General features: G+C 58.9%; 47 protein-coding genes, 2 tRNA genes and 1 riboswitch (1 of these 50 only partly in view). Of the genes, 15 read left to right on the top strand and 34 right to left on the bottom strand.

The genetic code is table 11. The annotated features are described in order from the left end of the window. Nucleotides 1-190: 190 nt before the first annotated feature. A complete protein-coding gene (locus AD930_RS07325; protein WP_061505697.1) occupies nt 191-1,144 on the top strand; it encodes an alpha/beta hydrolase in 954 nt (317 codons plus the stop codon). An 82-nt stretch (nt 1,145-1,226) separates the two neighbouring features. Here the strand turns inward: AD930_RS07325 and gcvP are convergent, their stop codons facing one another. The 6 genes from gcvP to AD930_RS07295 all read right to left on the bottom strand — a co-directional run bounded on the left by gcvP (nt 1,227) and on the right by AD930_RS07295 (nt 10,080). Next, nucleotides 1,227-4,145: an aminomethyl-transferring glycine dehydrogenase gene (gcvP, locus tag AD930_RS07320; protein ID WP_082781748.1), complete on the bottom strand. Its 2,919-nt coding sequence runs from the start codon at nt 4,143-4,145 to the stop codon at nt 1,227-1,229. Between the two features lie 57 nt (nt 4,146-4,202). Beyond that, entirely contained in the window at nt 4,203-4,568 is a 366-nt protein-coding gene (gene gcvH / locus AD930_RS07315; RefSeq protein ID WP_061505677.1) for a glycine cleavage system protein GcvH, read from the bottom strand. A gap of 57 nt (nt 4,569-4,625) precedes the next feature. After that, complete coding sequence (gcvT, locus tag AD930_RS07310) at nt 4,626-5,759, bottom strand: glycine cleavage system aminomethyltransferase GcvT (RefSeq protein ID WP_061505676.1); 1,134 nt, start codon at nt 5,757-5,759, stop codon at nt 4,626-4,628. A gap of 171 nt (nt 5,760-5,930) precedes the next feature. Continuing rightward, a riboswitch (glycine riboswitch) is annotated at nt 5,931-6,018 on the bottom strand. Nucleotides 6,019-6,080: 62 nt separating this feature from the next. Next, nucleotides 6,081-6,953 (bottom strand): polyamine aminopropyltransferase, encoded by an 873-nt coding sequence (gene speE / locus AD930_RS07305; RefSeq protein WP_061505675.1) that lies wholly within the window; start codon nt 6,951-6,953, stop codon nt 6,081-6,083. Nucleotides 6,954-7,049: 96 nt separating this feature from the next. After that, complete coding sequence (gene speD, locus AD930_RS07300; protein ID WP_025825026.1) at nt 7,050-7,514, bottom strand: adenosylmethionine decarboxylase; 465 nt, start codon at nt 7,512-7,514, stop codon at nt 7,050-7,052. Between the two features lie 157 nt (nt 7,515-7,671). Further along, nucleotides 7,672-10,080, bottom strand: coding sequence for a hypothetical protein (locus tag AD930_RS07295; RefSeq protein WP_061505674.1), 2,409 nt, complete (start codon nt 10,078-10,080; stop codon nt 7,672-7,674). A gap of 131 nt (nt 10,081-10,211) precedes the next feature. On the opposite strand from AD930_RS07295, the gene AD930_RS17755 reads away from it, so the two are divergent. Both AD930_RS17755 and AD930_RS07285 read left to right on the top strand, forming a co-directional pair. After that, nucleotides 10,212-10,370: a hypothetical protein gene (locus AD930_RS17755; protein ID WP_156476915.1), complete on the top strand. Its 159-nt coding sequence runs from the start codon at nt 10,212-10,214 to the stop codon at nt 10,368-10,370. 142 nt (nt 10,371-10,512) lie between these two features. Next, complete coding sequence (locus tag AD930_RS07285) at nt 10,513-11,436, top strand: LysR family transcriptional regulator (RefSeq protein ID WP_061505672.1); 924 nt, start codon at nt 10,513-10,515, stop codon at nt 11,434-11,436. Between the two features lie 88 nt (nt 11,437-11,524). On the opposite strand, the gene AD930_RS07280 is transcribed toward AD930_RS07285, so the two are convergent. From AD930_RS07280 to gyrA, 4 genes are all read right to left on the bottom strand, one after another. After that, nucleotides 11,525-11,600: transfer RNA gene (locus AD930_RS07280), tRNA-Lys, on the bottom strand. 338 nt (nt 11,601-11,938) lie between these two features. Beyond that, the gene (locus AD930_RS07275; RefSeq protein WP_043549305.1) at nt 11,939-12,433 is read right to left on the bottom strand and encodes a peptidylprolyl isomerase; all 495 of its coding nucleotides are present in this window, start codon (nt 12,431-12,433) and stop codon (nt 11,939-11,941) included. A 44-nt stretch (nt 12,434-12,477) separates the two neighbouring features. After that, nucleotides 12,478-13,011, bottom strand: a complete 534-nt coding sequence (gene coaD, locus AD930_RS07270) for a pantetheine-phosphate adenylyltransferase (RefSeq protein WP_043549306.1) — start codon at nt 13,009-13,011, stop codon at nt 12,478-12,480. Beyond that, the gene (gyrA, locus tag AD930_RS07265) at nt 13,008-15,851 is read right to left on the bottom strand and encodes a DNA gyrase subunit A (RefSeq protein ID WP_061505671.1); all 2,844 of its coding nucleotides are present in this window, start codon (nt 15,849-15,851) and stop codon (nt 13,008-13,010) included. The genes coaD and gyrA overlap by 4 nt, the downstream gene beginning before the upstream one ends. A gap of 209 nt (nt 15,852-16,060) precedes the next feature. Here gyrA and AD930_RS07260 point away from each other — a divergent pair, with 209 nt between their 5' ends. Then, nucleotides 16,061-16,246: a YqaE/Pmp3 family membrane protein gene (locus tag AD930_RS07260; protein WP_061502683.1), complete on the top strand. Its 186-nt coding sequence runs from the start codon at nt 16,061-16,063 to the stop codon at nt 16,244-16,246. A 99-nt stretch (nt 16,247-16,345) separates the two neighbouring features. Here AD930_RS07260 and AD930_RS07255 read toward each other — a convergent pair whose 3' ends face one another. From AD930_RS07255 to truB, 4 genes are all read right to left on the bottom strand, one after another. Then, complete coding sequence (locus tag AD930_RS07255) at nt 16,346-17,764, bottom strand: NAD(P)H-dependent flavin oxidoreductase (protein ID WP_043549308.1); 1,419 nt, start codon at nt 17,762-17,764, stop codon at nt 16,346-16,348. A 35-nt stretch (nt 17,765-17,799) separates the two neighbouring features. Next, nucleotides 17,800-19,950, bottom strand: a complete 2,151-nt coding sequence (gene pnp / locus AD930_RS07250) for a polyribonucleotide nucleotidyltransferase (protein WP_061502679.1) — start codon at nt 19,948-19,950, stop codon at nt 17,800-17,802. Nucleotides 19,951-20,256: 306 nt separating this feature from the next. Continuing rightward, nucleotides 20,257-20,526, bottom strand: a complete 270-nt coding sequence (rpsO, locus tag AD930_RS07245) for a 30S ribosomal protein S15 (protein ID WP_043549310.1) — start codon at nt 20,524-20,526, stop codon at nt 20,257-20,259. Nucleotides 20,527-20,550: 24 nt separating this feature from the next. Then, complete coding sequence (gene truB, locus AD930_RS07240; RefSeq protein WP_043549312.1) at nt 20,551-21,468, bottom strand: tRNA pseudouridine(55) synthase TruB; 918 nt, start codon at nt 21,466-21,468, stop codon at nt 20,551-20,553. On the opposite strand from truB, the gene AD930_RS07235 reads away from it, so the two are divergent. Genes AD930_RS07235 through AD930_RS07215 form a run of 5 tightly spaced genes read left to right on the top strand, consistent with a single transcriptional unit; the run spans nt 21,467 to nt 25,192 of the window. After that, nucleotides 21,467-21,670: a hypothetical protein gene (locus AD930_RS07235; protein WP_061505670.1), complete on the top strand. Its 204-nt coding sequence runs from the start codon at nt 21,467-21,469 to the stop codon at nt 21,668-21,670. The genes truB and AD930_RS07235 overlap by 2 nt on opposite strands. 14 nt (nt 21,671-21,684) lie before the next feature. Continuing rightward, nucleotides 21,685-22,854: an ABC transporter permease gene (locus tag AD930_RS07230; protein WP_061505695.1), complete on the top strand. Its 1,170-nt coding sequence runs from the start codon at nt 21,685-21,687 to the stop codon at nt 22,852-22,854. 2 nt (nt 22,855-22,856) lie between these two features. Continuing rightward, a complete protein-coding gene (locus AD930_RS07225; protein ID WP_061490434.1) occupies nt 22,857-23,639 on the top strand; it encodes an ABC transporter ATP-binding protein in 783 nt (260 codons plus the stop codon). Nucleotides 23,640-23,645: 6 nt separating this feature from the next. Next, entirely contained in the window at nt 23,646-24,602 is a 957-nt protein-coding gene (locus AD930_RS07220) for an MlaD family protein (RefSeq protein ID WP_043549316.1), read from the top strand. Continuing rightward, nucleotides 24,599-25,192, top strand: a complete 594-nt coding sequence (locus AD930_RS07215) for a PqiC family protein (protein WP_061505669.1) — start codon at nt 24,599-24,601, stop codon at nt 25,190-25,192. Before AD930_RS07220 ends, AD930_RS07215 begins: the two co-directional genes overlap by 4 nt. 24 nt (nt 25,193-25,216) lie before the next feature. Here AD930_RS07215 and AD930_RS07210 read toward each other — a convergent pair whose 3' ends face one another. The 7 genes from AD930_RS07210 to AD930_RS07180 form a co-directional block, all read right to left on the bottom strand. After that, nucleotides 25,217-26,812 carry a glycosyltransferase family 4 protein gene (locus tag AD930_RS07210; RefSeq protein WP_082781747.1) on the bottom strand — a complete coding sequence of 532 codons (1,596 nt, stop codon included), beginning with the start codon at nt 26,810-26,812 and terminating at the stop codon, nt 25,217-25,219. Between the two features lie 74 nt (nt 26,813-26,886). Next, nucleotides 26,887-28,137: a hypothetical protein gene (locus AD930_RS07205; RefSeq protein WP_061505668.1), complete on the bottom strand. Its 1,251-nt coding sequence runs from the start codon at nt 28,135-28,137 to the stop codon at nt 26,887-26,889. Nucleotides 28,138-28,223: 86 nt separating this feature from the next. Continuing rightward, the gene (locus tag AD930_RS07200) at nt 28,224-31,322 is read right to left on the bottom strand and encodes a glycosyltransferase (protein ID WP_244150520.1); all 3,099 of its coding nucleotides are present in this window, start codon (nt 31,320-31,322) and stop codon (nt 28,224-28,226) included. Between the two features lie 49 nt (nt 31,323-31,371). Continuing rightward, nucleotides 31,372-33,159 carry a tetratricopeptide repeat protein gene (locus tag AD930_RS07195; RefSeq protein WP_061505666.1) on the bottom strand — a complete coding sequence of 596 codons (1,788 nt, stop codon included), beginning with the start codon at nt 33,157-33,159 and terminating at the stop codon, nt 31,372-31,374. 43 nt (nt 33,160-33,202) lie between these two features. Then, nucleotides 33,203-34,657: an HlyD family type I secretion periplasmic adaptor subunit gene (locus AD930_RS07190; protein WP_061505665.1), complete on the bottom strand. Its 1,455-nt coding sequence runs from the start codon at nt 34,655-34,657 to the stop codon at nt 33,203-33,205. A 3-nt stretch (nt 34,658-34,660) separates the two neighbouring features. Further along, complete coding sequence (locus AD930_RS07185) at nt 34,661-36,916, bottom strand: peptidase domain-containing ABC transporter (RefSeq protein WP_082781746.1); 2,256 nt, start codon at nt 36,914-36,916, stop codon at nt 34,661-34,663. 141 nt (nt 36,917-37,057) lie between these two features. Beyond that, complete coding sequence (locus tag AD930_RS07180) at nt 37,058-37,480, bottom strand: hypothetical protein (protein WP_156476914.1); 423 nt, start codon at nt 37,478-37,480, stop codon at nt 37,058-37,060. An 88-nt stretch (nt 37,481-37,568) separates the two neighbouring features. On the opposite strand from AD930_RS07180, the gene metH reads away from it, so the two are divergent. The 5 genes from metH (at nt 37,569) to purF (ending at nt 45,413) form a co-directional block, all read left to right on the top strand. Further along, on the top strand, nt 37,569-41,075 hold the full coding sequence (gene metH, locus AD930_RS07175; protein WP_061505693.1) for a methionine synthase: 3,507 nt from the start codon (nt 37,569-37,571) through the stop codon (nt 41,073-41,075). 87 nt (nt 41,076-41,162) lie between these two features. Further along, nucleotides 41,163-42,911 (top strand): Na/Pi cotransporter family protein, encoded by a 1,749-nt coding sequence (locus tag AD930_RS07170; protein ID WP_061505663.1) that lies wholly within the window; start codon nt 41,163-41,165, stop codon nt 42,909-42,911. A 32-nt stretch (nt 42,912-42,943) separates the two neighbouring features. Beyond that, the gene (locus AD930_RS17750) at nt 42,944-43,348 is read left to right on the top strand and encodes a hypothetical protein (protein ID WP_082781744.1); all 405 of its coding nucleotides are present in this window, start codon (nt 42,944-42,946) and stop codon (nt 43,346-43,348) included. 15 nt (nt 43,349-43,363) lie between these two features. Next, nucleotides 43,364-43,888, top strand: a complete 525-nt coding sequence (locus AD930_RS07160; protein WP_061505662.1) for a CvpA family protein — start codon at nt 43,364-43,366, stop codon at nt 43,886-43,888. A gap of 46 nt (nt 43,889-43,934) precedes the next feature. Beyond that, nucleotides 43,935-45,413: an amidophosphoribosyltransferase gene (gene purF, locus AD930_RS07155; RefSeq protein WP_043549328.1), complete on the top strand. Its 1,479-nt coding sequence runs from the start codon at nt 43,935-43,937 to the stop codon at nt 45,411-45,413. 81 nt (nt 45,414-45,494) lie between these two features. Here the strand turns inward: purF and AD930_RS07150 are convergent, their stop codons facing one another. From AD930_RS07150 to AD930_RS07140, 3 genes are read right to left on the bottom strand one after another with little or no spacing between them, the layout of a single operon-like run. Next, nucleotides 45,495-46,202, bottom strand: a complete 708-nt coding sequence (locus AD930_RS07150) for a PqiC family protein (protein WP_061505661.1) — start codon at nt 46,200-46,202, stop codon at nt 45,495-45,497. A 3-nt stretch (nt 46,203-46,205) separates the two neighbouring features. Continuing rightward, nucleotides 46,206-47,909: a PqiB family protein gene (locus tag AD930_RS07145; RefSeq protein WP_208598580.1), complete on the bottom strand. Its 1,704-nt coding sequence runs from the start codon at nt 47,907-47,909 to the stop codon at nt 46,206-46,208. Continuing rightward, entirely contained in the window at nt 47,906-49,387 is a 1,482-nt protein-coding gene (locus AD930_RS07140) for a paraquat-inducible protein A (protein WP_061505660.1), read from the bottom strand. Before AD930_RS07140 ends, AD930_RS07145 begins: the two co-directional genes overlap by 4 nt. A gap of 172 nt (nt 49,388-49,559) precedes the next feature. On the opposite strand from AD930_RS07140, the gene AD930_RS07135 reads away from it, so the two are divergent. Next, nucleotides 49,560-49,635: transfer RNA gene (locus AD930_RS07135), tRNA-Thr, on the top strand. Between the two features lie 138 nt (nt 49,636-49,773). Here AD930_RS07135 and AD930_RS07130 read toward each other — a convergent pair. The 10 genes from AD930_RS07130 to mtaB all read right to left on the bottom strand — a co-directional run. Next, nucleotides 49,774-51,183: a hypothetical protein gene (locus AD930_RS07130; protein ID WP_061505659.1), complete on the bottom strand. Its 1,410-nt coding sequence runs from the start codon at nt 51,181-51,183 to the stop codon at nt 49,774-49,776. 116 nt (nt 51,184-51,299) lie between these two features. Continuing rightward, nucleotides 51,300-52,979, bottom strand: coding sequence for an ArnT family glycosyltransferase (locus tag AD930_RS07125; RefSeq protein ID WP_061505658.1), 1,680 nt, complete (start codon nt 52,977-52,979; stop codon nt 51,300-51,302). Next, a complete protein-coding gene (locus AD930_RS07120; protein ID WP_043549334.1) occupies nt 52,973-53,728 on the bottom strand; it encodes a glycosyltransferase in 756 nt (251 codons plus the stop codon). The genes AD930_RS07125 and AD930_RS07120 overlap by 7 nt, the downstream gene beginning before the upstream one ends. A 25-nt stretch (nt 53,729-53,753) precedes the next feature. Continuing rightward, nucleotides 53,754-54,248 (bottom strand): F0F1 ATP synthase subunit B, encoded by a 495-nt coding sequence (gene atpF, locus AD930_RS07115; RefSeq protein ID WP_043549427.1) that lies wholly within the window; start codon nt 54,246-54,248, stop codon nt 53,754-53,756. A gap of 33 nt (nt 54,249-54,281) precedes the next feature. Further along, complete coding sequence (locus AD930_RS07110; protein WP_081894059.1) at nt 54,282-54,863, bottom strand: F0F1 ATP synthase subunit B family protein; 582 nt, start codon at nt 54,861-54,863, stop codon at nt 54,282-54,284. A 47-nt stretch (nt 54,864-54,910) separates the two neighbouring features. Beyond that, a complete protein-coding gene (locus AD930_RS07105) occupies nt 54,911-55,135 on the bottom strand; it encodes an ATP synthase subunit C family protein (RefSeq protein WP_003624142.1) in 225 nt (74 codons plus the stop codon). 53 nt (nt 55,136-55,188) lie between these two features. Then, on the bottom strand, nt 55,189-55,938 hold the full coding sequence (locus tag AD930_RS07100) for a F0F1 ATP synthase subunit A (RefSeq protein ID WP_061502640.1): 750 nt from the start codon (nt 55,936-55,938) through the stop codon (nt 55,189-55,191). A 58-nt stretch (nt 55,939-55,996) separates the two neighbouring features. Then, nucleotides 55,997-56,296, bottom strand: a complete 300-nt coding sequence (locus AD930_RS07095) for an AtpZ/AtpI family protein (protein ID WP_061505657.1) — start codon at nt 56,294-56,296, stop codon at nt 55,997-55,999. A 134-nt stretch (nt 56,297-56,430) separates the two neighbouring features. After that, nucleotides 56,431-57,375 carry a signal recognition particle-docking protein FtsY gene (gene ftsY / locus AD930_RS07090; RefSeq protein ID WP_061502637.1) on the bottom strand — a complete coding sequence of 315 codons (945 nt, stop codon included), beginning with the start codon at nt 57,373-57,375 and terminating at the stop codon, nt 56,431-56,433. 1 nt (nt 57,376) lies between these two features. After that, a protein-coding gene (gene mtaB / locus AD930_RS07085) for a tRNA (N(6)-L-threonylcarbamoyladenosine(37)-C(2))-methylthiotransferase MtaB (protein WP_061505656.1) crosses the window boundary here: on the bottom strand, nt 57,377-57,671 show its 3' portion. It continues 950 nt past the right edge of the window; 295 of the gene's 1,245 nt are visible here — the last part of the coding sequence; the start codon falls outside the window, past its right edge — the gene reads right to left on this strand; it ends in the stop codon at nt 57,377-57,379.

The raw sequence follows: 57,671 nt of genomic DNA, 5'->3' as shown, positions 1-57,671 counted from the left end.
TACCTTATGAAGCCAATCATTTTTCTGATTTTGTCAGAATAGCAGATCATGCATCCGCCCCGAGACACAGATTTGTGACACTTAGTCCTCCGTTTTAGCGCTTACAATGGGAGGGATTTCTTGGTTTCTTGAATGTATTCCTTCAGAAATTTATAGAAATAATAATTAAATGACACAAAGAGAGGTCCGCATGACAACCCTTCATCTGGTTGACGCCGCGCAACGTGACAGAGTGGGGTCCTTCCCGGCTTTCGATCCGGACCATGATGACCTGATGGACTTTCGCCGCATGCTGGCGGAAGGCACGACCAGCCTCCTGAACTCTGATGCGGTGTCTTATGAGGAACGCCATATAGCAGGGCCGAAAGACGCTCCTGATGTGCGTGTTCTTCTGTTCCGCCCTTCGGAAACTGAGCTGCCAGTTCCAGCCATTCTCTATATTCATGGTGGCGGGATGATTGCGGGCACGCCAGAGATGCAGGCCGGAACACTCAGCCAGCTGGCGCAGGAAACCGGAGCGCTGATTGTTTCTGTAGACTATCGGCTTGCCCCGGAAGTTCCCTTCCCCGGCGGGTTGGAAGACGTCTATGCAGCGCTCGTCTGGCTGCATCATCAGGCCAGCACACTGGGCGTGGACGCCTCCCGCATTATGGTCATGGGTGATAGTGGCGGCGGCTGCCTTGCTGCTGCAACGGCTCTGCTCGCGCGGGATCGGGGGGAAATCCCGCTCTGTGGTCAGTTTTTGATTTACCCCATGCTGGACCTGCGCACTGGCGGACCAGACGCCCCCTCTGATGATCCGACAACCGGAGAGTTTGTCTGGACCCGTGCGCAAAACCGGCACGCATGGGCTGCTGTGCGCGGAAACCTTGCTGATAATGACCCCATGTTTGGCTATTTATCCCCCGCCTTCATGCAGGATCTTTCCGGCCTGCCGCCCACTATCATCACAACAGGGTCGCTTGATCTTTTCCGGGATGAGGATGTCACGTTTGCACATCGCTTGTGGCAAGCAGCGGTGCCAACGGACCTCATCGTCTATGCCCGCGCAGTGCATGGTTTCGACATGCTTGCTTCCCCGCTGACGGACAGAGCGAAGCGGGATGTGACAGACGGTGTGCGACGGCTTCTGGCGAAAACCTGACACTCTGGCCCCAATACCCAAACATAAAAAAGGCGGCACCCCTAGGCGCCGCCTTTTTCAGAACTGTTTTGTGGAGCAGGGTTTATTCCATCCACTCTGCAATATCGGGGCAGGAGCAGATCAGATTTTTGTCCCCGTGGACGTTATCAATACGGCCCACGGGCGGCCAATATTTGGTGGCGGCCTTCACACCCGGCGGGAAGCAGGCGTCCTGACGGGCATAGGCATGCGCCCAGGGTTCTGCCGTTACAACGCTGGCCGTGTGAGGGGCGTGACGCAGAGCAGACTCTTCCGCCGTAATCTTACCGGCTTCAATCGCCCGGACTTCCTCACGGATCGCCAGCATGGCATCACAGAAGCGGTCCAGTTCCGCTTTGCTTTCAGATTCCGTCGGCTCGATCATGAACGTGCCTGCCACCGGGAAGCTGACCGTCGGGGCGTGGAAGCCATAATCCACCAGACGCTTAGCCATGTCATCCACCGTGACGCCAGCTATATCTTTCAGAGGGCGCAGGTCCAGAATGCACTCATGTGCAACCCGGCCCTTGGCCCCGCGATACAGCACCGGATAGGCATCAACCAGACGGCTGACGATGTAGTTGGCGTTCAGGATAGCAAATTGCGTGGCGCGCTGGAGCCCTTCATCTCCCATCAGGCGGATATAGGCCCATGAGATCGGCAGGATAGACGCGGACCCAAACGGCGCCGCACTCACGGCCAGTTCGGTATTCGCGTCCGCCGGGTTGCCGGGCAGGAACGGTGTCAGGTGCGCGCGCACACCAATCGGCCCCATACCGGGGCCACCGCCGCCATGCGGAATGCAGAAGGTTTTGTGCAGGTTAAAGTGGCTGACATCGCCGCCGTAATCCGCCGGGCGCGCCAGACCGACCTGCGCGTTCATGTTTGCGCCATCCACGTAAACCTGACCACCGGCTTCATGCACCAGATCACAGATTTCGCGCATGCTTTCTTCAAACACGCCGTGTGTGGAAGGATAGGTGATCATCACCGCAGCCAGATCTGCTGCGTGCGCTTTCACCTTGGCCTGCATATCTTCAAGGTCGATATTGCCGCCAGCATCACACTTCACCACAACCACCTTCATGCCCGCCATCTGGGCGGACGCCGGGTTGGTGCCGTGAGCAGATGCCGGAATCAGGCAGACCGTGCGATGCGCATCCCCCTGAGCGCGGTGATAAGCGCTGATGGCCAGCAGACCGGCATATTCACCCTGCGCGCCGGAATTCGGCTGGAAAGACACAGCATCATACCCGCTAATGGCGCACAGCCATTTTTCCAGATCATCAAACAGGGTTTGATACCCCTCCGTCTGGTCTTTGGGTGCAAACGGATGAATGTCACAGAAGCCCGGCCATGTGATGGGGAGCATCTCCACCGTGGCGTTCAGCTTCATGGTGCAGGAGCCGAGTGGGATCATGGTGCGGTCCAGCGCCAGATCCTTATCAGACAGGCGGCGCAGATAGCGCAGCATATCCGTCTCGGAACTGCATGCACTGAAAATCGGCTGCGTTAGGAACGCGCTTTTGCGAACCAGCGCTTCCGGGATCACGCTGCCAGCCGGAGCCAGTGCCGCCATCATCTGGTCAACCCGGCCCTGTTCCGCACAGAAGGCGGACCAGACAGAGGCGACTGTCTGCGCAGAGCTGGTTTCATCCAGACTGATGCCAATCCGGCCATGGCCTGCATCCCGCAGGTTGATGCCAGCAGAGCGGGCACGGGCCAGAATGTCCTGCACGCCTGCACCGGCCTGCACCGTGATGGTATCAAAGAAGGCGTCGGTTTCCACAGTCACACCCAGCGCCCGCAGGCCAGCAGCCAGCGTGGCGGTCAGGCCGTTAATGCGGCGGGCAATGGCGCGCAGACCTTCCGGCCCGTGATAGACCGCATACATCCCGGCAATAACGGCCAGCAGAACCTGTGCGGTGCAGATATTGGAGGTCGCTTTTTCACGCCGGATATGCTGCTCACGCGTCTGGAGCGCCAGACGATAGGCCGGACGGCCCGCGCTATCGACGGACACACCCACCAGACGACCCGGCATGCTGCGCTTCCACGCATCGCGCACCGCCATGTAAGCCGCGTGCGGGCCACCAAAGCCCATGGGAATGCCGAAACGCTGGGTTGAACCAATGGCGATATCCGCCCCTAGTTCCCCCGGAGAGGTCAGCAGGGTCAGCGCCAGCGGGTCAGCCGCCATCACGGCAATGCCGGAGGCCGCATGCAGCGCTTCAATCACACTGCGCGGGTCCGCCACCGTGCCGGACGTGCCGGGATACTGGAACAGCGCACCGAACACCTCCGCGGGCACCAGATCCGTGAGCGGGTTGCCGTAAACCAGCGTAATGCCCATGGGCAGGGCACGGGTTTTCAGAACAGCAATGGTCTGCGGGTGGCAATCTGCATCTACAAAAAAGGCTGTGGCTTTGGATTTTGCAACACGCCGCGCCAGCGCCATGGCTTCCGCCGCTGCCGTGGCTTCATCCAGCAGTGAGGCGTTGGCAATATCCAGACCCGTCAGTTCCGTAATCATAGTCTGGAAGTTCAGCAGTGCTTCCAGACGGCCCTGACTGATTTCCGGCTGATACGGCGTATATGCCGTATACCATGCCGGGTTTTCCAGAATATTCCGCTGGATAACGGCGGGCAGGATGGTGCCGTAATAGCCCTGCCCGATGAGAGACGTCATGACCTGATTCTGCCCGGCCAGTTCCCGCAGGCGGGCCAGAACAGCGCTTTCGCTCCAGCCCGCGCCAATGCCCATGGGCTTTGTGGCGCGGATGGCGGAGGGAATGGTTTCCTCCGTCAGAGCCTCCAGAGAGGCTGCCCCCACGGTTTTGAGCATGACAGCCAGATCAGCCTCTGTGGGGCCAATATGGCGGCCAACGAAGGACCCTGCCTCCGGCTGAAGGCCCGCGAAGGCCGGCAGAGTGTCAACAGAAGGACCAGTCGCGCGGCCCGGACCGGAAGCAATGGAAAACATGCGGGGGTATCCTGAAAAAGCTAAGCAGTAGTAATGACGTTTCCCGAGGCCGCCTTATCAGGCGATAAAGGCGGCGTAGGCGTCTGCATCCATCAGGGACTCCAGCTGGTCCGGGTTGGACAGACGGAATTTGACAATCCAGCCTTCCCCTTCCGGGTCGGAGCTGACGCGTGCCGGGTCATCAGAAAGCTGCGGGTTGTTATCCAGCACTTCCCCGTCCACCGGCGCGTAAATGTCAGACGCGGCCTTAACGGATTCCACCACAGCGATGGACTCACCAGCCTGCACCACGGTGCCGGCGTCACGAGCTTCAACAAACACCAGTTCACCCAGCTCTTCGGCGGCATGTTTGGTGATGCCAACAATGGCGGTCTCACCCTCTACGCGGAGCCATTCATGTTCTTTGGTGAAATACAGGGTCATTGGGTCAGCACTCCATAAAAACGGATAAATTAAAAAACTTAGGGAAAAACGTTGGCCTTACCGTTTGAAACGGGCGGGAACAAACGGCAGGACGTGAACGGTAGCCGGCACGGCACGGCCACGCAGTTCCGCGACAATCGGCGTCTGCGGGGCTGCGTACTCCGTGGCAACATAGGCCATGGCAACAGGGGCTTCCACCGTGGGGCCAAAGGCGCCGGACGTGACTTTGCCAAGCGGCGTTGCAAATTCAACGTCGGCATACAGCGGCGCACCGCCACGCACGGGGGCGCGGCCTTCCGGCAACACGCCAACACGGCGGCGGGAGACGCCCTCTTCCAGCTGCGCCAGAATTACATCAGCACCGGGGAAGCCCCCTTCCCGCGCGCCACCACGGCGGCGGCTTTTCTGAATGGACCATTCAAGGGCCGCTTCAACCGGGGTCGTCGTTTCATCAATATCGGAGCCATACAGGCACATCCCGGCTTCCAGACGCAGGCTGTCACGCGCGCCAAGGCCGATCAGTTTCACAGCAGGCTGTTCCAGCAGTTTGCGGGCCACGCGGGAGGCATCCATAGCGGGGAGCGAGATTTCAAACCCGTCTTCACCCGTATACCCGGAGCGGGAGATGGTGCAGAGCGCGCCGTCCACATCCACGTCGCGCACATCCATAAACTTCATGTCCCGCACGGCGGGGGCCAGTGCGGCCAGTGCGTCTTCGGCTTCCGGCCCCTGCAGGGCGAGGAGCGCGCGGTCTTCCAGCACTTCCACCAGACAATCAGCCAGCTCATCCTGCAGATGCGCGATATCAGCATCCTTACAGGCGGCGTTGATGACCAGCAGCAGGGAATCCCCCATGCGGGCGACCATCAGGTCATCCAGAATGCCGCCTTTTTCATTGGTGAACTGTGTATAACGCTGCCGCCCGGTTTTAAGAGCGACAATATCGGCGGGCACGAGGCGCTCCAGCGCGTGGGCTGCGGCCTCTCCATCACCAGAGCGGCCGCGCAAACGGACCTGCCCCATGTGGGAGACATCAAACAGGCCGGCATGCTCACGCACATGCCGGTGCTCCGCCATAATGCCATCGGCATAATTCAGCGGCATGGCATAGCCAGCAAACGGCACCATCTTGCCGCCAGCTTCTTCATGCAGAGTAAAGAGGGGAGTGTGAAGGAGAGTCTCAGCGCTCATGGCCGCAGCCTTCTGTAAGAGGACCGGGCCGGTTTTCATACGCTGCAAAAAGACCAACGACGCAAGACAACATAAGGGCCCCGGACCAGGATAATCCGTCTGCCCCTTCTGTTTTTTTGCCTGAGATCGCTATCCCGTCGGCGGACGCACAGGCGCCTCTCTCCAGAAGTTAACCGCGCAGGGTCCTTTTGCCTGAGAGTTTCCGGGGCGGTTGCTCCTTCGGCGCCGGTACAGGACCGGTCTCTCCCTCTGCGCGGTTAGAACCGTGACATCATTGCGTTAGCAAGTCAATCAAGGTTCCCGTGAGTCTCTGGTAATGTTTTACGCCTTATCCGCAGGCAGGTGCTTTGCGATATAGGGCGGCAGATTGAACGCACCGACGTGGATTTCCGGCGTCCAGTACTGGGTTTTTCCCAAAATACCGGCAGCTTCAGCACGGACGCGCACAGCGGCCACATCCTGCCCTGCGGGGCTTTTGCCCTTGGAGGCGATGCCCAGCGTCATGAATCCGCCAACGTAAGTCGGCACAGCCGCCACATAAGCCGACACATGCGGGAAGAATTTCGCGCGACGCAGGCTGGTTTCATGCAGTTCATCCGCCTGCATGAAGGGCACGCCACACTGGTTGACGATCAGCCCTTCGGCCGTCAGCACACGGGCGCAGTGTTCATAGAACGAGTCTGTAAACAGGACTTCGCCCACGCCAATCGGGTCGGTGCTATCGACGATAATGGCATCGAAGGATGCATCCGCCGCACGGGTCACGTAGTCGATTCCATCGCCCACAATCACCTCAGCACGCGGGTCATTCCACGCATCACCGGCAATGTTGGGCAGGTATTTTTTGGAAAGTTCGATGACGGCGCCATCAATTTCCACCATCACGGCTTTTTCCACACCCGGATGCTCCAGCACCCGGCGCAGCACGCCACCATCGCCCGCGCCAATAATCAGCACGTTGCGCGGCGCTGCATGCGTGAACAGCGGCACGTGGGTGAGCATTTCCTGATAAACGAATTCATCGCCTTCAGTAATCTGCACGACCCCATCCAGCAGCAGCACGCGCCCGTGCGACTCGCTTTCAAACACCACAATGTCCTGAAACGGGCTGGTGGTGCGGGCAAGTTCCTGTTTGACACGGAAGCGCTGGCCCCAGTTGTCATACAGGGTTTCTTCAATCCATTGATCGGCCATAATTTTTTTAAAGTCCTGATTCAGCGGTCAGGGGCCAGAACGTCTGCTCTGGCCCCTGCCGGAAAAACACATCACACAGACAGGGCTGTGCCGTGTTTACAGGGCGACGCGTCCGCGACGCTGTTCATCCACTTCCAGACGCTTGGCCTGAAACAGCCGCTGCATCACGGGAATCGCCAGATTGGGGTCACAGGCCCCGCACATGAAGATATCCACGGCCGCGAAATCACGCTCCGGCCATGTGTGGATGGAAATATGGCTTTCGGCCAGCACAACCACGCCAGACACGCCACCATTAGGCGTGAAGTGGTGAAAATGGCTGTGCAGAATGGTCGCACCTGCAGCAAGAGCTGCTTCACACAGGGTGCGGTCGATCTTTTCAGGATCGTCCAGATTTGTGGCATCCCACAAATCAACCAGCAGGTGTGTACCTGCAAACTTCTCGCCATCTTTTACGACGAAGTAATCCTTGCGATCATCGTCAGACGAGACCGGAACAGAAATTGCCTGGTTATTGCTCGGGTGTTCCGAGACCATCCCCAGTTGAGCAAGTGCGTTCATCGACGTACCCCCAAACCAGTAGATAGCCTGTTGGGCGGGATCGCCCCCTTGGGCCAAGAGCGCGAGTAACTAAGGACTCGTGCCCCCCATGACAAGCTTTATCTCGTTCACATCCTATTTTTTTCTAAAAACCGTCACAAAACGGCCCGAGCCCTTCTCAATGCGCAGGGCTATGGGGCTTGATGCTCCGTATCTGCATAGCAAGCAAAGCATCCCGCTCCCGGCCCAGGGTCCGGCCTGCCAGCCAGCCCTTCAGGCGCAGCAGCGTTTCCGAATCCCCCGCCGCAGCGGCATCGCTCGCCAGACGCAGGGCCAGAGCGCGTTGCGGTTCCGTCAGAACGCCCTCTTCCGGCAAGCCGCGCGTGGCCAGACGGCCAATGACCAGCACCGCCTCCGGCCAGCGCTTTTCGGACTCATACAGTTTTCCGCGCAGATCCAGCCCGGCATCCGTTTCATCCTGCGCCAGCAGTGTCAGGGCTTTGGCGGTGTCTCCGCTCTCAGCCGCCAGACGGGCAGCATCATAGGCGCGCTGTGTGGCCAGATCATCCGGCATGCCGGGGGCTGTGGCACGCTCAAGCGCCCTTTGCACAAGTGCTGGGCGGTGGGCCTGCAAGCCGGCTTGCGCCAGCAGATCTTCCGCCTCGGCCCGCGCAACCGGGTCCGCCAGCATGGCAGCGGCCTGAGCAAACGCCGTGGCCGCGGCATCAGGCTGCCCGGCCTCCAGCAACTGGCGGCCATATCCAAGCAGCAGCTTTGCCTTTCCGGCCCCCTCCTCCACAAACCGCAAATGAGACGCCACCAGCGCAAAACGGGCAGTGGCACTCAAAGGTGCGGAGTTTGCGACTTGGGGAGTGACCGCCTTTGAGGCCGCCTCAGGGAAAATCAGAGCCTTGAGGGTCGCCTGATACGCTGCAGCCAGCACATCCTGCGGGGCATCCGGCCCGGCCCGCACGCTATCCAGCACCGCCAATGCAGCCTGTGGCTGGCCAGCCAGTGTCAAAGCATGGGCCTGCCCCAACCTGATGGTGGCTTTGGGTCCGGCAGGAAGTGCTGCGGGCTGGCCGTCATTATCCAGCAATTTGCCGTAAGCTTCTGCTGCCATACTCGGGCCAATCATGTCCTTATCCAGCATCACCGCCACAAGTGCTGCACGGGCATAAGCGGTGATCTGACTGGACGATGACGCCGTCAGATTTTCCAGCGCCACACGGGCGGTTTCGGTCTGGCCTGCCCGTGCCTCTAGCAACGCCCTTGCGAGATCATAGGCCGTATCATCCGGCAGCGTTCCCAGTAGGTTGACGGCGGCCACATCCCCAAACCGCACGACATAGGTGGCGACCTGCGGCAGAATCAGCGCACGCACCGGGGCCGGGTAAGCCTGTAACTGTGCAAATCCGGCTGAAAGCAGAATCGAGGTGTTCCGGCTGTTCTGGCCTGTTTGCATCAGATACAGACCACGCCAGATGCGCGTGGCCGGAGCATCGCCAAACTGAGCGCCATTCAGAACCTGCGCCTGCCAGATGCGGCCCGTCAGCAGAGAGGCTGCCGCCTGTAGAAATGTTTGGGCTGTTTGTATCTTCTCATCCGCCGCAGCCTCACCTTGCGGGGACGCTTCTTCCAGACTTTTCAAAGCCTGCCAGGGCTGGCCTGCGGCAAACGCGGCCTGCGCCGCCGCCAGACGTGTAGAGGGCTTAGAGCTGTTTCCGGCATGAGAGAGGCCAAGCCAGTCCCAATCCTGCCCGTGAGTATCTGTTTGTGCAGTATCAGGCGCTTGCCCCACGGGCAGCGGATGCAGCGCAACAGCATCAAGCACCGCTCCCTCCGCCGTGCTGCGCAATGTGATCTGTCTGGAATCGGCTGCAATCACCACGCCTTCCAGCGAAGGCCGCACGCCATAGCCCACGCCCTGCCGCCCTTGCGCTATGCCACCACTCGCAACACGAGAGGGCGCAATCAGCAGGCGGCCACCGGATGCCGGATCAGGCAATGCAATAATCCGCCCCGGCTGCTTCTGCGGAAAAAGCACCGCGCCCGGCCTGAACACCTGCGCCACGTGGGAGGTCATGCCGGACGAGGAGCCGGACCGGGCCGACGTGTCACCCTGCAACACCCATCCATCAGACTGGTGGGACAGAGAAAGCTGCGGATGGGACGGCAAATGCAGACGGATGAGGGTGGCGGTATCCAGCACCGTGACATCCAGACTGGAAAAGAGGCCACTGCCGCCGGAAGCATGCGCCAAAGCCGGCACGGGACGGTCTGCCACCACCACAAAATCCGGACCGGACCAGAACGCGGCAACACCAGTTTGCGCATCAAACGGTAAAAACAGACTGGCATGAGAGGCATCGCCCTCTTGCGGGTTCAGCCCGTCATGCAAAACCGGCTGAACGGGAGCAGCATGCAGACCATCCACCCCGCCGGGCGCAGCAAACACGGCACGGGGCGCAAGAAGCCCTGCCTGCGGAGCAAGACCCTGCGTCAGTACAAGGCAGGCGGCAATCCTGCGCATCCTTCTGTTTCCCGGCACGCGCTTTCCAACACTCCCTGCATAATCCGCCAGCATGGCGTGACATGGCTCTTTTTTTGCATCATTCCCTCAGCCTGACAAAGAGCAAAGAGGATCGTCCTGAAAAACAGGGACAATGCCGTACAGTTGCCTTTATTGGCTTTGACTATTTTTTGCAGGAGGCTTTCATGAAACGTATTTTTTCCGCACTTTGCCTTATTGCCCCGCTGATGCTCACAAGCTGCGCGGGCGGGCATTACCATCATCACCACGACCACGGCCCGCGCCCGGACTGGGACCACCATGACCATGACCATCGGCCGCCGCCGCGCCCCATGCTGCGCTAACAGCGTTTAAAGGCGCAACAGCATCCGGGCGATGGTCTGTTCCCTCGCCCGGGGCTTGCGCCGAAGCATCAGCCGGGGAAAACTACCCCGACCACACCCCGCACCGGGTGGGAATGTGCTGACCTTTAGCCTGTGAGTTTTTATGCTGGACCGCATTACAAGCATGCAGGTTTTTGTAAAAGTTGTTGCAACCGGCAGCTTTACCGGAGCAGGCCGCGCCCTCTCCCTCTCCCAGACCATGGTGACCAAGCACATCAATGCGCTGGAAACGCGACTGGGCAGCACGCTTTTTCACAGAAGCACACGTAAGCTCTCCCTGACGGAAGCCGGACGCCTGTTTCTGGATGGCTGCCAGAAAATTCTGCCTGAACTGGAAGAAATCGAGCAAACCGTCACCGAGCAGCGGCGCGAACCGCGTGGCCGCCTGCGGCTGAATGCACCGGTTTCCTTCGCCATCCGCTATGTGGCCCCGCTCCTGCCGGAATTCAGCCGCCTGTATCCGCTGGTGACGGTTGAGCTTGGCGTGAATGATCGCACGGTGGATCTGATTGAAGAAGGGTGGGACCTGACCCTGCGGATCCGCTCGCTCACCCCCAGCAGCCTGCGCGTGCGCAAGCTGGCCGATATCCGCATGGTTGTCTGTGCCGCCCCGGCTTATCTGGAGCGGGCCGGAACGCCTGCCACACTTGCTGAACTGAACCAGCATGCGTGTCTGGGCTATACGCTGGGCGAGACCACCGCCAGCGCCTCACGCTGGAATTTTGGAGAGCAGGGCGAACATGCCGTGACCATTTCCGGCCCGCTCTGCGCCAATAATGGGGATGTGCTGCGTGAGGCCGCCATTGCGGGCCAGGGGATCGTCTATCAGCCCACCTTTATTGTGGCCGACGCCCTGAAGACTGGAAGCCTGAAAACCCTGACCTTGGACGTGCCCCCAACGCCCGGGCCGCCACTGCACGCGGTTTACGCGCCTGGCCTGACGACGCCTCTAAAAGTGCGGGCCATGATTGATTTTCTCGCTGCCCACTATGGCCCGGTGCCACCGTGGGATAAGGAAATCCCCTGAGCCGATAAACACACTACTGCTAAAGCGTGTTTTGCAACGCTGCTTTGTAGCATTTGGAAAATCAGAATTTTCTGGAAAGAAAAAGCAATGGTGAGCCGGGAGGGACTCGAACCCTCGACCATTCGATTAAAAGTCGAATGCTCTACCAACTGAGCTACCGGCTCACACCATTGGTTCACAAACTATCGCGCCAGCCTGAGCTGCGGGACGTGTTTGCTGGAGGCTGTCTAAACGGATCATTCCTATTGTGTCAAGCGATGAGACCCTATTCTGGCAAGAAAATAGGATTTTTCCTCTCATTTCCACCCCGGAAGCCATGCTTTTGCCCTGCTGACCACCCTATAGGGCCATGCCTGCGCGGGCCATTTTGGTGGCTGCCCAACCTGAAACAGCCGCAAAAAGAGCCCTCTGAGTGCGGGCATCCGGCTACGCAAGAACACATAAAAAAACGCGACCTCCAAAGAGGCCGCGCTTTTCAGACATCAGAAACAGAGTTCTGAAATCAGGCGTTTTCAGCAGAAGCCGGACGCATGCTTTTGATCCGATCGGGATCTTTCACCATGCCGGAGCCACCGGAACCGCGCTTGATTTTGTCGATATGTTCCATGCCTTCAATCACATCGCCCACAATGGTGTACTGGCCATCCAGATGCGGGGAGGGTTCGAACATGATGAAGAACTGGCTGTTGGCGCTGTTCGGGTCAGACGTACGGGCCATACCCAGCGTGCCGCGCTGGAATTTAGCCTCCCGCGTGAACTCAGCCTTCAGGTCCGGCAGTTCGCTGCCGCCCATGCCCGTGCCCGTCGGGTCACCAGCCTGTGCCATGAAACCGGAAATAACGCGGTGAAACGGCACGTTATCGTAAAAGCCCTGAGCAGACAGCGTACGGATACGCTCAGCCGCCAGAGGAGCAATGTCCGGACGCAGGCGGATGACCACGCGGCCTTCGGGGACATCCATATAAATCAGATCGTTTTTATCTGTGTCGGCAGTCATAAAACTTCTCCTTGAACACTTTGGTAACAGCGCCTGAGGCCCTGTTACCCCGCTGCCCGCGCCTTAAGCCGGGCGAGCAGGCGTTTTTGGGTGCCGGGGGTCACAAATTCGGAAATATCCCCGTGATACCCGGCAATTTCTTTCACAAGACGTGATGAAATGAACTGTGTTCGTTCAGACGCCATGAGAAAAACGGTTTCAATGCCCGGAGCCAGACGGCGGTTTACGCCGGACATCTGAATTTCATAGTCAAAATCCGTCAGCACCCGCAGGCCCCGGAAAATGAGGGACGCGCCATGCGCCTTAACTGCTTCCACCAGCAGGGAATCGAAGGAGACCACTTTCAGGTCTCCCCCCACCCGCTCGGCAATGGCTGGCAGGGCTTCTTCCACACAGGCCACCCGCTCTTCCAGCGGCATGAGCGGATTCTTGCCCGGATTTTTCGCAACGCCAATCACCAGACGATCCACCAGCCGGGCTGCACGCTCAATCACGTCCAGATGCCCGGTGGTCACGGGGTCAAACGTCCCCGCGTAAAACCCTATGCGCCGGGGTGCGGCACATACGGTCTCAGTCATGCGTCGTCACCGGCGGGTGCGCTGCCTTCCTCTGCGGGACCAGCCTGCGGAGCTTCACCCGCAACCGGAGCCGGAGCGGCACCCACGGCGGGATCAGTGTCACCCTCTTCTTCATCATCCATCACCGGGAAGACACTGGTGACGCGCTCGTTCTCATTCAGGCGGAACAGTGTGACACCGCTGGCCTGACGGGACATGACGCGCACCTGATCAACCGGCACACGGATCAGGCGGCCTGCGTCTGTGACCAGCATGACGTCCGTGCCATCCAGCACCTGCAGGGTTGCCGCTACTTCCGTCCCGCGCTTGTTGGCAGAGAAAGTCATGTTGGTAATGCCCTGCCCGCCACGTCCGCTCACGCGATAATCATACGCGGAAGACCGGCGACCAAACCCGCCATCACTCACCACCAGCAGAATTTCTTCCGCAGTTTCGAGCTGGGTGAAGCGTTCGGGCGTCAGCAGTTCTGTGCCGGAGGCTGCTTCATCCTCATCCGTCGCAACGACGGCGTTTTCAGACTCATCCTCACCCTCGGCAGCACTTTCAGCACGACGCTTGGCGTTGGCCATCCGCAGGTAAGCCGAGCGCTCTTCAACCGTAGCTTCAACATGGTTGAGGACTGCGAGGCTGATAACTTCATCCCCTTCCGCCAGACGGATACCGCGCACACCGGAAGACCCACGACCCGCGAACACACGCAGCGTCTCGTCCGTAATCTGGAAGCGGATGCAGCGCGCTTTACGGGTAGCCAGGAACACATCCTGCCCTTCCCGACAGGTAGCAACACCAATCAGGCTATCGCCTTCATCCAGCTTCATGGCGATGAGGCCGGAAGAGCGGATGTTGCGGAAATCGCTCAGGCGGTTACGGCGCACGCCACCGCTTGCCGTCGCAAAGACGAGGTGCAGGGATTCCCACAGCTCCTCATCATGCGGCAGCGGCAGCACAGCCGTAATGCTGTCCGAACCGAGGTCCGGTAGCAGATTGACCAGCGCACGGCCCTTAGCGGTCGGGCTGGCTTCCGGCAGACGCCAGACCTTTTCCCGATACGCCTTACCGCCAGAGGAGAAGAACATCACCCACTGGTGCGTATGCGCATTGAAGGAGCGGACCAGAATATCATCACCACGCGTCCCGGCCCCGGTGCGGCCACGGCCACCCCGGTTCTGGGCGCGATACACATCCAGCGGGGTGCGCTTGATGAAGCCTTCCCGCGTGATGGTGACAACCATCTGGCCGGGTTCGATCAGGCTTTCATCATCCTGATCCCCGGCATAATCGGAAATCTCGGTCGCGCGCGGCGTGGCCAGCTCGGCACGAGCCGCCATCATTTCCTCACGCAGCACTTCCATACGGCGGATGTGGCTGCCGATGATTTCCAGCAGTTCATTGATACGAACAGCAACGTCAGACAGTTCGCCCTGAATTTTGTCACGCTCAAGCCCAGTCAGGCGCTGCAGGCGCAGCTCCAGAATACCGCGGGCCTGCGCTTCCGTCAGACGGACCTTGCCATCAATAATCTGGTTGCCGTCATCATGGATCAGCGCGAGCAGCGGCGCGACATCGCCCGCATCCCAGCTTGCTGCCATCAGCGATTCACGCGCTGTGGCGGCATCCGGGGCGGCACGGATCAGTGCAATCACCGCATCAATATTGGCGACCGCAATGACCAGACCGACGAGGATATGCCCGCGATCCCGCGCCTTGTTCAGTTCAAAGCGGGAGCGGCGCAGAATGACTTCTTCACGGAAGGCGATAAACGCCTCAAGAACATCCTTCAGGCCCATCAGGCGGGGCTTGCCGCCATCCAGCGCCAGCATGTTCACACCAAAGGAGGTCTGAAGCTGGGTGAAGCGATAAAGCTGGTTCAGCACCACTTCCGGCGTGGCATCACGCTTGATTTCAATGACCACACGCATCCCGGAGCGGTCAGATTCATCGCGGATGTCGGAAATGCCTTCAATCTGCTTGTTGCGCACCAGATCGGCAATGCGCTCCTGCAGGGTGGCCTTGTTCACCTGATACGGGATTTCCGTCACCACAATGGCTTTGCGGTCCTTACGGATTTCCTCAACCTCAGCACGGGCACGAATAATCACCGCACCACGGCCCGTGGCGAACGCACTGCGAATCCCGGCGCGCCCCAGAATGATGCCGCCGGTCGGGAAGTCTGGTCCCGGCACGTGCTCCATCAGCTCTTCAAGCTCCATCTCGGGCTTTTCGATCAGCGCGAGTGTCGCATCAATCACTTCCGACGGGTTATGCGGCGGAATGTTGGTGGCCATACCCACGGCAATACCGGTGGCACCGTTGATGAGCAGGTTAGGGAAAGCGGCGGGCAGAACCGTCGGTTCATGCTCACTTTCATCATAGTTCGGCTGGAAATCGACCGTATCGCGGTCAATGTCATTCAGCAGGAAGGTCGCGGCCTTGGCCAGACGCGCTTCCGTATAACGCATGGCCGCCGGGCTATCCCCGTCGACGGAGCCAAAGTTCCCCTGCCCGTCAATCAGCTTGACGCGCATGGACCAGGACTGCGCCATACGCACCATGGCGTCATAAATAGAGGCGTCACCATGCGGATGGTATTTACCCATCACTTCACCGACCGCACGGGCCGATTTGCGATAGGCTTTATCGTGCGTAAAGCCGCTTTCGTGCATGGCATACAAAATGCGCCGATGCACGGGTTTCAGACCATCGCGCACATCCGGCAAGGCGCGGCTGACAATCACCGACATCGCATAAGCGAGGTAGGAGGAACGCATTTCCTCCTCAATGGTGACGGGGAGAAGGTCAGAAGGTACCGGCGATCCCGGCTGGTCAGAAATCTCGGTCAAGGTCCATCCGTCTTGTCATGGCCGCGCACCCTGCCCAAACGCGGGGCACGCCTTAGAATTACTTGAGGGCAAACAGGCTGTTTCCCCTGTGTTTTTCTTCTAGCACACAAAGGCCGAGGCACCTAGGGCCGCGCTCCGGGCTTGTTTTCCGCCTGCGGCCCCGTCATCCTGCCTTTGACTGGCTTTTATACTGCCTACAGGAGATTTTCATGCGCCTTCTTCTTGCCCTGCTGCTGCCCTGGCTTCAGTTCTTCACCATTGGGCGGCCTTTTGCCGGCATTATCTGCCTGTTCCTGCAGATTACGGTTATCGGCTGGATTCCGGCGGCCATCTGGTCCGTCTACGCGCTCAGCCAGTATAAGACCGACCAGAAGATTGCCCGGTCCCGCCGGTAACGCACGCTGCCTTCGGGCAAATCCAAAGACAAAAAAGGCCCGTCAGAGTGTGTCTCTGACGGGCCTTTTTGTAAGCACTCGGGACCGGGAAAACGGGATTTAACGCCCGCTCATAATCCGTTCGATCAGCTGTGCCACCGTCGGCACAAAGCCGTTGGCGTAGAACGGGTCTGTTGCAAAGCGCCACGCATTGGTGCCGCCAAACATCAGATTATGGTCCAGAACATCTGCCGCATCCGGCCCGCTGGCATGTGCCGCAGCCTGAAGCGTTTTCTGAATACAGAAGGACCGCGGGTCCGCCTTGTGCCCGTTGCTGTAATCCGGCGCGCGCTGGCTCCAGTTGGAGAACTTGCACTCGGACAGACAGCCCATGCACGCAACCTGATCCGCAATGATTTCCCGCGCCCGGTCCGGCGTTACAAAAATCAGCGTGGAATCCGGGGTACGCATGGCTTCCGTAAAGCCCTGAGCCTCCCAGCCGTGAATGCGCTGGAGATCTTCCTCCGTCACAAACACTTCGCGCTTACGCGCGCCCACGCCATAAGACGCGGTATGGGCACCCAGTGCTTCCGGTGAGAACGCCACCTGCCGCTCTGAACGCCCGCGCAGTTCCTGCAGGAAGCTGTTGTTCACGGCAGAGGAGTAAAAGCCGGTCGGGGAGAAACGGTTGAGGTAGACGTCACCCTTTTTCAGGGTGAGCAGCCGGTCTTTCCACGCCTGCGGGATCGGGCTTTCCTGCGTCAGCAGCGGACGCGTGCCGAACTGGAACACAATCGGCCCCAGTTCCGGGTTCCCAATCCAGTCTTCCCATTCTTCCAGACACCAGACGCCACCCGCCATGATAATGGGGGTTTCATCCAGCCCGAAGCTGCGCATGAGTTTGCGCAGAGCCGCCACGCGGGGGTACGGGTCTTCCGGCTGTAGTGGGTTTTCCGTGTTGGACAGGCCGTTATGACCGCCAGCCCGCCACGGATCTTCATACACCACACCGCCCAGCAGGTCGGACGTCTTGCTGTAGGCGCGCTTCCACAGAGCATTGAACGCCCGTGCGGAAGAGACGATGGGGTAATAGTAAACCCCATATTCTACAGCAATGTCAGAAAGCCGGTACGGCATACCCGCGCCACAGGTCACACCCTGAATAAGGCCTTTGGCCCCATCCAGAACGCCTCTGATCACGCGTTCCGCAGACCCCATTTCCCACAGAATATTGGCGTGGATACGCCCACGGCCACCCGCGATGTCATGCGCAATCTGAGCCTGCGCAATGCCGCCACGAATGGCGTAGTCCACCAGCTCTTCATGCCGGTCCCGACGGGTCCGGCCGTGATAGATCTGCGGGACCGGGTTTCCGGCTGCATCGTAACTGTCCGCATTAACAATGGAGACCGTACCGGCCCCGCCCGCTGCAGCCCAAGCCCCGGCTGAAACGCCTGTTGAAACGGAAACCCCCTTGCCGCCTTCTACCAGCGGCAGGACGTCCACGCCCCCCATGCGAACTGCGTTGATCGCCTTCATATCTGTCCTATCGTGTTGTCTGGCAAGCGCCGATCTTATTCAGCATCCCGACGCGGAGCCCGCGCAGGCTTGGCGCCCACGGTTTCCGTGATGTCAGCACCGGTTTCCTGGTCAACAACGCGCATGGACAGCTTAACTTTGCCGCGGTCGTCAAACCCGATCACTTTCACCTTCACTTCGTCACCCTGCTTGACAACGTCAGTCGTCTTGCCAACGCGACCCTGCGTGAGTTCGGAAATGTGAACCAGACCGTCACGTGCGCCCATGAAGTTCACGAACGCGCCGAAGTCAGCCGTTTTAACAACCTTACCGTTGTAAACGCGGCCCAGTTCCGGCTCAGCCACAATGCCGTTGATGCGATCAATGGCTTTCTGGGCCTGATCGTCAGACATTGCAGCGATGGTGATGGTGCCATCATCTCCGATATCGACCTTCGCACCGGAGTATTCAACAATCTCACGAATAACTTTACCGCCAGAGCCGATCACATCGCGGATTTTTTCGCGCGGCACGGTCAGGGTGGTGATTTTCGGAGCTGTGGAGGACACGTCTGTGCGGCCTTCCGTCAGCGCCTTGCTCATTTCACCCAGAATGTGCAGGCGGCCATTGCGGGCCTGACCCAGAGCGATCTTCATGATTTCCGGCGTGATGGACGTAATCTTGATGTCCATCTGCAGAGCGGTCACGCCCTGTTCGGTGCCAGCGACCTTGAAGTCCATGTCGCCGAGGTGATCTTCATCACCCAGAATGTCGGACAGAACGGCGAAGTCTTCGCCTTCCTTGATCAGACCCATGGCAATACCGGCCACCGGGCGCTTCAGCGGCACACCAGCGTCCATCAGAGCCAGAGAGGACCCGCAGACGGTCGCCATGGAGGAAGAGCCGTTGCTTTCCGTGATTTCAGACACCACGCGCAGCGTATACGGGAATTCCTGACGGCTGGGCAGCAGCGGGTGGATAGCGCGCCATGCCAGCTTGCCATGCCCGATTTCACGACGGCCCGGGGAGCCAATACGACCGCACTCACCCACAGAGAAGGGAGGGAAGTTGTAGTGCAGCATGAAGTTGGTGCGATATTCGCCCTGCAGCGCATCAATCACCTGCTCATCCTGCCCGGTGCCCAGCGTGGTCACAACCAGCGCCTGCGTTTCACCACGCGTGAACAGGGAAGAGCCATGTGCACGCGGCAGAATGCCGACTTCAGACACAATCGGACGCACCGTGACCAGATCACGCCCGTCGATACGCATGCCGGTCTTCAGCACAGACGTACGAACCACGTCGGCTTCCAGATCCTTCAGCATCGGCTTGGCGGCGTCCACGTCCAGCTCTTCTTCAGCCAGCTTGGCCAGAATCGCTTCCTTGGCGGCACCGATCTTTTCGTAACGTGCCTGCTTCTTCTTTTCCTTGTACGCGTCAGCAATCAGCTTGCGACCCACTTTGTCGATGCGGGTGCGGAGCTTCTGCGCTTCCTTGGAGACTTCCGGCAGATCCCACGGTGCTTTTGCAGCGTGTTCAGCCAGAGAGATGATGGCTTCGATCACCGGCTGGAAGGCAGCATGACCAAAGGTCACGGCATCCAGCATCACGTCTTCAGACAGTTCAGACGCTTCGGATTCGACCATCAGCACGCCTTCTTCCGTGCCGGCGACGACCAGATCCAGATCAGCTTCAGCCATCTGCTCAAGGGTCGGGTTCAGGATGAACGCACCGTCCTTAAAGCCAACGCGCGCAGCGCCAACCGGGCCGAAGAAGGGAATGCCGGACAGCGTCAGGGCTGCGGAACAGCCGATCAGAGCCGGGATGGACGGATCATTTTCCATATCGTGCGTCAGCACGGTAGCAATGACCTGCACCTCGTTGCGGAACCCTTCCGGGAACAGCGGACGCAGCGGGCGGTCGATCAGACGAGATACGAGGGTTTCGTTCTCGGACGGACGGCCTTCGCGCTTGAAGAAGCCACCGGGGATTTTACCCGCAGCGTAGGCTTTTTCCTGATAGTTGACGGTCAGCGGAAAGAAATCCTGACCCGGCTTGACTGATTTTGCACCGACAGCGGTACACAGCACAACGGTCTCACCATAGGTGACAACCACGGCACCATCGGCCTGGCGAGCAATCTTGCCCGTTTCCAGCACCAGCGGACGACCGCCCCATTCGATTTCTTTACGGTAGTAATTGAACATACAGTTCTGCCTTACATTTTACTCAAGGCCACACGAACAGGCGGGGGGAGAACCGAAGGAGCGGACAGCGCCTCGGACGGCATGGTGACTGGTGGCAAAACCACCCAGGCGCCATGTGGTCGGAAACGCCGTGGCCCGCCGGGATCATGATCCCGCACTCAGACCTGTGGCCATTATTATTCAGACGCGAGGACCAGCATGGCCTCCGCGCGCAGGACTATCATCACACAATAGCCCGAAAAAGGGAAAGGGTGCGGCTTGCGGCATCACCCGGCAACCGCACCCTTCACGCCTTCAACTCTGGTCTTAGCGACGCAGGCCGAGACGACCGATCAGCGTTTCGTAGCGGCTCTGGCTCTTACGACGCAGGTAGTCGAGCAGGCTGCGACGACGACCAACGAGGATCAGCAGACCACGGCGCGAATGGAAATCCTTCGCGTGGGTCTTCAGGTGCTCGGTCAGGTTAACAATGCGCTCGGTCAGAATTGCGACCTGAACTTCCGGTGACCCCGTGTCTGTGGGGGTCGTCTGGTATTCACTGATAACTGCCGTGCGGCGTTCTGCGGTAATCGACATCACTGTCTCCGTACAAAGAAGGTTCTAGAGAATCCGCACAGGACGCAGGAAGCCGTCTTCACGACGGCAAAGGCCCAGTACGCGCCCCCCTTCCATGGCCCGGATGGGTGCGTCCTCATTATCAATCTGAGGGAGACGATCCATCAGATCGACAAGGCTGAGCGCCTGTCCGTGCAACAAGGACACTGCTTCGTCTTTGGTCAGGGCCACCGCCGGGATGTCGGCCAGCGCGGTCGAGACCGGACGCAGCAGCTCCGGTGAGGCATGGGGGTTGTCGTCGTTTAGGACAATTTTGTCCAGAACAATCGCATCAGCCTCTGTAAAAGGCCCCACGCGCAGGCGGCGCAGCGCGGTTATATGGCCCACAGTGCCGCAGGCCAGCGCCACATCACGCGCCAGCGCGCGCATGTACACGCCCTTGCCGGATTCGACCTCAAAGATCGCGGTATCCGCATCGGGGCGTTCAATAAGCTCAAACCGGTCCACCCGCGCAGGGCGGGGCGGCAGTTCCGGCGCACGGCCTTCACGCGCCATGTCATAGGACCGCTCCCCGGCCACCTTCAGTGCGGAGAACACGGGCGGCACCTGCATGATATCCCCCGTCAGAGCGGGGAGAGCGGCGCGCAGCTCATCATCGGTCGGGCGCACGTCAGACACTTCCGTCACGTTGCCATCGGCATCGTCACTATCCCGCGCTTCCCCCAGTTTGAGCGTAAAGCGGTAGATTTTGGTGCCGTCCATAATGTACGGCACAGTTTTGGTGGCCGCGCCAAAGGCCAGCGGCAAAAGGCCGGTCGCCAGCGGGTCCAGCGTGCCGCCGTGCCCGACTTTCTGCGCATCAAAAATCCGTTTGGCCCGACCCACCATCTGGGTGGATGTCACACCGGAAGGCTTGTCGATCACCAGCCAGCCATCCAGCGGGCGGCCGCGTCTGCGTCGCATGAAGAACTCCCGTCGTAAAATTCAGAAAACCGGCCAGAACACCGGTAAAGCATGGCTGCATCTAGCGGACCCGCTGCCCCGCCGCAATGGCTGGCCCGCTGCGCCCCGGGCCGCCTTATACCACACCCGTGTAAGCTCTTCCCTGAGAACATGGCCGCCACACCCCCGGGCAGGGCTGGTCAGCCCGGAGACCGTACCCTAATGTCGCCACACATCATGACTGATCCTCACCCCCACGCAGCCCCTCCGCATCCAGCGCAAACGCCTGAAAAACCTGTCTGGACGCTGGAAGGGGACTCCTCTGCCCCCCGCCTTGTGCTGCGGGGCTCGTGGAGCGTGCAGGATGGCGGCATGGCCCCCTTCCCGCCTGACGGGCTGACACAGGCGCAGAGCCACGGTACCCTGACATTCGACAGTCAGGGCGTGAGCGGGTGGGATTCCGCCTTCATTGCGTTCCTGTGGGATGTGAAGCAGGCCGCAAGCCATGCCGGGTTGCAGTTTGACCCCTACGGCCTGCCCGCTTCCGCCCAGCGCCTGCTGGCCCTGCTGCCGGACGCCCCTGCCCCCAATAAGGCAGCAGACCGCAAGAAACCTCCCCTGCTGGAGCGCGTGGGCGATAAAAGCCTCAATGTGCTGAATGAAACCGGCACAGTGACGGAACTGGCGCTGGAGACCGCACAGGGTGCGTGCAAAACCCTGACGGGCAAAAGCGGGATGCGCCTGAAGGATCTGGCCACCGATATCTGGAACGCCGGCCCCTCCGCCCTGCTGATTGTGGGCGTGGTGAATTTTCTGGTGGGCGCCATTCTGGCGTTTGTCGGGCTGGTGGAACTGCGGCGTTTTGCAGCGGAAATCTATGTCGCCAATCTGGTGGGCATTGCCTGCGCGCGAGAAATTTCCGCCATCATGACCGCCATTGTCATGGCCGGGCGCACCGGCGGCGCTTATGCCGCGCGTATTTCCACCATGCTGGGGAATGAGGAAATTGACGCCCTGCAGGTGTTTGGCATTCCGGTATCCAGCTACATCCTGCTGCCTTCCATTCTCTCCCTCGGGTTGATGATGCCGCTGCTGTATATCTACGGCACGCTCATTGCGATTTTCGGCGGGTTTGTCGTGTCCGTCAGCATGATGGACATCTCTCCCCTCGGCTATCTGAACACCACCTTTGAGGGTGTTTCCCTGACGGAATTTGTGTTCGGCTTCGTCAAATCCTTCTTCTTCGCCAGCTTTATTGCGCTGGCCGCCTGCCGGGTAGGCCTGCGCGCCGGGCGGAGTGCGGCGGATGTGGGGATTGCCGCAACACGGGCCGTGGTGATTGGCATTGTGGGCGTCATCGCCATGGATGCCATCTTCGCCGTCATGGCCACCGTGCTGGGGATCTGAACATGAACGCAGCAGACACCATTATCTCCGTGCGGGATCTGGGCCTGTCCTTTGGCCCCAAGGTCATCCAGCAGAATGTCTCGTTCGACCTTAAACGCGGTTCGATCTTTGCCGTCATGGGCGGCTCCGGCTGCGGGAAAAGCACTCTGCTGAAAAGCATGATCGGCCTTTTGCGCCCCACTGCCGGGCAGATTCTGGTCGGGCAGGAAGATTACTGGGCGCAGAACGACAAGCGCCGCACGGAAATCAACCATCGCTTTGGCGTGCTGTTCCAGAGTGCAGCCCTGTGGAGCTCCATGACGGTGGGCGAAAATGTCGCCCTGCCCATGGAAATGTTCACGCCCCTGCCGCCGGATGTCATTCGCCGTCTGGTGGAACTCAAGCTGGGCTTTGTGGGCATGGAACAGGCGATTGACCTGATGCCCTCTGAAATTTCCGGCGGCATGCGCAAACGGGCAGGCCTTGCCCGCGCTATTGCTCTGGACCCGGATATTCTGTTTTTTGACGAGCCCTCCGCCGGGCTCGACCCCATTACCTCCGCCCGGCTGGATGATCTGATCCTGACCCTGCGGGACGGGCTGGGGGCGACTATTGTGATTGTCAGCCACGAACTGCCAAGCCTGTTCGCCATTGCAGATGACGGCATTTTTCTGGATGCCAAAACCCACACACCCATTGCACGCGGGGCCCCCCGAGATTTGCGGGACCACTGCACCATTCCGGAAGTAATGGCTTTTATGAACCGTCAGGCGGAGATTTCCCCGACGGATGAGACGAAGGGCTGAACGTTCATGGCTGAAAGCACAAACCGTAAAACCCTGATCGGAGCATTTGTTCTGGGTGGTGGCGCGCTGGCGCTGGCCGTGATCATGCTGTTTGGGCACATGCGCTTCTTCGCGCCCTCGCGCGAGGCTGTGGTGGTGTTCCAGAACTCCATTACCGGTCTGGCTGTGGGAGCGCCTGTCAATTTCCGGGGTGTTAAGGTGGGATCTGTCAAAAGCATCACCCTGCGTTTTGACCCACTGGACCGCAAAGCCTACATCCCGGTTGAGCTCACGCTGGAGCCCGACCAGATCCATATCGTGCGCGACGTGCCGGGCGGCACCAAGGTCAGCATGCAGGAGATGATTGCCAACGGCCTGCGGGCGGAACTCAATCTGCAGAGCTTTGTAACCGGTCAGTCCAATATCGAGCTGGATTTTGACAAATCCACGCCCGCCATTCTGCATCCGCGCATTACGGGTGATCTGGAAATTCCCGCCCGCCTGTCCACCATGGAAAAGCTGAAAGACACGCTGAGCGACCTGCCGGTAAAGGACATTGCCAGCCACGCCGATGCGACGCTCCTGTCCATCAGGACGCTGAGCGACAAGATGAACACGGACCTGCCGCCGCTGATTGCCAGTGTGAAAGTCACCACGGACCGCTCGCATGACACCGTTCAGGCCGCGACCGACGCTATTCGGGACCTTCAGGCCAAGCTGGATGTCACGCTGCTGAAAATGGACAAGCTGCTGCAAACCAGCACGGAGCAGCTGACCAACCGGGGTGCGGATGTGCATACCACTCTGGTCTCCGCCACCAAAACGCTGGATACGCTCCAGACCATTCTTTCCCCGCGTTCCATTGACCGCGCCAATCTGGACGCCGCCCTGCGCGATATTGCCGCGGCTGCGGCCTCTCTGCGCGGGTTCTCCAGCGATGTTGAACGCAACCCGCAACTCCTGCTGATGGGACGCCGTCCATGATGCTCACCCTGCGTCGCCTTTCCTGCATGGCCCTGCTTTCCGGCTGCGCGCTGCTGACCTCCTGCGCCTCCCCGCCGCTGCGGCTTTACACGCTGGGGATGCCATCTGATCAGGACGCACGGCAGCCGCATCTGTCCGCCCGCGCCACCACGGTTGAAATCAGCCGCACGGTCATTCCGGATTATCTGGATTCGCAGGATATCGTGCTGCGGAACGGCGAAGAAATTGTGCGCAGCCCCAAATCCCGCTGGGCCACGCGGCTGTCTCTGGGCATTACGGATCTGATTACCAACCAGATTGCCGTCTCCCACCCCAATGAGCTGATTACCGACCAACCGCTGGCCGATGCCGCAACGCTGCGTGTGCAGGTGAATATTTCGCGTCTGGATGTGGATGCCAATGGCTCAGCCGTAATGGACGCCAACTGGGCTGTGCTACCACAGGACCCGAACAAACCGCTGATCCGTGACCGGGTGCATCTGTCTGAAACCGGGGATGTCAGCACTGACGCCGCCATCGCCGCGCTGATGCGCAAGATGATTATCGAGCTGGCCAACCATGTGAACCAGTCGGTCCCGCCTCACGCCTGAACAGGCTGAGGGAGACCCGGTGGATCAGGAGGAAACCAGATCCGCCTTTTTCTTGCGGCCACCGGTGCGCACTGCACGGGCAGGAGCTACTTTAGCGGGCTTTGATGCACGCTGTTCTGTTGGACTGATACGCTCAGCGGCTCGTTTACTGACACGGGTCGCTTTGGTCTGTGCAGGAACTGACTTTTTCGCATCAGCGCCTTTTATGGAAGCCACTTTGCGGGCCTCAGGCTGCCGTGCTTTTGCCGCAGGCCGACCAGCCTTTTTAACCGGTGCAGACTCCACCACCTTAGCGGCAGCGACTTTGGCCTTACTGCTTGCCTTACGGGAGGCGGCTTTGGCTTTACGGGGCGGTTTGCTCTGAACAGCCGCAGCCTGCTGCACAGAGGCAGGCTTATGCGCCGCAATCAGTCTGGCAATCAGCTCTTCATACTCTGCCAGATAGGCCTTCATGCACAGCGTCTGCTCGGCCTCAGCCCGCGCTGCCTGCCGCATTTTTTTCGCGGTGCGCGTGTCGTTCAGCAGTTCCAAAACACCCTCGGCAATCCGGTCCGGCTCCGTAAACGGCACCAGACGCCCGGTCACGCCATCTTCAAGAAATTCTTCAACCGGTGCCGTCGCGCTGCCCACAATGGCGCACCCGGCCGCCATGGCTTCACGCAGAGACCAGGAGGCGACAAACGGATAGGTCAGATAGACATGTGTATCGGACCGCTGGAGCAGACGCAGAAAGTCCTCATAGGCAACCTTGCCCACAAAATGGACACGCGAAAGATCAAGCTGCCCGGCCAGTTCTGCCAGCATCTTCTCCCGCCATGTGCCAGACGGCAGGCGTGCGCCGTAGCTGACGCCATCCCCCCCGACCATGATCACGCGGGCATCAGGCTGTTCCTTAAGGATGCGCGGCAAGGCCCGCATGAAAACATGGAAGCCGCGATACGGCTCCAGATCCCGCGAGACATACGTAATCAGCTTCTCTTTAGGAGAAACATGCACGTCCTTGATGCTAAATTTCCGGCGATGCGCCGTGGGGTCCGGGCAGCACAGGTCCAGATCCACCCCTTCCCGCAGCACAGTAATTTTGTCCTGCGCCCAGTCTGGATACGCACCCTTCTGGAATTCCGTGGGGGTTTGCCCGTAACCGGGTGACGTCAGCGCCTGCAGGTTGATGGCATTCTTGGCCCGCACCAGCGGCATCATGGCGGGATTTACGGGGAATTCCGGGTCAAACCCGATATCGAAGCCCGGCCCCGTATGATAGTAGAATTCAAAATAGCCCAGCACCGGCGCGTCGGGGAACACGTCCTGAATATTCAGCAGTTCACCCCAGCCATGATGGCCGATGATGATATCGGGCTCAAACCCAAGCGTTTTAAGCGTGGTAGCCGCTTTTGCCACAGCATCCGCCCGCACCAGCCCGAGGTCGAATTCCCGTGCACCCGGATGGGTCTGCTCGGTGGCATGCCGGGGCATACGGTAAATAACGCGGCGGACCCCGGGAATGAGATTAGCGTTATCTTCGCTGATAAAAACAATATCGTGGCCACCGACCTGAACCAGATGACGCACGATATGGAGGTACTGTCCGGGGAAGTTCTGGTGAATAAAAAGATACTTCAAGGGATTACCTGTATTGTTATGCCACCACTTTCCCGGACAGGCCCGGTTTTTTCAAACCAGGCCCAGGGAGACTTTTAACGCCGGGACGTCGGTTTACGTCCACGACCACGGCCGGACGGGGCCGTCTTGGCCGGTGCTGCTTTGAGCGCAGCGGCGGCTTTCCGGGGCCGCCCAACTGGCTTTGCCGGTGCACGCTCAGAAGCCGCAGCTTTAGCGGACCGCCCCTTGCCTGCCGGACGACCACCACGCGGCGCACGCGCAGGCTTAGCCGGGGGCAGCTCTTCTTCTATAAACAGTTCAAATTCTTCAGAGTCGTCTGCCTCGGCTTCCAGTTCTTCAAGCTCTTCGAGAACTTCAGCTTCTTCAATTTCCTCTTCCAGAAGGGCTGCCAGATCTGCGGCGGCTTCTGCTTCAGCAGCGGCATTCCGGCCCTTGCCACCACGACGCCCTTTGCCCCGGCCGCCTTCTTCACGCGGGAGAATTTCCAGCAGGAAGGCTTCCAGCGGGGCAAGGCTTGCGGTCTCAATCGGCTCACCCGTATCGACCGGGCCTACGCGGGTGCCATCGGTAAAGGTTGCCGTCACACGGCAGATGTATTTCTTGGCGGCTTTGCCTTTGAGGCGAATGCACAGGCCAAGAATAGGCAGCGCCATGCCGCGGCTACCGCAATATTTGCCGCCTTCAACCCACGGAGACAGCCAGCCTTTTCCAAGAACAGCCTGATATTCAATGTCATCAGCGCCAATCATCTCAGACGACGCAACACCAAAGCCTTCAATCCACGCATGGCTGCCGGGTTTACCCATCCATTCGCCAACGCGGGACATCACATCCCCACGTCGCTGAATATGAGCACCGATTTCTGCTGCAGACGAATTAGAAGCAGCGGAAGCCGGAGAGGGCTGAACCGGGGCGGCCGCCGGAGCCTGAGCAGGCGGGGCCACAGGGGCATGCTGCGCAACCGGGCCGGCATTGGCGTTGTGGCTCAGCTGCACAACCTGCAGACGCGGGGCATCATGCGGGGAGCCAAGTTCCTGATAGACGGTGACCAGCACCTGAGCCGGCCCCTGCTGCACACGGATCAGCGCTGCGCCATTCTGGCCACCCAGCCAGCCATCCTCATCAAACGTCACGATGCTGATGTTGCCCTCATCCCGCACCGGCGGCTGGGAAAGACGCACACCGGGCAGACCGGCTGCCGTTGGCGGCTGCTGCCCCGGTGCCAGAAACACGCAGAACAGGCCCGTCTGGAGCGTCATCAGATGGCCCGATACCTTGAGATCAGAAATCCGCTGGGGAGCAGGCGCCTGGGTAGTCTGTGACATTCAATTTCTTCCATCGTGACGATACAGATAAACTGTAAATCAAAAAATCATGGGCCGGTAAAGAAAAGGTTATTAGACAGACACTTTCAGGCCCTCAACGCACCGCTGCGTCCGAGCTGGAGCAATACGTCATTCAGACCTTCTTCTAAAAGATCTGTCTCCAGGAGAATACCCTGTTTTGTTGCCCGAATACGCTCTGCTGGAGCGCCAAGATCAAAAGCGACCACCTTCAGACCCGCTTTCCAGGCCAGCCCCAGCGTAAAACACCAGGTCTCCGGCCAGACAGACGGCAAAAACGCATAGTCCGCCTGCAAGGAGGCAATCAGCGGAACAGCTTCATCCTCCTGATATTCCCCAGTGATAAAAACGTGACCGGTTCGCACCAGAGTCTCATCATCCGGTGTGTGACCAACAATCACAAATTCGAGCGGCAGGGCGCGCAGAGCGGCATCCCGCGCTGCAGCCAGCAATACATCATACCCCTTCTCTTTCCCGATCCCGCCAATGACACATACCCGGATGCGCTCACCCCGGCCTGCCCCCATGACGGCCACACCGGGAACGCGCTCTTCCGGCACAGGCAACGCAGCCAGCTGAAGAGATTCACCCTCTGCACACAGAACGGCATCATCTTCCAGCCGGTGCACATGGCAGGTCAGGCCGGGATACTGCTTCTGCATGCGCTTGGCGGTATCGTGTGAGGGCGCGTAAACATTCTGCGCTGTTTTTAAAAATTTAGCAGCTCGTGTGCGATAAAACTCAACAGGGACGTCTTCTTCAACCTTCCGGCCCAGCAGGGCAATACAGGTTTCACACCCGGCAACGTCTGGCTCGCCACAATACCGATCGTTCAGCCCCATCAGAGAAATTCTCTGACAAAACCACATATAATCGTGAATATGGACAGTATAGGGGCAGTCCAGAGCGTCAGGCAGGTCATAAAGCATCGGAGCATGGCCGGCCATATGATGCACCTCCACGCCCTCTGCGCCTTCGGCCTTTAAAAGACGGGTGAGTAATGTCCATTCTTCAGGCAACTGGAAGCGCAGTGAGGCGTACGTGTGGGCATCAGCCCTCCCGTCTTCCAGCAGGCAACCGCCACCGGTGGGGCGCAGGACAAGGGGGCGTAGTCCTTCACAAGACAGGGCTTTCACCCGCTCACCCACTACACGCTCAACCCCGCCACCATAATCATGCGTGACCAGAACGGTAGCCCGTCGCTTCCGGTTTTTCGGCGCTGACGTAGCGCTCTGGGGCGCATTGGCCCGGAAGCGCACAAGGTCAAACCGACGGCGGGCCTTAAACAACGGATCTTTCTCAATCCATGCGGCAATCATCTCATGATAACCGGGATGCAGGCGGTTCAGGATCGCCTCGTTGCGCCGCATTAACCCGGTGCGTGTTCCCCCGAACGAGGCTGAGCCAACATGGGCCACATACGCGCCCAGAGCGGCCTGATGCCGCCACCCCAAGGCGCGGGCGCGCATGCAAAAATCGTTTTCTTCACCGTAACCTTGCGCAAAAACATCGTCTCGCAGCACTCCGGTCTGCACCAGACAATCATGCCGGATATACATGCAGAAGCCATTGGCCGTCGGGATTTCTGCCGCCTGCCCTGCATTAGCTGCCTGCGCCTGCGCCATAAAATCCTGCGTTTGCGCAAGGTCCGGCACAGGGTTTTTCTTGTCCGGTGAGGGATAAGACAAAATACTGGCGTCATTGGAAAAGGGTGTGACGGTGCCAGTCTCTTCCGACGCATAGGCAATGCGCCGCAGCTCTTCCACCCAGCCTTCCGCCACCAGTGTATCGCTGTTCAGCAGAATAACATCGTGCCCGGCCACTGCCCTCAAACCGGTATTCACCGCTGACGGAAAGCCGCAGTTCCGTGCATGTGTCAGAATACGGAAGCCAGCCTGTGCGGCCAGAGCCTCCACCGCCAGAACAAGATCCGGGTCGGGTGCCGCATCATTGACGATGACGACTGGGATTTTGCGAGCAGAGATGGTCTGCCTGACCGATTCAAGGCAAGCCAGCGTGCGCGCTTTATCCCGATAGATGGGAATGACAATCGCCACTTCCGCCTGCCGGCCAGAGACCTGCGGCGTTGCTGTGACCTCATCCTGCACGGGAACAGAGACAAAACCCGGAAAATCCTGACCTGTTTTGACCTTTTTCTTTTTCTCAACAGAGAACGTTTGGGCCAAAGCCTGCACGATTTGTCTGGCGGAACGCCGTTCCAGCCCGACATCCAGCGGGCTCCCGGCAAGATCCCGCCCATCTGGCCCCACCACCCGCACAGGGCCATCCGGCAATGCTTCTGCCGGAAAGGCCAAAGCACGATAACGGGCCAGAGGCACATCGGAATTGACAGAATTACTGAGAGCCTCTGCTTTTATCGTGTGAAGAGTTTTCCCGGTGCGCACATCCTGTATCTGCACCACAGGAACACGATCCGCATCATGCGGCAGCCAGACCCAGCCACTCAGCCCATCCGGCCCCGCTTCCACCAGCCCCTCACTCCGCGCAAGAGCATGAGGCTGGATAGGATTACCCACCAGAAACGGTAAATCCATAAGGCGAACGTCCAGAGACCGGGCCAGCTTCCATCCGGACGGGCAAAGCCAGCCCGCTTTTTTACGCGCCACTTTTACGGGCTGACCATCCAGCCACACAACCGGTGTTTGTTTGGCAACAGCACCACCCAGAACAAGCGTGCCATCGCCCTGCAAGCCGCACCATCCTGCAAGGCCATTCAGATGCGTGATTTTATCAGCCAGTTTTGCACTATCGGGTGTGCAGGCAAATTGAGACAAAACCCGCCCCAGCGCAGAAACAGCCGCGCCACCGTTGCCGAGCGCCTGCTGAAATGTCGCCAGAAGAACCCAGCCTTCACGAAAATCAAAGCGCTCCAGCAGAGCATTCAGAAGATCAATGGCACCGGCAACATCCCCGACGGCCTGACGCGCCAACACGAGTGCGAGCATGACATGCGGGTTATCCCGCGCCTGCCTGTTGGCACGCTCCAGCCAGTTCCACGCTTCGGCGTCGCGGCCTGCTAGCCAAGCGTCATTCCCCTTCTGAAAGGTCTCCTGCGCCCGTGCACTGGCCCACTCCCGCCGTGCGTCCCGGTCTTCCTGAGTAACAAAACCAGAGAGCGCACCCTGTGTCTTATCTGACTGCGCCATCAGCAGCCCCGCTCTCTGCTCACCACTCGGTACTCCTTATGACAGAGTATCAGCTGTCTGCTGGCAGAGGGGCTGTGCCTCCGGTGCCAATACCAGCCAGCTCTGCACTGGCCTGCGCCAGATTTTTTGCTTCTGCTTTCCGGTACCACACGCGCGCCTGTTCCAGATCCTTTTCACCACCCAGACCATTGGCATAGTACCGCGCAATCATAAGCTGGGCCGCAGGATGATCCTGCTCTGCTGCCTTGAGGAACCATTCGCGCGCCAGCGCCCGGTCTTCCGGCACATCATGACCACCGCCATACAATGCAGCGACGGAAAACATCGCCGAGACCGTCCCATTTTCCGCAGCCTGTTTGTACAGACGTAGTGCCTCCGGATGGTCTTTGGGACCGCCCACCCCGGTCACCAGTAAGTCCGCATAGGTCGTTTCGGCTTCCGCCATACCCGCCTCTGCCGCTTTCTGGATCCATGCGCGACCTTCTACAGGGTTGCGTGTAACGCCACGTCCTTCAAGCAGCATCTTCCCATACCAGTACTGGGCATTAACGACTTTTTCGGCTGCCTTATGCAGCCACTGCAGGGCCTCTTCCTCGTCACGCTCAACCCCGACACCCTGCGCCAGACAGACCCCAAAGTTAAAGGCGGCCAGCATGTCACCTTCTTCGGCGGCATGCTTATAGAACTCCATGAGAGCCCGTCCGTCTTCTTTAGGCGCCTCCCCTTCCAGCACCAGATTGGCCAGATCAGCCGTAGCGTGTTTGTTGCCCTGCTCTGCCGCCAGTTTGAACCAGGAGGCAGCCGCTTCCGGATCTTTCGGAACGCCGACACCCGCCATGTAAATCGCACCAAGCGTGTGGCTTGAAGCCGCATGCCCAAGCTCGGAAGCAAAACGATACCAGGAAATAGCTTCTGCATAGTTGGGGGGCAAATCTATCCCGCGCCCATACCAGTCACCCAAAATGGCCGCCGCCTCGGCATCGCCCGCCAGGGCTGCCTTACGCAGCCAGCTTTCACCGCGATCTCTGTTCCGCTCAATACCTTTGCCCGCCATAAGGGCAATGCCGTATTTTGCCTGCCCACCACGGACATTTTTCTCGGCAGCGCGCCCAAAATAGGCAGTTGCCAAACCATAATCCTGCGGAACACCTGTGCCACGCTCAGTCATCACGCCCATCAGGTAGAGCGCAGTACCTAAGCCACCACTTGCTGCTTTCTGCAGTTTAAGTGCAGCTTGAGCATAGTCCTCGTACGTCTGCGCATCCTTTAGCCCCGCAAGCCCTAGGCCCAAGTAGCCCTGCAAGCACCCAGCATCTGCCGCTTTCTGATACCATTGCAGCGCCTGCGCCTGATTACGAAGATCGTCAGGGCCAGCACTCAGGATGTAACCATACAGAGCCTGCGCATCCATATCCCCGGCGTCCGCAGCTTGCTTCGCCCAGCGAGCAGCCTTGTAATAATCCGGCTGCGGTTTTTCGCGTTTTTTATAATCTTCAAAAACGGAAGAAAGACTCTCCCCTTCTTCAACCTCTTTGGGAAGGCCGTGCAGATACAGCGTTGCCAGAATAAAAGCGGCTCTGCTCCAACCTTTCAGGGCAGCGCGCCGGGTCCAGCGCGCGCCTTCAATCAGGTTAGGCGGAGCGCCTTCCGCATTCAGATAAGCTTGCCCAACCTGATACTGCGCTTCAGGCATACCTTCCCGAGCAAGAACGGTGAAGAGAGCAAAAGCCTTGGCGGCCTCTCCCTTCGCCAGCCAATCCTTAGCTTCGGTCAGTCGGACATCAACCGGTGCGTTAGCACTCCGCTTAAAGAACCGACCAATCAGTTTCTGTAGCATAACACGCTCCTTCCCTGAATCGGCTCAGCCGCCCGTAAACCCCTTAGGGCTCACGCATGCCATCCGTCATCAACGGCATGAAGCTGTTCAGCAGATACTGCATAACCGTCCGCTTACCGACCCGAATATCGGCTGTTACCGGCATACCGGGCTGGGGATGGAAGAAGCTCGGAACACCATGCAATGTGTAACGGTCAACACGCAGACGAACCCGATAAAATTCCTTGCTGCTGCTATCAGGCGTGACCTCATTATCTTGCTGACCACCAGCCGAAGCCCCCCCAACAAAGGAGTCCGCACTAATCGTCCGCACAGTGGCATCTGCCCCACCATATTGCTGGTACGGGAACGTCGCAAATTTAACGAGTGCCTTATCGCCAAGCCGCACAAACCCGGCATCCTTGCCGGACATGACGGTTTCGATTTCCAGCCCTTTGCCAACAGGAACCAGAGTCATCACCTTTTGACCCGCCGTCAGCACCGAGCCGACAGACACTTTGGAGATATTCAGCACAATAGCATCTTCGTCCGCTTTCAGCGTGACGAGACTGTTGTGCAGCACCGCTTTTTGATACGCGCTTTTCGCTTCCGACAAATGGTGCTGCGCTGTAACCAGATCACGGTACGCTTCAGCCTTCCAGTTCTGGATATAGCCTTCTTTCTCAGAAACCTGAGCTGCCAGCTTGTTGCGCACACTCCCAGCCTGCTGCTGTGCTGCAATCTGGGAGCGCTCCACTTCCATCAACTCATTCTGTGCACTGAGGGTGGACAGCTTACTTCCAACCTGATCTTTCTGCAGTTGCATCCGCATTTTATGAACATCCGCAGCCACTTTGGCGCGCGCAGCGTACATGGCGGCACTCGCCTGCGCGCTCTGGATGTCATTTTGCAGGCTGGCAATCTGCTTGTCATAATTACTGACTTTGGCATTAAATTCAGCCTTGCGCCGGACAAACGCTTCAGCCTGCTGAACAGATGCCGAATTTTTGGGATCTACAGCGTAAATCTGGCCCTGCGTCTCTGCAATCAGACGATCAACCTCGGCCTGATACTGCTCACTCTGTGCTTGCATATTCTCAATATCAGCACCAGAGGACGTTGGATCCAGATGGGCCAGAACATCCCCCTTATGAACAAAGTCGCCTTCCTGCACATCAATGGAGCGGACGATTGACGTATCCAGAGGCTGTACCAGCAAGGTCTGTTCTGTGGAGACAAGGCGCCCTTGTGTTGAGACCACGCGGTCTAACGGAAAAACTGTCATCACAGTCACGGATGAAAGAACGAGCGCACCGACAAGCCAAGTAATATACTGCGCTGCAGGGGTTGGCGGCATATTGACCAGAGCTGCCGTAGGGGAGTGGAACTCCAGCAGGGCCGGTGGCATGTCACCCTGTGCATACTGGTCATCCGCCTGACGCAGAAAATCAGGCCCGCTTTCCATGCTCACGTCAGAACCTGTCGTCTGCCCTGAGGGCACAATATCCTGTTCATTCATGGCTTATTCTCCTTCTGCTACCAGAGAAGACGAGCCGGGCTTCGCTTTCCCTTCCGTATGGCGGTTCTGCTGCATCCAGAGTGTGCGATAGATATCACACCGTTCCAGCAGGACATCATGGGGCGCAATGTCCGCTACAGACCCATGATCCATCACACAGATCTGGTCACAATTTACCAGAGACGACAGACGATGCGAGACAATGACCATAGTCCGTCCCTTGCCGATCCGCTCAAGGTTGGCGTTCACCAAAGCTTCACTTTCCGGATCAAGCGCTGATGTGGCTTCATCCAGAATCATTAGCTTAGGATCGGTAATCACAGCACGTGCAATCGCGAGACGCTGACGCTGCCCACCTGAAATATTAGTGGATCCTTCTTCAATAAAAGTCTCATAGCCAGCAGGCATACGTTCAATGAATTCTTCAGCGCCTGCCATACGCGCCGCACGTACGACATCATCAATCGTATAACCAGGACGGCCGGCCGTAATATTCTCCCGGATGGTCCCACGAAATAGGAAGTTATCCTGCAGCACCACACCGAATGACCGCCGCAGATGCGTCAGATTGATTTCACGCAGATCAATTCCATCCAGCTTCAGGTAGCCACTGTAGGAGCGACTAACCCCCTGTAGCAGCCTGGTAATGGTGGATTTCCCGGACCCGCTTCGCCCCACCAGACCGAGCATGGTCCCGGCAGGCACTTCAAAATTGACGTCATTCAGAGCTTTGGAGGTCGAGCCTGGATAGGTAAAATCCACTCCATCAAAGGACAAGGCCCCCTTAATCACAGGCCGCATGCCAGTCGTCAGTGCTTTGGTTTCCGTCGGCTGATTAAGCACAGAAGCTGCTTCACCCAGAGAAGTCATGACTTCATTGAAATCATCCAGAAGCCTTGCAAACCCAACGAGCGGTGAGGCTACCCGGTTACCAAGCATCATGAACGCCACTAATCCACCCACCCCAACAGAGGATGGACTGACCAGCGCCAGATAAGCTCCTATCATGATAATGCCGCGATTGATAAACAGATCCAGCGGCATCACCAAGGTTTGCGGCCAGTTAGACATTCGGCCGACCGCCAGTTTCCAGCGAATTACGAGAGCTGTTGATTCGTCCCAGATCTGCTTGCGCATATTTTCCAACGCCAGCGTCTTCAAGGTCCGAATGCCAGCAACCGTTTCGTAGAGAATAGCGCCTCTCTCACGTTCGGCCCGCATCTGCTCACCCATGACACGCGCAATCGGACCCATAAAGATCACTACGATCAGACCAATACAGCCTGCAGCGGCAACCGTCATCCAGGCAAGGGTAGAGCTCAGATAGAAGAGAAACGGCAGGATTACGACCAGTGTGAAGAGATCCAGGAAGGTCGACATGAGTTTGCCAGTCAGAAAGTCTCGGACCCTGTAAATAGCCATCACACGACCTAGAACATTCCCTGCCTGCTGACGCTCAAAATACTCCAACGGCAAGGAAACCAGACGACTAAACACATGCAGAGAAATACGAGAATCAACACGTGTCGTCAGAACCATGGAGAGTTCGCGCCGCCCATATGACAGCAAAACCTCATAAAGTGAAAAAACAGCAATAATCCCACTGATCGAAATCAGGGTGGACATAGATTTATAATTGACCACACGGTCAATGACCTGCATGACGACGAGAGGCGGAAAAATCTGAAGAATACTGAGCGTCATGGACGCAATAGCGATATCGCGCAGGGACCGCTTTTCACGCAGGACCATCTTGGCCAGCCAGGTCAGGTTGATTGGCGCGTCCGCTTCAGACTGATCCCGACGCCGCTTAATCAGCAAAACATCCCCGGTCCAGATACGGCTCAGGCGCAATTCATCAACCGGAACCGGGGTCGCAGCTTCATCTTTTAATGGGTCCCGCAGCCAGACAACACCCTTACCCGGGTCTGCGCCCACCATGATTGCAGCGGAACCATCCCGAAACAGAAGCACGATCGGCGGCGAATTGGTCATTTTGACCAGATAACGCCATTTGATACGCATCCCCTTGGCGACCGCACCCTGATCTTCCAGCCAGCGCACCAGCGTAGCCGGTGATGGGCTTTCTTCACCGGGCTCTGCCGCAAAATCACGGATATCCAGTTCCAGCCCATGGAAGCGCGCAGCGGCAACAACCGCACGCAGGCGTATAATAGCTGGGCTCAGGCGGGAGGCACTCTCATGGCCTGGTTCAGAAGAAGGGCCAGAAACATCAGGCACATGATCAGTCTGGTTCACGAACAACCCTTTTGGCAAAACCTTAATACGCGGTCCGAATGCCTTAGATCGCCAGCTCCCGGACAAAAGCCCTTATGACAGGGTGTGGGGATGACCTCAAAGTGTTTCTCGGTCTTCATCCCGCCAGCCTGTGTTATTTTTTCAACAAAGACAGGAAAAACGGCTGGAAACTGCCTCCAGCCCATAAAGAGAAAAAACCAGGGGATCAGACTGGAGCGCCTTCATCAAACCTGTCCTGTCCTGCGGGAGACAAATCAGGCAAAGCGTCTGAAAAAAAACACATTTCCCTCGAGCCCGCTCCTGTATCAGACTGATCAGAAAGCGCCCCAGCTGCCCGCCTCCCTGACAGCAGGCGCAGCCGCCCCCGTGGCCTACACCCTGCGTCGGCAGGCTCCATGTCCGCACGGCACCCCATCCGGCCTGCTGCGCCGTGGAGGGCTGAACACCAAGAAAGACCGCCAGACTGCCGGACTGCGCCTGCCCCTCCGCATCCTGCACGGACATCAGTTGCAACCGTATCCGCCGGTCCTCCGGCCCTTTCCAGAGCAGAGGACTGGTAGACACAGATGCCGCTCTCTGGAATAACACTCTACCCTCCGGACCGGCGTCCGACCGAGGCTCTTCTTCCCGTTTTTTGTGATTTATGGGTGCCATGTCTTCTCGTCTTCCGCTTCTCGATGCTCTGCGCAATCAGGTCCTGCTGTGTGACGGAGGGATGGGTTCACGTATCCAGATGCTCGATCTGGATCTGAAACGGGATTACTGGGGGCAGGAAAACTGCACGGAAATCCTGACACTCTCGCGCCCTGAACTGATCCGGGAAATCCACCGTGGCTATTATGAAGCCGGGGCGGATATGGTGGAAACCAACACGTTTGGTGGCTCCCCTATCACTCTGAGCGAATTTGATCTGGCTGACAAGACACGTGAGATCAACCGCAACTCCGCCATTCTGGCGCGGGAAGCTGCGGAAAGCTTTGCCGATGGCCGCACCCGCTATGTGGTGGGCTCCGTCGGACCGGGCACTAAACTGCCGTCTCTGGGCAACGTGGATTATGACACGCTGGAAGCCGCCCTTGCCGAGCAGGGACGCGGCCTGATTGAAGGCGGCGTGGACGCCATCCTGATTGAAACCTGTCAGGACACGCTCCAGATCAAAGCTGCCGTCAACGGTATGAAAATCGCCCGTGCGGAAATGGGCACAACCACGCCAATTTTTGTGCAGGTAACGGTCGAGACCACCGGCACGCTGCTGGTCGGCCCGGATATTGCTGCCGCAGCCACCGTCATCCACAGTCTTGATGTGGACCTGATGGGTCTGAACTGCGCTACCGGGCCACAGGAAATGGCGGAACATGTCCGCTGGCTGTCTGAAAACTGGCCACGCCTAATCTCCGTCCAGCCCAATGCGGGCCTGCCCGAACTGGTGGACGGACAGACCCGCTACCCCCTCTCCCCCGAAGACATGGCCACGTGGGTCGAACGCTTTATTGTGGAAGACGGGCTGAACATGGTGGGCGGCTGCTGTGGCACCTCCACCCCGCATATTGCAGCGCTCGACGCCATGCTGCGCCGCCGCGCGGAAGGCACCGGCCAGCACCGCCCGGCCCCTGTGCCCAAAAAATCCGTGTGGGTTCCATCTGTTGCCAGCCTGTATTCTCAGGTGCCGCTGCGGCAGGAAAACGCCTATTTCTCCATTGGCGAACGCTGTAACGCCAACGGCTCCAAAAAATGGCGCGAACTGCAGGAAGCCCATGACTGGGATGGCTGCGTGGCCCTCGGCCGTGAGCAGGCCAAGGAAGGCTCCAACGCGCTGGACATCTGCACCGCCTTTGTCGGCCGGAACGAGCGGGCAGAGATGGATGAAGTCATTAAGCGCTTCACCTCCTCCGTCAACGCACCGCTGGTGATTGATTCTACCGAAACCCCGGTGATTGAAGCAGCCCTGAAGCTGCATGGTGGCAAGCCCATCATCAACTCCATCAACTTTGAAGATGGCGAAGGTCCGGCAACGGACCGCATGCGTCTGGCCCGCAAGTTTGGCGCGGCTGTGGTCGCATTGACCATTGATGAAGTCGGCATGGCCCGCCGTCCGGAAGACAAGCTGCGCATTGCCACCCGTCTGGTTGAGTTTGCCTGCGAGAAATACGGTCTGCCGCAGTCGGACCTGATGATTGACCCGCTGACCTTCACCATCGCCACGGGTGCGGAAGATGACCGCAAGCTGGGCCAGTGGACGCTGGAAGGCATCCGCATGATCCGTGAGGCCTTCCCGGATATTCAGATTGTGCTGGGTCTGTCCAACATCTCCTTCGGCCTGAATCCGGCGGCCCGTGCCGTGCTGAACTCGGTCTATCTGGACCACGCCGTAAAGGCTGGCATGACAGCCGCCATTGTGCATGTGTCCAAAATCCGCCCGCTGCACATGATTGCCCCGGAAGAAGTGAAGGTTGCGGAAGACCTGATTTTTGACCGCCGGACGGAAGATTATGACCCGCTGCAAAAGCTGCTGGCCCTGTTTGCCGACCGTAAAGCGTCTGAAGCCGTTAAGCGCAAACGCGCAGAAACTGTGGAAGAACGCCTGCGCGACCGCATTGTAGACGGGGACCGCAAGGGGCTGGAAATCGATCTTGATGAAGCGATGGCCAAAATGCCGCCGCTCGAAATCATCAACACCGTTCTGCTGGATGGCATGAAGGTGGTGGGCGAGCTGTTTGGCTCCGGCAAAATGCAACTCCCGTTTGTGCTGCAATCGGCTGAGACCATGAAAGCCGCCGTGGCCCATCTGGAGCCCCACATGGAGCGCACCGAAGGCCAGCATCGCGGCACCATGGTGCTCGCCACCGTCAAGGGGGACGTGCATGATATTGGCAAAAATCTGGTCGATATCATCCTGACCAACAACGGCTATCGCGTGATTAATCTCGGCATCAAGGTGCCGGTAGCGGACATGATTGAAGCCGCCCGCACGGAAAAGGCCGACGCTATTGGCATGTCCGGCCTGCTGGTGAAATCCACCGTCATCATGCGCGAAAATCTGGAAGAAATTTCCCGCGCCGGGCTGGATGTGCCGGTGCTGCTGGGTGGTGCGGCCCTGACCCGCAATTACGTGGAAGAAGACTGCGTGGCCGCCTACGCCCCCACCGGGCGTGTGGCCTATGCGCGCGATGCGTTTGACGGCCTGACCCTGATGGATCAGATCGCGCAGAAAGGCTTTGACGATTATTTGGCCGCTGTCAGCAAAAAGCGCGAGGGCAAGGCCACCCGCCGTAACGCCCGTGCGCCGGAGCAGGCGGAAACACGCGGTTTTACGCCCATCGACCCCGCTGCCGCCCGTGCCCGGCGCGAACGGATAACGGCGGATGAGCCGCAGCTGACCCCGCCTTTCTGGGGTCCGCGCGTGCTGACCGCCACGCCGGAAGCCATTCTGCCATTCCTGAATGAGCGCGCGCTGTATCAGTTCCAATGGGGCTTCCGGAAACAGGGGCGCTCGCTGGATGAGTTCCTGAAATGGGCCAAGCAGGATCTGCGCCCCATTCTGCGCCGGATGCTGGACCTGTCCGCCAAGGAAAATATCCTCTCCCCTCAGGCCTCCTATGGGTACTGGAAAGCCGCCGGTGACGGGAATGACCTCGTGCTGTTTGAAGAAGATGGCACGACCGAAGCCGCCCGCTTCACCCTGCCCCGCCAGCCGCGTGAAGATGGCGAGTGCATTGCCGACTTCGTGCGCGATATCAACGACGCTGAGCGTGATGTCGTCGGCTTGCAGGTGGTCACGGTAGGCCAGAAGGCGTCCGACATTGCGCGCGACTGGTTTGAAGAAAACCGCTATCAGGATTATCTCTACCTGCACGGCCTCTCGGTCGAAATGGCGGAAGCCATGGCGGAATACACCCACAAGCGCATTCGCTCAGAACTGGGTTTTGCCGCGGATGATGCGCGGGACATGGATACGCTGCTCCAGCAGGGCTATCGTGGATCTCGCTATTCCTTCGGCTATCCGGCCTGCCCGCGGCTGGAAGACCAGCACCCGATCCTGAAGTTACTGGATGCGGAGCGGATTGGGGTGTCGCTTACGGATGGGGATCAGCTCCACCCGGAACAATCCACCTCCGCTCTTGTTATCCTTAACAAACATGCGAAATACTTCACTATCTGAGACCTGCCCGGGTCTGTCACCCCTCTCTGGTCAGGGGTAAACCGGGCACCCCGGTCCTGACCTCTGCACCAGAAGGGAACTGCCACCTTGGAACTGCTGACACTTGTTGATCTTGCCGGAAGCGTCGCCCTGCTGCTGTGGGGCGTGCATATGGTGCAGACCGGTGTGCAGCGGGCCTGTGGCGCACGGCTGAACAGCCTGCTCTCCCGTATGCTGGGCAACCGGTTTCAGGCCTTCCTGACCGGCCTTGGCATTACCGCCGTCCTCCAGTCCTCCACTGCAACCGGGTTGATGATTACCGGTCTGGCCGCCCGCGGACAGCTGGAACTGGCTCCGGCGCTGGCCGTCATGCTCGGGGCCAATGTCGGCACCACGCTGATTGTTCAGCTGCTCTCTTTTGATGTCGCAGCGATTGCTCCTGTTTTTGTGCTGACCGGCGTCATGCTGTTCCGGCGCGGGCAAGGCACATGGCGGGATTCCGGGCGCGTCTTCATCGGTCTGGGGCTGATCCTCATCTCCCTGCGGCAGTTCCTCGTGCTGCTTGGCCCCTACACACACAGGCCGGAACTGACCGCCGTACTGGGTGCTATGAGCTCGCACGATCTGGCGGCCGTGCTGCTGGGCGCCGTGATTACATGGATCAGCCACTCCTCCGTGGCCACGGTCATGCTGATCACCACCTTTGCCACCAGCGGCACCATTCCGGTGGAAACGGCACTGGCGCTGGTGCTGGGGGCCAATATCGGCACGTCCATTAACCCCGTGGTGGAAGGTAGCCGGACAGATCTGACCGCCCGCCGCATTTCCATGGGCAACCTGCTGGTGCGCGTGGTGGGGGCTGGCCTGCTGTTGCCTGGCCTGCCCTGGCTGAGTGCGATCGTCGCCCGGATAGAACCGGATGCCGCGCGTCAGGTGGCGGATTTCCATACGCTGTTCAACATCCTGCTGGCCCTGCTGATGATCCCGCTGCTCAACAGCTACGCCCGCCTGATGATGCGGCTGATCCCCACCCCACCGCAGACAGCCCAGCAAACACCCGGCACCCCGCTCTATCTGGACCGGCTGCTGCTGGATAAAGCGCCTCAGCTTGCCGTGGGCAGCGCCACGCGGGAGGCCATGCGGCTGTGTGACCTGCTGGCCTCCATGCTCCATGCCATGCGCGATGGCCTGACCTCGTCCGACCCGGCCCGCGCCGGAGCCGCCCGCCCGCTGGGCAACGCCATGGAGGATCTGGGCAACGCCATCCGCTCCTATCTGGCCGGACTGGACCCGGAGACCGCCAACCAGCGGGAAATGGACCGGGCTGAGGATATTCTGGCGTTTACAACCCAGCTCCTGCACGCTGAGGATATTGTAGAGCGCAGCCTTGTGCCCATGGTGCAGAAAATGGCCCGCCAGCGCCTGCACCTTTCGCAGGATCTACTGGCTCCGGTGCTGACTATGGCAACCCAGCTGACCACCAACCTGAATGTCTGCGCTACCGTTCTGCTGGGCACCGAGCGTGGCATGCCCAACCCGCTGAACGGCCAGAAAGACTTTTTCCGCACTCTGGAAATTGAGGCCACCACGGCCTATTTCGAGCGCCTGCGTAAACAGACCTCTGACGCCTCCTCCCCAACAGAGAGCCATGACATCTCGCTACAGGATGAAGAAGTGACGTATCAGCTCACCCTGCTGCGCGACCTGCGGCGCGTGAACACACATATTGTCGCGGCCTCCACCTACCCCATGACACCGGGCGAGGATGAGCTGTTTGTGCAGGGACCGGCCGAACAGCCTGCAACACAGACGGCTCTGCCAGACCACGCCTCCCCCAATCCCCCGCAGGACGGTTGACCAGCCTCCCCTGTCCCGCCCATCATTACAGAATGCCGCACGTGTCCGATCCTAAAGCTCGTCCCACCCTTGCGTCCGGGCAACCGTCTGCCCCGGCAGGACCCCGTACGGACACCGCACAGACCGCCCCCTCAGCAGAGGAGCGGACTGTTATCAAGCGGCTCGGTCAGACGATGGGGCAGCATGCCACAGCCTGCACGGCAGCTTTTATTGCCGAAAACCACTCTGATATTATCCGGGAAAGTGCTGCCTTCATGCGCAGTCTGGAAGCCATCTGGACGGAAGAAGGGGTCGAGCCGGCAGATGTGTGGACCGAACTGCTCCGCCGGATTGAGGTGGGCGACCTCTTCCTGCGCCTGAACCAACCGCCGCACCGCAAGAAACTGAACGGCAAAGCTGTCCGCCCCTGGCGGATTTCCACCAGCAAGCTCCCCTGAGAGACGTTTGCCCCCATGGCCGCCATCGACATTCTTTCTCTTGTAATTGTGGGGCTTTCTGCCCTGCATGGTCTGTGGCGCGGCTTTACGCGGCAGGCGCTGGGCCTTGGCGGCTGGATTCTGGCCATTCTGCTGGCCTGCCGTTTTTATCCAGTGCTGATTCCGTGGACGACCCCGTACCTGTCCAACCCTCTGGCCGCCCATGCCGCCGCGTTCGTCATCCTGCTCCTTGGGCTGCTGATTGCCGCAACCCTGTTCTCTGCCTTTGTCGTCCGGCTGGTGCATCTGACGGCGCTGGGCGGTCTGGACCGCACGCTGGGGTGTGGCTTTGGGGTCATACGCGGTGGGTTACTTGTTGTGCTGCTTTTTATGGCTGCCCAGTGGTTCATGATGCCCGAAGATATGGCCAGCCTTGAAGCAAATGGGAGACTGACCCCTTATATTCGTCTCGGCGCAGCCTATATCCAACCATTCCTGCCGGTTTTCAGTGCGAAAGGGGTTGCACCGAATCTCTCCACGGGTCATGACGCCACCTTGTGATCTCTTGCGGCCCTATGCCGGCTACTTGCGGAGGCCCTGCGCACCGATGCTCTCCCACCCGACACTTCCTGAAGCACCTGCGGGTGCCTCCTGCCATGATGACGACCATCCGCATGAAGAATGCGCCGTCTTTGGTATCTGGAACGCCAAAGATGCTGCCGCCCTGACAGCCCTTGGCCTGCACGCCCTCCAACACCGGGGGCAGGAAGCCGCCGGCATTGTCTCCTACGATGGCCGCTTCCATTCCCACCGTGGACTGGGACTGGTTGGCGATGTGTTTAATGACCCCCGCGTGATGGCAACCCTGAAAGGGGACCGCGCCATTGGCCATAACCGTTACGCCACGACGGGGGCGACGCTGCTGCGCAACGTGCAGCCGCTGTTTGCCGAGTTCGCCTTTGGCGGTCTGGCCGTGGCTCATAACGGTAACCTGACCAATTCTGATTCCCTGCGTCAGGAACTCATCCGCCGTGGCTGCCTCTTCCAGTCCACCATGGACACGGAAGTGTTTGTCCACCTGATTGCCATCTCCCTCTACGCGACTGTGGAAGATCGCCTGATTGACGCGCTCAAGCGCGTAACGGGTGCCTATTCTCTGGTGGTGCTCTCTCAGGATGCCCTTATGGGCGTGCGTGACCCCATGGGTGTGCGTCCGCTGGTGCTGGGCCGCCTGCCGGGTGAAGACGGCAAGGAAGGCAGCTGGGTTCTGGCGTCTGAAACCTGTGGCCTCGACATTATCGGCGCTGAGTTCGTGCGTGATGTGGAAGCGGGCGAGCTGGTCATTATCGACGATAACGGCATCCGCTCCCTGCGTCCGTTTGGCGATACCAAGCCCCATTTCTGCGTGTTTGAATATATCTACTTCGCCCGTCCGGACTCCGTGCTGGAAGGCCTGCCCGTTTATGCCGTACGTAAGCAGATCGGTAAGGAACTGGCGCAGGAAAGCGGTGTGGACGCCGATGTGGTGGTGCCGGTGCCGGACTCCGGCGTACCGTCCGCCATGGGGTATGCAGAAGCCAGCGGTATTCCGTTCGAACTGGGCATTATCCGCAACCATTATGTAGGCCGGACCTTCATTGAACCCACAGACCAGATCCGCAATCTGGGCGTGAAGATGAAGCACTCCACCAACCGCCCGGCACTGGATGGCAAACGGGTTATTCTGGTGGACGACTCCATTGTGCGTGGCACGACCTCCCGCAAGATTGTGGACATGGTGCGTGCTGCCGGGGCCAAGGAAGTGCATATGCGCATCTCCTCCCCGCCCACCAAACATTCCTGCTTCTATGGCATCGACACGCCTGAGCGCAGCCACCTGCTGGCTGCCCAGCATGACCTTGCCACCATGGCGGAACTGATTGGTGTGGATAGTCTGGCCTTTATCTCGCTGGAAGGTCTCTACCGCGCCATGGGCCATGAAAGCCGCGGTGCCTACCGTGAACGCTATTGTGATGCCTGCTTTACCGGGGACTACCCCATTCCCCTCATCGACCATGATCGGGAATTCGGCCCCGATTCAGCCTGAGGCTGAACCGAGACCCAAAAAAGGCGGCCCGGAATGGGGCCGCCTTTTTTATTGTCCGGGGTTTGCGGGAAAGCCCGGATTTTATTTCCGATGATGAGATGCAGAGCCAGAAGCCCCGGAGTCCGTCGTCTGGGCGTCCGGCACCGGCGGCATCATCCGCAGTTGCGCTGCGGCCTGATCCGCCAGCTGGCCGAGAAGCTGGCTAAGGGCCTGCACCATCGCCATCGTGCCGGAGGAGACCGCAGGCGCCTGCACAAGCACCCGCTGCATATAGAACTGCCCGCTGGTATCCGGAGCACCCGCCTGCGCGCCCTTGACGGACAGCGCGGCCTCAATCTGCACCGCACCGGACGGACCGGTGGAGAACCGCGTTACAGAGAGCTCCACATAGGCCTGTGGCTCGGTGGAGACCGCATCATTTTCTGCAAACACGCTGGTGCCCGGCAGGCGCTGTGCCAGATCCCCCGCAAGGGCGCGGCTAATCTGCCCGGCCAGCGAATCCCCCCATGCATCATTGGCAGCAACCGTCAGCTTGTAGCCCGTGTCCGCCGTGACAATGCGGTCCCGGTCCAGCCCGGAGGCGATGGTGGGCTGACGCACCTCCACAAAGCGCGGACCACCCGGCGCAGGCTGCCCCGGTACGACAGAGAGCGTGTAGAGCGTCGGCCCTGCCCCTCTGGAGCAGGCCGTGAGCGTCGTTGCCATCACACCCAGTCCGGCAGCCCCCAGCAGCAGGCTACGACGAGGGAGAGGAGCCTGAAGGCGGCGTGAGGAAGAAGAGTGCGTCATGCTTTACCGTCCCGATATCAGCGCAGTGGGGTGGTTGGTCAGGAATTCAGACAGGAACCGCAGAGACCGCGCAGCCTGCCCAAGCTGGATGACCATGGCCTGAAGATTGCGATGGAAATCACTATTCCCGCCATAGCCCGCCAGCAGGTGGTTGGCATTCTGCAGGGTCTGATCAAGCTGGTTGGTCATTTCCGGCAGACGCTGCATCAGCGGACCCATCCCACTCCGCAGCTGGGTGCTCATGACCTGAAGATTTTTCAGAGACTCTTTCAGGCTGGAGAGCGACTGCTTTACATCCGGGCTGGTCAACGTTTTGTCCGCATTGGCCAGCAGGTTGTTAGCGTTCACCCCAATCTGTTCAAACGGCATATCGGCCAGACGGGCTGCGACGGTTGAGAGGGAATCCATAATCCCGCTCATGCCACCCGCCTGACTGGGGATAACCAGCGTCGGCCCTTCCATGGTGGTGGTGGCTGGCGGCGGGTTCTTCACAAAATTCAGCGAGATCATGGTCTCGCCCGTCAGCAGACTAGCGCTGTCGGTCGAGGCGCGCAGGCCGTTGGCCACCAGCGTCTTGAACATGTCTGTCAGCGCACCGTGGCGAATTTCGTTGGCAGCCAGCACGCGCTCCGGCTGGATCTGCATGCCAATGCGCACGCGCGGATGCCCTGCCTTCTGGTCCAGATCCAGCTTCACGCTGGTCACGCTGCCAATCTGAATCCCGAACATGGTGACCTGACTGCCCGGAGCCAAGCCCTTGACGGAAGAGGTCACATACGTCGCCAGCGGCACACGCTCGTGATAACCAGCGCTCTCGGCGTCGGCCTGACTGTCATACAGTTTGAAGACGGTATCCGCCGGGGCTTCATCATGCGGCGTTCTGTCCTTATCCCGCGGCAGGCCAAAGGCCACACCACCTGAGAACAGGGCCTGCAGAGACTGCATCTGCACCTTCAGCCCACCAGCCCCAAAGCCAACCTGCACGCCGGAGACGTTCCAGAACCGGGTATCCGGATACAGGTAATGGTCATACGGCTCACGCACAAAAAGCTGGATGAGGATCGGCCCGCGGCCACCGGGCGGCATGGTGTAACCCAGCACTTCCCCCACATCCACATCGCGGAAGAAGACGGGCGCACCCTGCCCGATAGAACCGATGGTGGGCGTAATAAGGGTATAAGTGCGCCCCGGCTGGTCAGACCGCACACCCGGAGGGGCTTCCAGACCACGGAACTCAGTCTTGCGCTGGGCTGTGGTCGGATCACTCCCTTCCAGACCGGGGTCAAACGCAATATATGCGCCGGACATCAGGGTTTCGAGCCCGGTGATGCTCGCGCCGTTAATGCGCGGACGCACCACCCAGAAGCGGGCCTTGTCCGTCAGCATGGGGCCGGACCCGGCATTCATGCGGATGCGCACGTTCACATGCCGCAGGTCATCCGTCAGAGAGATGCCCTCCACCGTGCCCAGCACCACGGCCTTGTTCTTCACCTGTGTCTGGCCACTTGTCAGGCCATCGGCGGTGTCAAACACAACGGTGATTTCCGGCCCGTTATTGGCAAAGCTCTTCCAGATCAGAAAACCCGCAATCAGCACTGAGAGGACGGGAATAATCCAGATGATGGAAAACCGGATACGACGCACGACAGCATCTGGCATTCTGCTGTCATTTTCGTCGGGTGACTGATAATGATTCTGTCCGTTCACGCCCTGTCCGGCTCCATGTTATCCTGATACGCACTGGCCTGTACGGCCGTGTGACCACGCCGCCGGCCTTTGCCAGCGGTGCGGGCATAAGCCGCATCACCATTTTTACCTGCGGCATCCCACATCAGACGCGGGTCAAATGTGTGGACCGCAAAAATTGTCAGCACCACAACAGCGGCAAAACAAACCATACCACCGTTGGCTGTAATACTTGCCATATGGTTAAAACGCACCATTGCGACAAGAATAGAGACCATAAATACGTCAATCATCGACCAGCGGCCAATAATATCAATAATACGATACACTTTGGACCTGAATGGCAGATGCCTGTGCGACTTCCGCCGCGTGGTCTCTACCATGTAAGACAGGCCAATTACCTTAAGCACCGGCACCGTCACACTGGCAAAAATGACAAGCAGGGAGAGCGGGATCATCCCATCCTCCCAAAGCTCTATTGCGCCTTCCACAATGGTATGGCCAGTCCCGGCCCCCATGCGGATCACGGTCATGACCGGGTAAATATTGGCCGGCAGATAAAACACAATCGCCGAAACCAGCAGAGCCACGGTGCGGCTCATGCTGTTCGCCTTGCGATGCCGCACCACATGCCCACAGCGCGGGCAATAGCCGGAGGGCTCCGTGGGGCGGACCGGGTGGTCAAACTCCAGCACCAGTCCGCAGGAGAGGCAGGAGACGCGGTTGGCAGACGGCAACAGCGGATCATCCTCGCCCACAGCCACAAAGGTAAGTGGCACGCGGGGGCCACGCATGGGCCGCATGAAGGAATCAATCTTGCGGTGCCGCCAGATAATTTCCGTATCCAGCGTGGCGTCCGTCGCGGCCATGGAGACCATCAGCCCGGCCACCAGATAAACAGCGGCTCCTACCTCCACAAACGCCAGATCCACCAGCTTGGTGTAGGCCACAAACACGCCCAGAATGTAGACTTCCACCATGGACCAGGGGCGCAGCGCCTCATACCACTTCATCAGATGCGGCACCCAGGCAGGCAGGCTGGGCCGGAGAGCAGCCGTCAAAATCATGCCCATCATGGCAATAACGATACCGGGGGCCAGAATGGTCGCAATAGCCACCAGCACACCGACTTCACCCCAGCCTTCATGCAGGAGTTCAATCGGCCCGGTGAGGATATCCACCGTGCGCTGCCGGCCATACAGATCGAGCATCATGAGGGTGGAAAACAGCATGGCCACATACAGGGCCGCCGAGGTGATGCAGAACGCCAGAGGTGTTGCAATCGGCGCAGTTTTGTTCCGCCGGTCGAGCGACTGGTTACAGCGCGGGCAACGCGCCTGCGTCCCGGGCTTTAGCTCGGGGAGTTTCTGGACAAGCCCGCAACACGGACACTCCATAACACCTTCAAGAACCTGAACGTGCCGGGTGTTATCCACCGATGTATCCTGAACAGGCATCACGGCTTCACGCATCAGGGCGGTAAATTGCGACACGCTCATAAGAGTGATCTTAGAACGAAAAAATCCTGAGCGTAATAGTCATGTCATAAGATTGCAGCCATGCGGGGGTGGCACGGACCATCCCAGCGTGCAAAATATCTTCTGATTTCCGCATCTTCCCCCGTTGCGTTTCCTGAAGTGCTATGATACTCAGCCCCTCGAAAGTGAGTATGCCCGCTTAGCTCAGTTGGTAGAGCACGTCATTCGTAATGATGGGGCCGGTGGTTCGAATCCTCCAGCGGGCACCACTTTCGGTTTTTCCTTTCAAAATTTACAGTCCTAACTGCCCTGTGCAACGTTGCGCAGGAAAGTAAAGTGGCTGCGTTGCGCACGGCACACTGTCAGCGTCAGCGTCAGCGTCAGCGTCAGCGTCAAAAAACTACGCTTTAAGGCGACGTCGTATCCAGTTTTCCGGCAGGAAACCGTACAACTGCGGTATGGTCCGGCATCAACTGAACGTCCGTCCATGGTAAGGACGCCACTGCCTCACAAACTGCATCTGGTCCCGGCTGCACGTTAATCTCATACTGTTTCCACATTGCTAACCGCAAAGCGCGATAGGATCTGTCTTTTAAAGCTGTAACAGTCTGGTTATCCCCGCACGCATATACGGTGGCTGCGCCCGTCGCTTGGATACGGTTTTTAAGGTAATATTCGTACTCGGAAACTTTTGTGGAGTGCTGGATGGCTTCCGACCATATCAGCACCCCGCTGCCGATAATGGGCACGGCCCCCAAAAAGGCGACTGACCTTTTTATTCTGGTATCAGGCTCCTCTGCCCTGATGAACACAGAAAATGTGCCAATAAAAAAGCACCAGATCCAATACGTTGAGCGGACCGGTACATCGAGGCCAGAAGCCACCTGAATCAGTGTTTCAAATAGAAAAACAATGAATGAACCAAAAACAAACTGGATCGTCTGCCTTCTGTTAAAATAAAAAGCACTCAATAGAATCACAAAAGAGATAACGAATTCAATTTTATATATAGAAAAACAGTCAATCCAAAAATGAGAAACTTTTAAAATATTGATCTTAAGGTCTTCAATCCCGTGCAAAGGGTGTGCTTTGCGCCACCCCTCAAAGATTATCCCAAACTTTCCATGAAAAACCTTATTCAAAGAAAAGCTCGTAAGAACCCCCAAAAGATAAGAGGCCCCGTAAAACAGGACAATCTCTACACAAAAACAGGGAAAAACTGACAATACAATAAGCGTTATTGATGAAATCATAGCCGAGTAGCTAAGAAATATAACAATATTATAGAACGCAAAAAGTAATAAATTAAAACCAACTGTTAAGATGGAAAAAATAAAAAAAGCCGAGAGCCATACCATAGGCGTCAATGTGGCGGACCAAAGTGAAAGACTGGAGAAGGGAACTGAAAAAAACAACAGAAAAGCTATAAGCATTCTGTAGGAAAATTTTGAAGAGATCAGGCAGGACGACAGCCAGCAAAGAAGGCAGTATCCCAGCATATAAAGACAGTATATAAATCTGGCAGGTAGATTATTAGCCTGTAAAGACCAGACCCAATTAACCCAACGTCCTTCAGAAAGCGTTTTTTGCCAGGGAGAGGCGTAAGGCATCATGCCTGGCACCAGCTTCGTCATAAAATCCCAGTCGTCATGCTCAAAATAAATATGTTGTGCGGCGCCGGACGAAACCAGAAAAAACAGAATAATTGCAAGAAAAACACCAAACCCTTGAAATAAGGCAGAGTATTCTTTTTGAGAATTTATTCTTCCGGGAAAAGGATCATAGAACTTCATCAAATATGAAAAACTCTGTCCCATAATTCCCTTGATCCTGATGCAGGCAATTTAAATTTCAAAGAAGAGAACCACTAAAGCTCTCAATAAAAAATAGAAATCTTTAATTCGTTAAACTCTACGCACCAACAGGCGACTCTTTAACGATCAAAACCATACAGGCTGATTGTCAGATGGTGGCCGTTGGAATAGTTCACCCCGGTCACGGAGCCATAGGTGCGCACGCGACTGCGGGCTGGCCCGAGTGTCGCGAGGAACGCCTCGCTTTTCTGCACATCGACAAGTGCCATGGCACAGGCCTCATTGCCCAGCATGCGGCGGGCAGCGTCTTCTGGCCCTTCCAGATGCACTTTGCCGCCCATCAGGAACACAAGGCTCGGCTCGGAAAATGAGACGGACGAGACTTCTGTCTGCGCACAGGGCTGATGCGCCGCGACCAACGCCGTCAGGCGCGGGGCCAGCCAGATGCTTTGCAGGTGGGGCACAACCACCAGAAACAGCCCGGTATAGAGCAGCATGGCGCAGGCGGCACTGGTCAGCACAGCTTTCCGCAACTCGGACCTGCTGATGAAGACAACGGACAGGGCGATCAACGGCAGGCTCCCACCCGCCAGAATTAGCGCTGCGGGAGAGACCACATGCTCCAGCTTCCACAGCAGCACTGGACCGGCCAGTGCCAGTGCAACGCCGGCAATGGTCCACAACACGCCATAAGCCCCCAAGGCCAGACGCGCCCAGACCGCACGCGGCCAGCCAGCCCAGACCGGTGCTCCCTGTGCCAGCATGCCAGCGGTCAGAATGGCAATGGCGGGATAAGTGGGCAGCACATAATGCGGCAGTTTGGTCGCGATAGCCTCAAACACCACCCAGTGCGGGATAATCCAGCACAGCAGATATTTGACTGGGAGCAGCTTCCGGCTTTTCCAGACAGCGGGGAGAGCCGCCGCCGCAAAAAATGAGCCGGGCCAGAACGCAATCAGGAAAACCAGAAGGTGGTAACCCGGCGGCAGACCATGGGCCTGCTGGCCAGAGGCCACCTTGCCCAGAAAATTGGTGCCCACAGCACGGCGGAAAAACTCGCCATGACTGACTACGCCAATCGCGATACACCACGGAAGCAAAATGGCCAGAGAGACCAGCCAGCCCCATGCGGGCCGCAGCCTGCGCCACAGACTGAAATTCCGCTCCACAACAGCCAGACACAGCAGTGTGGCCAAAGACGGAATGAGAATCACCGGACCCTTCAACATCAGGCCGCACCCGATCGCGCCCCAATAGAGCAGAGCTGTGCTTAACGGCGTGGGGCGTGCAGCCTCACGGTCACACAGCGCCCGCAACAGGCCAGCCTGCGCCAACAGAACACTGAGCAGCAGAGTAGAATCGATCGTGCCCATCCGGTTCTCTGCCGTCACCAGCACAGACACCATCAGCAACAGCCCTGCCCCCAGCCCAGCCATTGGCCCGAACAGCGTGGCACCCATCCAGGCCGTCAGCACCACTGCGGCCGTCATGGCCAGCAGGGACGGCAGCCTATACGCCCAGACGGCACGACTTTTCAGTGTGCCTGTGGCGGCAACGGAGGCGGCTTCCAGCCAGTAAATCCCGGCAGGTTGCAGATAGCGGGGTTTGTCCTGAAAGCGGACATCCACAAAATTGCCGCTCTCCAGCATTTGCGCCGTCGCTTCCATATAGCGCGGCTCATCACGGTCAAACGGCGGGGTGGAGGCCCGCCCCGGCAAAAACAGGAAAAATGCGAGTAAACCGAGCAAAGCCAGCGCGCGCCCGGGCAGGCGTTGCTGGCCCCAGCGTGGATTTAGCATTCGCGGACCGAGCGCGGCAGGCGAGTGCGGTTCCGCAGCCAGATCACACCCAGCAGATCGCGAATACCAACCAGAGCGCGGTTGAAATTGGTATATTTAGACTGCCCATGCAGGCGTGGGCGATGCTTGACCGGGTGGCACAGCAGCGGCACGCCATAAGACGCAAACAGTGCGGGCAGGAAGCGATGCAGCCCTTCAAACTGAGGCAGCTTTAAAAACGCCTCACGCTGGAAGAGTTTGATCGGCGCACCTGTATCCGGGCATTCATCCCGCAGCAGGCGACGGCGGAGGCCGTTGGCAAAGCGAGTTGCAAACCGGCGTGACCAGCCGTCTTTCCGCTTTTTCCGCACACCGACCACAAGCGGGGGCGTGCCGTTAGCGGAACGGGCAAGCCGTAGCAGATCAATCAGTTCACGCGGGTCATCCTGACCATCACCATCAATGGTCGCAATCCACTCACCACGTGCGGCAGTGATACCGGTGCGCAGAGCGGCGGATTTTCCGCAACAATGGTCATGGGAGAGAACGCGGAGACCGGGAAGGACATCGGTCCGCATTTTCTGGAGAATGGCTACGGTATCATCCCGGCTGCCATCATCCACAAAAACAACTTCAGTTTCTGGCAGATGCTCAAGGGCTTCCGCCAGTTCCTGGCAGACAAACGGGAGGTTATCCCGCTCATCGAGAACGGCAATGACAATGCTCAGAACCGGAGCGTCACCACTCCGGGAGGAAGAGAGCGCGTTCAAGCCGGATCAATCAGCAAACGCGCGCTCAGGCAGCGTGACGCGCAAGAGCGGTCGGCAGGTTGGCAATGGCCTGATCGACCAGAGCTTCTGCCTTCTGCTGGTCCAGAGACTGACCCAGCACACCGCGTGCGGCTTCAACAGCAACGTCAATAGCGGCCTGACGCACTTCCTTGATCGCTGCGCGTTCTACGGCAGCAATCCGGTCACGTGCCATCTGCTCATGGCGCTGCACAGCAGCTTCTGCTTCTGCGCGGGCTTTTTCAGCCAGTTCTGCAGCATGCTGCAGAGACTGCTCAACCATGGTTTTGGCTTCAACCAGCGCCTGCTCACGCTCACGCGTGGCATCTTCCAGCATCTGCTCGGCTTCCCGGCGGAGCTGGGCGGATTCGTCCAGTTCCTGACGGATGCGGGCGGCACGGCTATCAAGGATAGTCGCGATAGGTGCCCAGACCTTACGGCCAAAGAAGACGAAAAACAGAACGAAGGAAACAGCGACCCAGAAACCTGCTTCGTGAAAAATGCCAGACATGACTTTAAGTTCTCCCGGAGCCGGTCAGATATTCTGGTGCGCGATCGCGCCGTCAACCTTCTGCGCCACAAGCTGGGCGTCGGGCGTGACACCTGTCAGGCGAGAAACGAGCGCCTGCGTGGTATCAGCAGCAATTTCTTTGAGCGTACCGAAAGCCTGAGCTTTTTCGGCAGCAATACGTTTTTCAGCGTCAGCAATTTCGGCTGAAAGACGGGCATTGATTTCTGCCAGCTTCTGATCTGCAGCCTGCTGTTCAGCGTCCAGCGTTTTCTGCAGATTGGCCTGAGCTTCAGCCATGGCGTCTTTACGCGCCTGCTGGAGTTCCGCCACCGCTTTGTCTGCATCCTGTTTTGCAGAGCGCGCAACATCAAGGTCACCCGAGATACGCTTGCTCCGGTCTTCCAGAACGCGGCCAACGCGCGGCAGCATTACCTGGCTCAGCACCAGGTAAAAGCCCAGGAAGATCACAGCACCCCAGATTACCTGACCGGTAACCAGGGGGTTGTGAAAATCAAGCTGAGGCATCCCTGCGGCGTGTGCACCAGGTGCAGCCATTACCAGAAGAGACACGCCGGATACCGTAGCGAGTAAACCGGCACGGACAATCTTCATCATGACACCCACAGGAAGGCCTCCCTTTTCCTACCGTTTTCTCAGACGAACAGGATCAGGAACGCGATGAGAAGCGCGAACAGCGCGATAGCTTCTGTCAGCGCGAAGCCCAGCATGCCCAGACCGAACACGTGCGGACGAGATGCGGGGTTGCGAGCAATGCTGCTCACCAGCGTTGAAAAGATGTTGCCGAGGCCGATACCAACGCCGGCGAGGGCGATTACGGCGATACCTGCACCGATTTCCCGGGCTGCAGCGATGTCCATATCAGTCACTTCCTTGTTAAAAAGTACAGTTCAAACGAAACGGGCAAAGCAGCTCAGTGAGCCACGGCCTCCCGCAGGTAGATGCACGTCAGAATGGCAAACACATAGGCCTGCAGCACACCAACAAGCAACTCAAGAGCCACCAGCGCCATGTTAATGGCAATAGGCCCTATCGCAAACACATCACCCACCACACCAAAACCGGCGAGCATGATGACGAAGCTTGCGAAAATATCGAACATGACGTGTCCGGCGACCATGTTTGCAAACAGTCGGATGGACAGGCTCACGGGGCGAGAGAGAAAGGACAGAATCTCAATCGGGATCAGCAGCGGCGCGAGGAACATGCTGGCACCAGCCGGCATGAAGTGCGCGAAGAAGCGGAAGCCCTGCACCTTGAGCGACACGATCACCGTCAGCAGGAACACCATCACGGCAAGGCCGAGGGTCACTGCAATATGGCTGGTGAAGGTGAAGGAGAAAGGCAGCAGGCCGATGTAGTTCCCGGCCAGAATGAAGAAGAACAGCGTGAAGATGAACGGGAAGAACGCCGTGCCTTCCGGCCCGATGGTGTCCACCGCCATGCTGTGAATGAATTCGTAGCACACCTCGGCAGCAGCCTGGAAACGACCAGGCACCACAGCAGCAGGGCGCATACCGAAATACAGGAACGCCAGAACCAGGCACGCAGCCAGGATCATGTAGAGAGGTGACTGACTGAAGCGCAGTGCCTCACCAAGCCCGCCGAGAACGGGATGAAGCTCGAACTGACCAAGTACGTCGATACTGGAACCGCCCGCCAAAACCGTTCTCCTACTCCACTGTGCCCGGACTATCCTGCCGGGCCTTCAGCTTTCCAACTCACTGTTCCGGTGGCTTTACCAGCCGCCAGACATTCAGCACTCCTGCACTTCCGCCCATCAGCGCGAAGATAATCAGGAAAATAGCGCGGGTATGGAACCAACGGTCCAGTCCCCACCCCACAGCAACCCCAACCACCAGTGCGGAAATCATTTCCGTCCCGGCTCTGAGCGCCAGTGCCGGGAGGGACAGTTCATCCTTCTCAGACTTACTGGCTTTTTCATCCTCTTCTACCCGACCGGAGCGGCGTTCTGCCTCTCTCAATCGCTTAGCAAAAGACTCGTCGCTGTCTTCACCCATACTTCGCACTCCCAGAAGGGTGCAGGCGCTTGCTAACGGCGCTGCCATATCCTGTCAAGGAAGCATCCGTAGCACTGAGCGGAAAATCCGTCACGCATGCAAAAAAAGCGCACTAACGGACTCTTCCGCCTGCGTCAGGATGCGGTTTCGGCCTCAGCTTCAGCCGAGCCGACCAGCCCCCTGGCAAAGTCCTGCGCGGAGAAGGGCCGGAGATCTTCCACCTGCTCCCCAACACCCACGGCGTGCACCGGCAAACCGAAGCTATCCGCCAGCGCCACCACAATGCCGCCACGGGCCGAGCCATCCAGTTTGGTGACCACAAGGCCGGTCACATTCACCAGCTCACGGAACACGCGCACCTGCTCCATGGCGTTCTGCCCGGTGGTGGCATCCAGCACCAGCAGAACAGAATGGGGTGCGGTCTCATCAAATTTCCGCATGACGCGAATAATTTTGGCCAGCTCTTCCATCAGCGCGCTTTTGTTGTGCAAACGGCCCGCCGTATCCACAAACAGCAGGTCCGCATCCTGCGCCTTGGCGCGCTTCAGGCCTTCAAACGCCAGACCGGCAGCATCCGCATTGGGTGCCCCGGCAATCACCTGACAGCCGGTGCGCTCACCCCACACCTGCAACTGCTCCACGGCAGCGGCGCGGAAGGTATCGCCCGCCACCATCATCACTTTCTTGCCCTGATCGCTGAAAGAGCGGGCCATCTTGCCAATGGTGGTGGTTTTCCCCACGCCATTCACGCCTACCACCAGCACCACATGCGGCTTATGCGCCGGGTCCGGCTCAAACGGGATGGCGACCGGTTCCAGCACGCTGGCAATTTCATCTGCCAGAGCGGTGCGGATTTCCTCATCCGTCACTTCCGTGCCGAAGCGGGTGCGGCGGAACGAGTCGATAATGCGCTCTGCCACAGCAGGGCCGAGGTCTGCCGTAATCAGCAGGTCTTCCAGCTCTTCAAGCGCCTCATCATCCAGCTTGCGCTTGGTGAAGACGGATGTGAGGCCACCGCCCAGCTTCTGCGTTGAGCGGGAGAGGCCCTTCTTGAGCCGTGAAAAAAAACCTAGCGCCATCTCAAACCCTTTCCGCCAGCAGACCGGCGGCATCCACCGCAACAGCCCGCAGACTGATAATCTCACCCGTTTCCGCCTCACCCTCCGCAAGACGGACGGGGGCAAACTGTTCACTATGCCCGGATGTGGGCGTTTCCATCAGCACGCGCAAAGTCTGCCCCAGCAGACTCTGATAATACCGCTCGGCCGACGCCGCTCCCACCTCCCGCAGGCGCGCCGCCCGCGCCTTGCGCTCGGGCACTGGCACAGCACGCATCCGCGCTGCCGGCGTGCCCGGACGCTCGCTGTAGGGAAAG

It is taken from the genome of Acetobacter malorum (assembly GCF_001580615.1).
Classification (GTDB): Bacteria; Pseudomonadota; Alphaproteobacteria; order Acetobacterales; family Acetobacteraceae; genus Acetobacter; species Acetobacter malorum.
The sequence above is the reverse complement of the archived record's forward strand: the minus strand, read 5'-3'. Positions and strand labels throughout refer to the sequence as shown.

Coding starts and splice junctions, on each gene's coding strand:
- AD930_RS07325 (WP_061505697.1), top strand. CDS start 191: ATGACAACCCTTCATCTGGTTGACGCCGCGCAACGTGACAGAGTGGGG.
- gcvP (WP_082781748.1), bottom strand. CDS start 4,145: ATGTTTTCCATTGCTTCCGGTCCGGGCCGCGCGACTGGTCCTTCTGTT.
- gcvH (WP_061505677.1), bottom strand. CDS start 4,568: ATGACCCTGTATTTCACCAAAGAACATGAATGGCTCCGCGTAGAGGGT.
- gcvT (WP_061505676.1), bottom strand. CDS start 5,759: ATGAGCGCTGAGACTCTCCTTCACACTCCCCTCTTTACTCTGCATGAA.
- speE (WP_061505675.1), bottom strand. CDS start 6,953: ATGGCCGATCAATGGATTGAAGAAACCCTGTATGACAACTGGGGCCAG.
- speD (WP_025825026.1), bottom strand. CDS start 7,514: ATGAACGCACTTGCTCAACTGGGGATGGTCTCGGAACACCCGAGCAAT.
- AD930_RS07295 (WP_061505674.1), bottom strand. CDS start 10,080: ATGCTGGCGGATTATGCAGGGAGTGTTGGAAAGCGCGTGCCGGGAAAC.
- AD930_RS17755 (WP_156476915.1), top strand. CDS start 10,212: ATGAAACGTATTTTTTCCGCACTTTGCCTTATTGCCCCGCTGATGCTC.
- AD930_RS07285 (WP_061505672.1), top strand. CDS start 10,513: ATGCTGGACCGCATTACAAGCATGCAGGTTTTTGTAAAAGTTGTTGCA.
- AD930_RS07275 (WP_043549305.1), bottom strand. CDS start 12,433: ATGACTGCCGACACAGATAAAAACGATCTGATTTATATGGATGTCCCC.
- coaD (WP_043549306.1), bottom strand. CDS start 13,011: ATGACTGAGACCGTATGTGCCGCACCCCGGCGCATAGGGTTTTACGCG.
- AD930_RS07260 (WP_061502683.1), top strand. CDS start 16,061: ATGCGCCTTCTTCTTGCCCTGCTGCTGCCCTGGCTTCAGTTCTTCACC.
- AD930_RS07255 (WP_043549308.1), bottom strand. CDS start 17,764: ATGAAGGCGATCAACGCAGTTCGCATGGGGGGCGTGGACGTCCTGCCG.
- pnp (WP_061502679.1), bottom strand. CDS start 19,950: ATGTTCAATTACTACCGTAAAGAAATCGAATGGGGCGGTCGTCCGCTG.
- rpsO (WP_043549310.1), bottom strand. CDS start 20,526: ATGTCGATTACCGCAGAACGCCGCACGGCAGTTATCAGTGAATACCAG.
- AD930_RS07235 (WP_061505670.1), top strand. CDS start 21,467: ATGAAGAACTCCCGTCGTAAAATTCAGAAAACCGGCCAGAACACCGGT.
- truB (WP_043549312.1), bottom strand. CDS start 21,468: ATGCGACGCAGACGCGGCCGCCCGCTGGATGGCTGGCTGGTGATCGAC.
- AD930_RS07230 (WP_061505695.1), top strand. CDS start 21,685: ATGACTGATCCTCACCCCCACGCAGCCCCTCCGCATCCAGCGCAAACG.
- AD930_RS07225 (WP_061490434.1), top strand. CDS start 22,857: ATGAACGCAGCAGACACCATTATCTCCGTGCGGGATCTGGGCCTGTCC.
- AD930_RS07220 (WP_043549316.1), top strand. CDS start 23,646: ATGGCTGAAAGCACAAACCGTAAAACCCTGATCGGAGCATTTGTTCTG.
- AD930_RS07215 (WP_061505669.1), top strand. CDS start 24,599: ATGATGCTCACCCTGCGTCGCCTTTCCTGCATGGCCCTGCTTTCCGGC.
- AD930_RS07205 (WP_061505668.1), bottom strand. CDS start 28,137: ATGTCACAGACTACCCAGGCGCCTGCTCCCCAGCGGATTTCTGATCTC.
- AD930_RS07200 (WP_244150520.1), bottom strand. CDS start 31,322: ATGGCGCAGTCAGATAAGACACAGGGTGCGCTCTCTGGTTTTGTTACT.
- AD930_RS07195 (WP_061505666.1), bottom strand. CDS start 33,159: ATGCTACAGAAACTGATTGGTCGGTTCTTTAAGCGGAGTGCTAACGCA.
- AD930_RS07190 (WP_061505665.1), bottom strand. CDS start 34,657: ATGAATGAACAGGATATTGTGCCCTCAGGGCAGACGACAGGTTCTGAC.
- metH (WP_061505693.1), top strand. CDS start 37,569: ATGTCTTCTCGTCTTCCGCTTCTCGATGCTCTGCGCAATCAGGTCCTG.
- AD930_RS17750 (WP_082781744.1), top strand. CDS start 42,944: ATGCCGCACGTGTCCGATCCTAAAGCTCGTCCCACCCTTGCGTCCGGG.
- AD930_RS07160 (WP_061505662.1), top strand. CDS start 43,364: ATGGCCGCCATCGACATTCTTTCTCTTGTAATTGTGGGGCTTTCTGCC.
- purF (WP_043549328.1), top strand. CDS start 43,935: ATGCTCTCCCACCCGACACTTCCTGAAGCACCTGCGGGTGCCTCCTGC.
- AD930_RS07150 (WP_061505661.1), bottom strand. CDS start 46,202: ATGACGCACTCTTCTTCCTCACGCCGCCTTCAGGCTCCTCTCCCTCGT.
- AD930_RS07140 (WP_061505660.1), bottom strand. CDS start 49,387: ATGAGCGTGTCGCAATTTACCGCCCTGATGCGTGAAGCCGTGATGCCT.
- AD930_RS07130 (WP_061505659.1), bottom strand. CDS start 51,183: ATGGGACAGAGTTTTTCATATTTGATGAAGTTCTATGATCCTTTTCCC.
- AD930_RS07125 (WP_061505658.1), bottom strand. CDS start 52,979: ATGCTAAATCCACGCTGGGGCCAGCAACGCCTGCCCGGGCGCGCGCTG.
- AD930_RS07105 (WP_003624142.1), bottom strand. CDS start 55,135: ATGGACATCGCTGCAGCCCGGGAAATCGGTGCAGGTATCGCCGTAATC.
- AD930_RS07095 (WP_061505657.1), bottom strand. CDS start 56,296: ATGGGTGAAGACAGCGACGAGTCTTTTGCTAAGCGATTGAGAGAGGCA.
- ftsY (WP_061502637.1), bottom strand. CDS start 57,375: ATGGCGCTAGGTTTTTTTTCACGGCTCAAGAAGGGCCTCTCCCGCTCA.